This is a genomic window from Mesorhizobium sp. M1143 (genome assembly GCF_040318435.1).
In the GTDB taxonomy this organism is placed as follows: domain Bacteria; phylum Pseudomonadota; class Alphaproteobacteria; order Rhizobiales; family Rhizobiaceae; genus Mesorhizobium.
Map to the genome: position 1 here is coordinate 1 of NZ_JAMYMJ010000039.1, position 57,147 is coordinate 57,147.

53 protein-coding genes are annotated in these 57,147 nt (G+C 63.5%); 24 read left to right on the forward strand and 29 right to left on the reverse strand.

Features of this window, described 5'->3' with window-relative positions:
- From NKH35_RS22545 to NKH35_RS22580, 8 genes are all read left to right on the forward strand, one after another.
- On the forward strand, positions 1–345 hold a 345-nt coding region (locus NKH35_RS22545), incomplete at its 5' end, for a formyl transferase (RefSeq protein WP_502906992.1).
- 188 nt (positions 346–533) lie between these two features.
- Positions 534–836 carry a virulence factor gene (locus NKH35_RS22550; protein WP_023670397.1) on the forward strand — a complete coding sequence of 101 codons (303 nt, stop codon included), beginning with the start codon at positions 534–536 and terminating at the stop codon, positions 834–836.
- On the forward strand, positions 829–1,440 hold the full coding sequence (locus NKH35_RS22555; protein ID WP_352916483.1) for a methylenetetrahydrofolate reductase C-terminal domain-containing protein: 612 nt from the start codon (positions 829–831) through the stop codon (positions 1,438–1,440). Before NKH35_RS22550 ends, NKH35_RS22555 begins: the two co-directional genes overlap by 8 nt.
- On the forward strand, positions 1,437–2,528 hold the full coding sequence (locus tag NKH35_RS22560) for a methylenetetrahydrofolate reductase (protein ID WP_023744709.1): 1,092 nt from the start codon (positions 1,437–1,439) through the stop codon (positions 2,526–2,528). The genes NKH35_RS22555 and NKH35_RS22560 overlap by 4 nt, the downstream gene beginning before the upstream one ends.
- Positions 2,529–2,608: 80 nt before the next feature.
- Complete coding sequence (locus NKH35_RS22565; RefSeq protein WP_023670394.1) at positions 2,609–3,583, forward strand: methyltetrahydrofolate cobalamin methyltransferase; 975 nt, start codon at positions 2,609–2,611, stop codon at positions 3,581–3,583.
- Positions 3,534–5,663 (forward strand): ASKHA domain-containing protein, encoded by a 2,130-nt coding sequence (locus NKH35_RS22570; RefSeq protein WP_352535301.1) that lies wholly within the window; start codon positions 3,534–3,536, stop codon positions 5,661–5,663. Before NKH35_RS22565 ends, NKH35_RS22570 begins: the two co-directional genes overlap by 50 nt.
- A 186-nt stretch (positions 5,664–5,849) precedes the next feature.
- The gene (locus NKH35_RS22575) at positions 5,850–6,017 is read left to right on the forward strand and encodes a hypothetical protein (RefSeq protein ID WP_196813564.1); all 168 of its coding nucleotides are present in this window, start codon (positions 5,850–5,852) and stop codon (positions 6,015–6,017) included.
- A 250-nt stretch (positions 6,018–6,267) separates the two neighbouring features.
- Positions 6,268–7,233 (forward strand): alpha/beta hydrolase, encoded by a 966-nt coding sequence (locus tag NKH35_RS22580; RefSeq protein ID WP_352535300.1) that lies wholly within the window; start codon positions 6,268–6,270, stop codon positions 7,231–7,233.
- 124 nt (positions 7,234–7,357) lie between these two features.
- On the opposite strand, the gene NKH35_RS22585 is transcribed toward NKH35_RS22580, so the two are convergent.
- Positions 7,358–8,257, reverse strand: a complete 900-nt coding sequence (locus NKH35_RS22585) for a LysR substrate-binding domain-containing protein (RefSeq protein WP_352916485.1) — start codon at positions 8,255–8,257, stop codon at positions 7,358–7,360.
- 202 nt (positions 8,258–8,459) lie between these two features.
- Between NKH35_RS22585 and NKH35_RS22590 the strand changes: the two genes are divergently transcribed.
- The 3 genes from NKH35_RS22590 to NKH35_RS22600 all read left to right on the forward strand — a co-directional run bounded on the left by NKH35_RS22590 (position 8,460) and on the right by NKH35_RS22600 (position 10,431).
- A complete protein-coding gene (locus NKH35_RS22590; protein ID WP_023681786.1) occupies positions 8,460–8,645 on the forward strand; it encodes a hypothetical protein in 186 nt (61 codons plus the stop codon).
- 363 nt (positions 8,646–9,008) lie between these two features.
- A complete protein-coding gene (locus NKH35_RS22595; RefSeq protein ID WP_023681787.1) occupies positions 9,009–9,143 on the forward strand; it encodes a hypothetical protein in 135 nt (44 codons plus the stop codon).
- A gap of 349 nt (positions 9,144–9,492) precedes the next feature.
- Positions 9,493–10,431 carry a GlxA family transcriptional regulator gene (locus NKH35_RS22600; RefSeq protein ID WP_348524244.1) on the forward strand — a complete coding sequence of 313 codons (939 nt, stop codon included), beginning with the start codon at positions 9,493–9,495 and terminating at the stop codon, positions 10,429–10,431.
- Positions 10,432–10,444: 13 nt separating this feature from the next.
- Here the strand turns inward: NKH35_RS22600 and NKH35_RS22605 are convergent, their stop codons facing one another.
- The 15 genes from NKH35_RS22605 to NKH35_RS22675 all read right to left on the reverse strand — a co-directional run bounded on the left by NKH35_RS22605 (position 10,445) and on the right by NKH35_RS22675 (position 28,758).
- Entirely contained in the window at positions 10,445–11,242 is a 798-nt protein-coding gene (locus NKH35_RS22605) for an ABC transporter ATP-binding protein (protein ID WP_352916487.1), read from the reverse strand.
- Positions 11,239–12,012 (reverse strand): ABC transporter permease, encoded by a 774-nt coding sequence (locus NKH35_RS22610; protein WP_352916489.1) that lies wholly within the window; start codon positions 12,010–12,012, stop codon positions 11,239–11,241. The genes NKH35_RS22605 and NKH35_RS22610 overlap by 4 nt, the downstream gene beginning before the upstream one ends.
- Positions 12,013–12,102: 90 nt before the next feature.
- Entirely contained in the window at positions 12,103–13,053 is a 951-nt protein-coding gene (locus NKH35_RS22615; protein WP_023688106.1) for an ABC transporter substrate-binding protein, read from the reverse strand.
- 99 nt (positions 13,054–13,152) lie between these two features.
- On the reverse strand, positions 13,153–13,998 hold the full coding sequence (locus tag NKH35_RS22620) for a DUF1194 domain-containing protein (protein ID WP_352916491.1): 846 nt from the start codon (positions 13,996–13,998) through the stop codon (positions 13,153–13,155).
- 94 nt (positions 13,999–14,092) lie between these two features.
- The gene (locus tag NKH35_RS22625; protein WP_352916493.1) at positions 14,093–14,917 is read right to left on the reverse strand and encodes a M50 family metallopeptidase; all 825 of its coding nucleotides are present in this window, start codon (positions 14,915–14,917) and stop codon (positions 14,093–14,095) included.
- A 138-nt stretch (positions 14,918–15,055) separates the two neighbouring features.
- Positions 15,056–17,617 carry a GcvT family protein gene (locus NKH35_RS22630; RefSeq protein ID WP_352916495.1) on the reverse strand — a complete coding sequence of 854 codons (2,562 nt, stop codon included), beginning with the start codon at positions 17,615–17,617 and terminating at the stop codon, positions 15,056–15,058.
- A 154-nt stretch (positions 17,618–17,771) separates the two neighbouring features.
- Entirely contained in the window at positions 17,772–18,527 is a 756-nt protein-coding gene (locus NKH35_RS22635; protein ID WP_352916497.1) for an FkbM family methyltransferase, read from the reverse strand.
- The gene (locus NKH35_RS22640) at positions 18,524–19,759 is read right to left on the reverse strand and encodes a hypothetical protein (protein WP_352916499.1); all 1,236 of its coding nucleotides are present in this window, start codon (positions 19,757–19,759) and stop codon (positions 18,524–18,526) included. Before NKH35_RS22640 ends, NKH35_RS22635 begins: the two co-directional genes overlap by 4 nt.
- A gap of 34 nt (positions 19,760–19,793) precedes the next feature.
- Positions 19,794–21,224 carry an aspartate aminotransferase family protein gene (locus NKH35_RS22645; RefSeq protein WP_352916527.1) on the reverse strand — a complete coding sequence of 477 codons (1,431 nt, stop codon included), beginning with the start codon at positions 21,222–21,224 and terminating at the stop codon, positions 19,794–19,796.
- A gap of 67 nt (positions 21,225–21,291) precedes the next feature.
- A complete protein-coding gene (locus NKH35_RS22650; protein ID WP_352916501.1) occupies positions 21,292–22,299 on the reverse strand; it encodes an NAD-dependent epimerase/dehydratase family protein in 1,008 nt (335 codons plus the stop codon).
- Positions 22,296–22,739 (reverse strand): EamA family transporter, encoded by a 444-nt coding sequence (locus NKH35_RS22655; RefSeq protein WP_352500482.1) that lies wholly within the window; start codon positions 22,737–22,739, stop codon positions 22,296–22,298. The genes NKH35_RS22650 and NKH35_RS22655 overlap by 4 nt, the downstream gene beginning before the upstream one ends.
- A 124-nt stretch (positions 22,740–22,863) precedes the next feature.
- Positions 22,864–24,216 (reverse strand): FAD-binding oxidoreductase, encoded by a 1,353-nt coding sequence (locus NKH35_RS22660; protein WP_352916503.1) that lies wholly within the window; start codon positions 24,214–24,216, stop codon positions 22,864–22,866.
- A 3-nt stretch (positions 24,217–24,219) separates the two neighbouring features.
- Positions 24,220–25,653 carry a UbiA family prenyltransferase gene (locus NKH35_RS22665; RefSeq protein WP_352916505.1) on the reverse strand — a complete coding sequence of 478 codons (1,434 nt, stop codon included), beginning with the start codon at positions 25,651–25,653 and terminating at the stop codon, positions 24,220–24,222.
- Between the two features lie 206 nt (positions 25,654–25,859).
- Positions 25,860–26,123, reverse strand: a complete 264-nt coding sequence (locus NKH35_RS22670) for a hypothetical protein (protein WP_023670370.1) — start codon at positions 26,121–26,123, stop codon at positions 25,860–25,862.
- Between the two features lie 145 nt (positions 26,124–26,268).
- The gene (locus NKH35_RS22675) at positions 26,269–28,758 is read right to left on the reverse strand and encodes a mechanosensitive ion channel family protein (RefSeq protein ID WP_023750170.1); all 2,490 of its coding nucleotides are present in this window, start codon (positions 28,756–28,758) and stop codon (positions 26,269–26,271) included.
- A gap of 318 nt (positions 28,759–29,076) precedes the next feature.
- On the opposite strand from NKH35_RS22675, the gene NKH35_RS22680 reads away from it, so the two are divergent.
- From NKH35_RS22680 to NKH35_RS22700, 5 genes are all read left to right on the forward strand, one after another.
- Positions 29,077–30,336, forward strand: coding sequence for a sarcosine oxidase subunit beta family protein (locus NKH35_RS22680; RefSeq protein WP_352916507.1), 1,260 nt, complete (start codon positions 29,077–29,079; stop codon positions 30,334–30,336).
- An 11-nt stretch (positions 30,337–30,347) separates the two neighbouring features.
- Positions 30,348–30,644 carry a sarcosine oxidase subunit delta gene (locus NKH35_RS22685; RefSeq protein WP_352497862.1) on the forward strand — a complete coding sequence of 99 codons (297 nt, stop codon included), beginning with the start codon at positions 30,348–30,350 and terminating at the stop codon, positions 30,642–30,644.
- Complete coding sequence (locus NKH35_RS22690; RefSeq protein ID WP_352916509.1) at positions 30,641–33,634, forward strand: sarcosine oxidase subunit alpha; 2,994 nt, start codon at positions 30,641–30,643, stop codon at positions 33,632–33,634. Before NKH35_RS22685 ends, NKH35_RS22690 begins: the two co-directional genes overlap by 4 nt.
- Positions 33,627–34,244, forward strand: a complete 618-nt coding sequence (locus NKH35_RS22695) for a sarcosine oxidase subunit gamma (protein WP_352916511.1) — start codon at positions 33,627–33,629, stop codon at positions 34,242–34,244. Before NKH35_RS22690 ends, NKH35_RS22695 begins: the two co-directional genes overlap by 8 nt.
- 153 nt (positions 34,245–34,397) lie before the next feature.
- A complete protein-coding gene (locus NKH35_RS22700) occupies positions 34,398–35,840 on the forward strand; it encodes an MFS transporter (RefSeq protein WP_352916513.1) in 1,443 nt (480 codons plus the stop codon).
- An 18-nt stretch (positions 35,841–35,858) separates the two neighbouring features.
- Here the strand turns inward: NKH35_RS22700 and NKH35_RS22705 are convergent, their stop codons facing one another.
- Positions 35,859–36,563: a nitroreductase gene (locus NKH35_RS22705; RefSeq protein WP_023700347.1), complete on the reverse strand. Its 705-nt coding sequence runs from the start codon at positions 36,561–36,563 to the stop codon at positions 35,859–35,861.
- A 282-nt stretch (positions 36,564–36,845) separates the two neighbouring features.
- Here NKH35_RS22705 and NKH35_RS22710 point away from each other — a divergent pair, with 282 nt between their 5' ends.
- Genes NKH35_RS22710 through NKH35_RS22730 form a run of 5 tightly spaced genes read left to right on the forward strand, consistent with a single transcriptional unit; the run spans position 36,846 to position 44,379 of the window.
- Positions 36,846–37,388, forward strand: a complete 543-nt coding sequence (locus NKH35_RS22710; RefSeq protein ID WP_023815506.1) for a helix-turn-helix domain-containing protein — start codon at positions 36,846–36,848, stop codon at positions 37,386–37,388.
- A gap of 16 nt (positions 37,389–37,404) precedes the next feature.
- Positions 37,405–39,858 (forward strand): GcvT family protein, encoded by a 2,454-nt coding sequence (locus NKH35_RS22715; RefSeq protein WP_352765413.1) that lies wholly within the window; start codon positions 37,405–37,407, stop codon positions 39,856–39,858.
- Positions 39,855–40,754, forward strand: a complete 900-nt coding sequence (locus NKH35_RS22720) for a homocysteine S-methyltransferase family protein (RefSeq protein ID WP_352765415.1) — start codon at positions 39,855–39,857, stop codon at positions 40,752–40,754. The genes NKH35_RS22715 and NKH35_RS22720 overlap by 4 nt, the downstream gene beginning before the upstream one ends.
- Entirely contained in the window at positions 40,754–41,935 is a 1,182-nt protein-coding gene (locus NKH35_RS22725; RefSeq protein WP_352765416.1) for a pyridoxal phosphate-dependent aminotransferase, read from the forward strand. The genes NKH35_RS22720 and NKH35_RS22725 overlap by 1 nt, the downstream gene beginning before the upstream one ends.
- On the forward strand, positions 41,932–44,379 hold the full coding sequence (locus NKH35_RS22730; RefSeq protein WP_352916516.1) for a GcvT family protein: 2,448 nt from the start codon (positions 41,932–41,934) through the stop codon (positions 44,377–44,379). Before NKH35_RS22725 ends, NKH35_RS22730 begins: the two co-directional genes overlap by 4 nt.
- Before the next feature lie 166 nt (positions 44,380–44,545).
- Here NKH35_RS22730 and NKH35_RS22735 read toward each other — a convergent pair whose 3' ends face one another.
- The 7 genes from NKH35_RS22735 to NKH35_RS22765 all read right to left on the reverse strand — a co-directional run bounded on the left by NKH35_RS22735 (position 44,546) and on the right by NKH35_RS22765 (position 51,567).
- Entirely contained in the window at positions 44,546–45,127 is a 582-nt protein-coding gene (locus tag NKH35_RS22735) for an NAD(P)H-dependent oxidoreductase (RefSeq protein WP_352859307.1), read from the reverse strand.
- Positions 45,127–45,708 (reverse strand): NAD(P)H-dependent oxidoreductase, encoded by a 582-nt coding sequence (locus NKH35_RS22740; protein ID WP_352859309.1) that lies wholly within the window; start codon positions 45,706–45,708, stop codon positions 45,127–45,129. Before NKH35_RS22740 ends, NKH35_RS22735 begins: the two co-directional genes overlap by 1 nt.
- A gap of 286 nt (positions 45,709–45,994) precedes the next feature.
- Positions 45,995–47,398 carry an FAD-binding oxidoreductase gene (locus tag NKH35_RS22745; RefSeq protein WP_352916529.1) on the reverse strand — a complete coding sequence of 468 codons (1,404 nt, stop codon included), beginning with the start codon at positions 47,396–47,398 and terminating at the stop codon, positions 45,995–45,997.
- Positions 47,398–48,699 (reverse strand): cytosine deaminase, encoded by a 1,302-nt coding sequence (locus NKH35_RS22750; RefSeq protein ID WP_027050275.1) that lies wholly within the window; start codon positions 48,697–48,699, stop codon positions 47,398–47,400. Before NKH35_RS22750 ends, NKH35_RS22745 begins: the two co-directional genes overlap by 1 nt.
- A 198-nt stretch (positions 48,700–48,897) precedes the next feature.
- Complete coding sequence (locus NKH35_RS22755; protein WP_023690276.1) at positions 48,898–49,749, reverse strand: ABC transporter permease; 852 nt, start codon at positions 49,747–49,749, stop codon at positions 48,898–48,900.
- Positions 49,736–50,560: an ABC transporter ATP-binding protein gene (locus tag NKH35_RS22760; RefSeq protein ID WP_023690277.1), complete on the reverse strand. Its 825-nt coding sequence runs from the start codon at positions 50,558–50,560 to the stop codon at positions 49,736–49,738. Before NKH35_RS22760 ends, NKH35_RS22755 begins: the two co-directional genes overlap by 14 nt.
- Positions 50,561–50,562: 2 nt before the next feature.
- Positions 50,563–51,567, reverse strand: a complete 1,005-nt coding sequence (locus NKH35_RS22765; protein ID WP_023670774.1) for an ABC transporter substrate-binding protein — start codon at positions 51,565–51,567, stop codon at positions 50,563–50,565.
- Positions 51,568–51,822: 255 nt separating this feature from the next.
- Between NKH35_RS22765 and NKH35_RS22770 the strand changes: the two genes are divergently transcribed.
- Positions 51,823–52,206 (forward strand): RidA family protein, encoded by a 384-nt coding sequence (locus NKH35_RS22770; RefSeq protein WP_352916519.1) that lies wholly within the window; start codon positions 51,823–51,825, stop codon positions 52,204–52,206.
- Positions 52,207–52,259: 53 nt separating this feature from the next.
- A complete protein-coding gene (locus NKH35_RS22775; protein WP_352790928.1) occupies positions 52,260–53,063 on the forward strand; it encodes a creatininase family protein in 804 nt (267 codons plus the stop codon).
- A 9-nt stretch (positions 53,064–53,072) separates the two neighbouring features.
- Here the strand turns inward: NKH35_RS22775 and NKH35_RS22780 are convergent, their stop codons facing one another.
- Positions 53,073–53,582, reverse strand: coding sequence for a tyrosine phosphatase family protein (locus NKH35_RS22780; RefSeq protein ID WP_352916521.1), 510 nt, complete (start codon positions 53,580–53,582; stop codon positions 53,073–53,075).
- Complete coding sequence (gene cobD / locus NKH35_RS22785; protein WP_352916531.1) at positions 53,579–54,634, reverse strand: threonine-phosphate decarboxylase CobD; 1,056 nt, start codon at positions 54,632–54,634, stop codon at positions 53,579–53,581. Before cobD ends, NKH35_RS22780 begins: the two co-directional genes overlap by 4 nt.
- Here cobD and cbiB point away from each other — a divergent pair.
- Positions 54,633–55,616, forward strand: a complete 984-nt coding sequence (gene cbiB, locus NKH35_RS22790; protein ID WP_352916523.1) for an adenosylcobinamide-phosphate synthase CbiB — start codon at positions 54,633–54,635, stop codon at positions 55,614–55,616. The two genes, cobD and cbiB, sit on opposite strands and share 2 nt — an antisense overlap.
- Positions 55,617–55,630: 14 nt before the next feature.
- On the opposite strand, the gene NKH35_RS22795 is transcribed toward cbiB, so the two are convergent.
- From NKH35_RS22795 to cobU, 3 genes are read right to left on the reverse strand one after another with little or no spacing between them, the layout of a single operon-like run.
- Entirely contained in the window at positions 55,631–55,945 is a 315-nt protein-coding gene (locus NKH35_RS22795; protein WP_023710810.1) for a hypothetical protein, read from the reverse strand.
- Positions 55,946–55,969: 24 nt separating this feature from the next.
- Positions 55,970–56,584: a cob(I)yrinic acid a,c-diamide adenosyltransferase gene (cobO, locus tag NKH35_RS22800; RefSeq protein ID WP_352790934.1), complete on the reverse strand. Its 615-nt coding sequence runs from the start codon at positions 56,582–56,584 to the stop codon at positions 55,970–55,972.
- Positions 56,584–57,096, reverse strand: a complete 513-nt coding sequence (gene cobU / locus NKH35_RS22805; protein ID WP_352916525.1) for a bifunctional adenosylcobinamide kinase/adenosylcobinamide-phosphate guanylyltransferase — start codon at positions 57,094–57,096, stop codon at positions 56,584–56,586. Before cobU ends, cobO begins: the two co-directional genes overlap by 1 nt.
- Positions 57,097–57,147: the final 51 nt, after the last annotated feature.

A 57,147-nucleotide genomic window follows, 5' to 3' on the forward strand; every position in this document is an offset into this window, starting at 1 on the left:
CCCGCGGCCCGCAGCTCGCCCAATCCCCGCGGGATGCAGGGGGGGGCGGGGCCGCTGGCGGGGGGCGATCTCCATAATTCCGCCACCCCCGTGCAGGGGGGCGCCGGCGCCGTCGACACCGGCGGCGTGTTGAAACAGGCGCGCGGCAAGCCGGAGCCCGGCGACACTATTTCGAGCTATGCGTTGCGCCAGGCGGCGTTCTCGCGTGACATCTGCGTCGAGGCGGTCCGCGGTGCCTTGGACGGCAAGCTTGTCACGATCGACCCCGGCCTGCCGTCGAAACAATGGTACCATCCGACGATCTGGTTCTATCTCTGGACCGGCCTGACCAAGCGGGTTTGGTAGCCAGCCTTCCCTCGGAATCTCGCCTTTCTTTTTGCGACGTCCAATAGCGTCGCTTTTGAATGCGCGCGCGTCGTCCCATAACAAGCAGCCCCACTGCGCATCCGGCAATGCTCACACCTGCTGGACAAAGTGGTGGAGCGTCGTTTCCCTCATGGACGCACGGCGCTCTACAGGGAGTGAGAGAATTTATGGCCGATCTGATCGTCGTCTATTGGCGCGACATCCCCGCCCAGGTCATCGTCAAGAAGGGCCGGCAGAACGCCAAGCGCGAACTGCCGCTGCGCTTCACCGAGGCGATCGATATGTGCGCCATGCGCACCGGCGCCGGCGGCACCGACGATTACCTCGCCGAATGGCGCAAGGCCGATCCGATCCCGGTCGGCGACGACCTCGAAGCCGAGGTCGAGAAGGCATTCAGCGACATCGACGCGAAATACGACCGCGAGCGGCTGGTCGCTCTGGTCAAGGCGGGCGGGAAAGAAAATGTCTGACACGACTCCCGGCAAAGGGGGCCCGGCGGTGACCCAGGCCACGCAGGTCAAGAAGGCAGCGCCGAAATCCGACTACAAGCCGGCCGACGTATCGCCGCAGCGGCGCGTGCAGCGCTCGTTTGCGATCAGGCTGTGGTCGATCCGCCATTCGCGATTGCTCGAATGGTTCTACTCCAGATTCGCAGACATGTTCCTGCTGCTCCATCCGCTATGGAAAGGCCTTGGCTACGGCCGCGTCGAAGCGCCGATCAAGTTCGTTGAAAAACGCGTAAAAGGCTTCATGTTCGACTGCCGCATGTGCGGTCAGTGCATATTGTCCTCGACCGGCATGTCGTGCCCGATGAACTGCCCCAAGCAGCTGCGCAACGGCCCGTGTGGCGGCGTGCGCGCCAACGGCAATTGCGAGGTCGAGCCCGACATGCCTTGCGTCTGGGTCAAGGCCTGGGAAGGTTCGCGGAACATGGAGCATGGCGACAGGATCCTGACCGTTCAGAAGCCGGTCGACCAGTCGCTGCGCGAAACCTCGGCCTGGCGGCGGGTGACGGCGCAGTCGGCAGCGGCCCGTGAAGCCGCTGCCAAAGCCAGTACCGGAGCGGGCGCGTGATCGGCCGTCAGCGCGATGAAAACCCGGCCGGCATCCATCTGCCGCTAGATCCCCTGCCCGGCCACTCCTCGCGTGGCCGACTGGAGCGCGTGCTGCGACGCGGCGAATTCGCCGTCACCACCGAGCTCAACCCGCCCGACAGCGCCGATCCCGAAGACGTCTACAACAGGGCGAAAATCTTCGACGGCTGGGTCGACGCCATCAATGCCGTCGATGCCTCCGGCGCCAACTGCCACATGTCGTCGGTCGGCATCTGCGCGCTTTTGACCCGCATGGGCTATGCCCCGATCATGCAGATTGCCTGCCGTGACAGGAACCGGATCGCCATCCAGGGCGACGTGCTGGGCGGTGCGGCGATGGGCGTCGCCAACATGCTGTGCCTCACCGGCGACGGCGTCCAGGCCGGCGACCAGCCCGGCGCCAAGCCTGTCTTCGACCTCGATTCCATGTCATTGCTGGAAACCTGCCGCATCATGCGCGACAACGGCAAGTTCCTATCCGGCCGCAAGTTGACGACGCCGCCGCAAATTTTCCTCGGCGCCGCCGTCAACCCCTTCGCGCCACCCTTCGATTTCCGCCCGATCCATCTCGGCAAGAAGATCGCCGCCGGCGCGCAGTTCGTGCAGACGCAGTATTGCTTCGACGTGCCGATGTTCAGAACCTTCATGCAGAGGGCGCGGGACTTGGGGCATACGGAAAAAGTTTTCATCCTGTGCGGCGTCGGCCCGCTGGCTTCGGCCAAGACGGCCAAATGGATCCGCTCCAACGTGCCGGGCATTCATATTCCCGATACCATCATCAAGCGGCTGGAAGGCGCGCAGGACCAGAAGAAGGAAGGCAAGCAGCTCTGCACCGACATCATCAACGAGGTGAAGGAAATTCCTGGTGTCTCCGGCATCCATGTGATGGCCTACCGCCAGGAGGAATATGTCGCCGAGATCGTCGATGAATCGGGTGTGCTGAAAGGCCGCCAGCCATGGAAACGTGAGATCCGCCACGACGATCAGATGGTCGCCGACCGGCTCGAGAGCATACTGCACGACGACATTACCGAAACGCAGGTGGATATGGTGAAGACCGCGCACTGACAGCGCGGACGGCCAGCCATTTGCTTGAATGAAACCAGACAACGATATAAAGAAATCTTTATATCAGGCGGAGAGACTTCATGACCCGGACCATCGTCGCCTCGGCGACACGAGAGATCATCATCGGCTTCGACCAGCCTTTCTGCGTCATCGGCGAGCGCATCAACCCGACCGGCCGCAAGAAGCTGGCCGCCGAGATGATCGCCGGCAATTTCGAGACAGTCATCAAGGATGCGCTGGAACAGGCCGCCTGCGGCGCCACCATGCTCGACGTCAATGCCGGCGTCACCTCCGTTAATCCGAACGAAACCGAACCCGGCCTGCTGGTGCAGACGCTGGAGATCGTCCAGGGCCTGGTCGACCTGCCGCTGTCGATCGACTCGTCGGTCACCGCCGCCATCGAGGCAGCGCTCAAGGTCGCCAAGGGCCGCCCGCTGGTCAACTCCGTGACCGGCGAAGAGGAAAAGCTCGAAGCCATCCTGCCGCTGGTCAAGAAGTACAATGTTCCGGTCGTCGCGATCTCCAACGACGAGACCGGCATTTCGATGGATCCGGATGTGCGCTTCGCCGTCGCCAAGAAGATCGTGCAGCGCTGCGCCGATTTCGGCATTCCGGCGCATGACGTCGTCGTTGACCCGCTGGTGATGCCGATCGGCGCGCTCGGCGATGCCGGCCGCCAGGTCTTCGCGTTGCTGCGCCGTCTGCGCGAAGAGCTCAAGGTCAACACCACTTGCGGCCTGTCCAACATTTCGTTCGGCCTGCCGCACCGCCACGGCATCAACGCTGCCTTCATCCCGATGGTGATCGGCGCCGGTATGACGAGCGCTATCATGAACCCGGTGCGCCCGCAGGAAATGGAAGCCGTGCGCGGCGCCAATGTGCTCAACGGCACCGACGAGAACTGCACCAACTGGATCCGCACCTACAAGGATTACAAACCGGCCGAAGGCGGCCAGGCGGTCGCAGCGCCCACCGCCGTTAACGCTCCGGGCGAAGGCGGCGGCAATGGCGGTCGCCGTCGCGGCGGCCGTGAAGCCCGCATGGCCAGGGGATAAGCGCGCAATCGTGAACTCGCCTGCAAACATTACTGATCCGCTCGTGCTGTTCATGCCGTCAGGCAAACGTGGGCGGTTTCCCGTCGGCACACCGGTGCTCGATGCCGCGCGTCAGCTCGGCGTCTATGTCGAGAGCGTCTGCGGTGGCCGCGCCACCTGCGGTCGCTGCCAGATCGAAGTGCAGGAAGGCAATTTCGCCAAGCACAAGATCGTCTCGTCTAACGACCACATCTCGCCCAAGGGCGCCAAGGAAGAGCGCTATGAGCGCGTCCGCGGCCTGCCCGAGCGGCGCCGCCTGTCCTGCTCGGCGCAGATTCTCGGCGACCTCGTCATCGACGTGCCGCAGGACACGGTCATCAACGCCCAGACCATCCGCAAGGATGCCGACACGCGCGTCATCGCCCGCGATGCGGCAATCCGCATGTGCTATGTCGAGATCGAAGAGCCCGACATGCACAAGCCGCTGGGCGATCTCGACCGCCTCAAGATCGCCTTGATGAAGGATTGGGGCTTTAAAAACCTCGAATTCGATTTCTACCTGATGCCGCAGGTGCAAGGCATACTGCGCAAGGGTAACTGGACCGCGACCGCCGCCATCCACAAGGATGCCGAAAGCGACATCGCCCGCGTGATCGCACTGTGGCCCGGCCTCAAGAACGAGGCCTATGGCCTGGCCTGCGATATCGGCTCGACCACCATCGCCATGCATCTGGTGTCGTTGCTGTCGGGCCGCGTCGCCGCCTCGTCAGGCACCTCCAACCCGCAGATCCGCTTCGGCGAGGATCTGATGAGCCGCGTCTCCTATGTGATGATGAACCCGGATGGCCGCGAAGGCATGACGGTCGCCGTGCGCGAGGCGATCTCGGGCCTCGTCGACAAGGTCTGCGCCGAAGGCAACGTCCAGCGCAACGACATTCTGGACAGCGTCTTTGTCGGCAATCCGATCATGCACCATCTGTTCCTCGGCATCGATCCGACCGAACTCGGCGGCGCGCCCTTCGCGCTCGCCGTCTCGGGCGCGGTGCGCATCAAAGCCTCCGATATCGGCCTGAAGCTCAACCAGGGCGCCCGCCTCTATATGCTGCCCTGTATTGCCGGCCATGTCGGCGCCGATGCGGCGGCGGTGACGCTGTCGGAAGGCCCGCACCGCCAGGACGAGATGATGCTGATCGTCGACGTCGGCACCAATGCCGAGATCGTGCTTGGCAACCGCAAGCGGGTGGTCGCAGCCTCCTCGCCTACCGGCCCGGCCTTCGAGGGCGCCGAAATCTCCGGCGGCCAACGTGCCGCCCCCGGCGCAATCGAGCGCGTGCGCATCGACCCCGATACGCTGGAGCCGAAATACCGCGTCATCGGCTCTGAACTCTGGTCCGACGATCCCGGCTTCCTCGATAGCGTGCAGGCGACCGGCGTCACCGGCATTTGCGGCTCCGGCATCATCGAGATCGTGGCCGAAATGTACCTCGCCGGCATCATCACCGAGGATGGAGTGATCGACGGGTCGCTGGCCGAGCGGTCGCCGCGCGTCACGGTCAACGGCCGCACCTTTTCTTATGTCTTGAAGGAAGGTGAACCCAAGATCACCATCACCCAGACCGACGTGCGCGCCATCCAGCTTGCCAAGGCGGCGCTCTATGCCGGCACCAAGCTTCTGATGGAAAAGCAGAACACCGAACACGTCGACCGCATCCATTTCGCCGGCGCCTTCGGCTCGTTCATCGATCCGAAATACGCCATGGTGCTCGGCCTGATCCCGGATTGCGACCTCGACAAGGTCTCGGCCGTCGGCAACGCCGCCGGCGCCGGTGCGCGCATGGCCCTGCTCAATCGCGGCTATCGCCGCGAGATCGAGGACACGGTCAGCCACATCGAGAAGATCGAGACCGCACTGGAGCCGAAATTCCAGGAGCATTTCGTCTACGCCATGGCGCTTCCCAACAAGGTCGATCCGTTCCCGAAACTGTCGGCGGCGGTGAAATTGCCGCCACGCAAGACCGTCAGCGAGGATGGCGTCGCCGGCGACGCCGCCCCGCGCCGGCGTTCGCGCGAAGGCCATGCCGCCAGGCGCAGCCGGGAATAAGCCGCCTTACGAAGGCCGCCAATTCGCCCAATTTCATTTGTATGCAAATGTTTCCAGATCGCACCGATCTGGAAACCGAAACGCTGTTTTGGCGCAATCCGTCCGATACAGACGTGAAGCATTTAACGGACATCGAATGGCGGACCGGACTATTCCGCCGCCACAACGCTCCAAAGGAGAATAGAGATGTTCGAGACCCTGGGCCGTTTTCGTGCGGCCATGAAGAATGCACAGGCCGTGCGCGCCATGAACAACCTGCCACCCGAAATCCAGAAGGACATCGGCTGGCCCGTGTCGCCGCGCATCGACGCCCAGACCAACCTGTCGCGTCTGATCCTGGGCTCGGGCCGCTGATGACCTTCGCCGACAAGTGCAAATTGCTGACCAAGCGCCGGGGCCGCCGCATGGTCCCGGCTGCGACCGACATCAAGCTGCGCGCCGCGCTGCTGCCCCGGCGCTGAGCCGCGCTGCGCAGAACCGCGGACGTGGCTGATCAAACAACCGTGTTAGCTTGGGCCAGAATCTTGACATTTCGGCTGGAGGTACGATCTTCGAGATAGTGGGGAATTCTCTTAGTCGGCTGCTGCCGAGCTTGTGTATTCGAATGCCCAGTTTCAAAAGCCACCTCGTTTCCTTCATCCTCCGGCACAGCCGCAAGAAGGCATTTGCCAGCCCGGAAAACCTGCAGCGCTGGATCGCCTATGCGCGCAAGACCGAGGATCATCATCCCCCGGCATTGCTGCGGGAGCGGCTCGATATCACCGAGCGCAGCGTCGATGGCTTCCCTGTCTACGAGATCGCGCCGAAGGCCGGCGAACGCAGGCGCATCCTCTACATGCATGGCGGCGCCTATGTCTTCCAGATCACATCCTATCATTGGGGGTTGATCGCCGAGATGGCCGAGCGCTTGGGTTTCGGAATCACCGTGCCGATCTATCCCATCGCGCCGGAGCATGATTTCCACGCCATGTTCGGCATGGTCGGCGACGTCTACCGGCAGATGCTGGATGAGACCGACGCTGAAGACATCGTCTTCATGGGTGATTCCGCGGGCGGCAACATGGCCGTCGTGCTGACCATGATGGCGGCTGAGGAAGGCCTGCCCTTGCCGTCGCGCCACGTGCTGATTTCACCCGGCCTCGACATGTCGCTGTCCAACCCCGAAGTGTTCGAGGCGGAACGCAACGATCCGTGGCTCGGCATTTCCGGCGGGCTGGAAGCGATCCGCATGTACAGTGCCGGCATCGATCGCAGCGACTGGCACATCAGCCCGCTCTATGGCGACCTCTCGGTGCTGCCGAAGACCCTGCTTCTGACCGGCTCGCACGACCTGCTCAGCCCCGACAATCTGATCTTCGCCAAAAAGGCGCGCGCTGCCGGCGTCGACGTCGAGGTCGTCTACGAGGAAGGCATGTTCCACGTCTGGCCGCTGATCGAGATGCCGGAGGCGCGTCGCGCCAGGGACAGCATCGTCACCTTCCTTGAAGGTGAGCCCACCAAGCGGCGCGCAACTGCGCGGCGCACGGCGCGACCCGCTCTCGCGGCGCGCCCCGCCCAAGCAGCGGAATAGCAGAGCAATTCCAGGAAAAGTGTAAAACGGTTTTCCCGGGAAAAGCGTGTAGCGCTTTCCCTTGGGAATTGCGTCAAAACAAGGAGTTAAAGCGGCTCGCGTTTCCGTGAAACGGTGAACCGCTCTAGAACTTGCCGGTTTCGCGGAAAAGCTCGAACGTCGCGCGGATATGGTCGGCGACGGCCTTGACCGGCGCGCTGGCGTCCGGCGACACCACCATCGCCAGATTGTAGGTGCCGATATCGGGCATGCCGTCCTTCGGGCAAAGCTCGACCATGTCGTTGCCGAGGAATGACTTCGGCAGCGGCGCAACCGCGAGGTCGGACATGATGGCGGCGCGCTGGCCGGCCGTGTGGGCGCTCATATAGGCGATGCGGTAATTGCGGCCTTCACGGCTCAGCGCATCGAGCGCGCCGGCCCGCCAGGCGCAGCCCTCTTCCCACAGCGACACCGGCAAAGGCTCGCGCAGATGCGCGCTGCCGCCCTTGGCGCCGGCCCAGACGATCGGCTCGGTGAGCAGCACCTCGGCGCCGAGCGCGCTGGTCTTGTAGGAATTGGTCAGCAGCGTGATGTCGAGCGCCCGGTCGTCCATGCGACGGCGCAGATTGCTGCTCTGGTCGATGGTGACGTCGACGGCGATCGACGGATGCGACTGCGCGAAACGCTTCAGCACATGCGGCAACACGCGCTCGCCATAGTCGTCCGGCGAGCCGAGCCGCACCACGCCGACGATCTCGGGGATGATGAACTTCGACACCACCTCGCGGTTGATCGACAACCGCCGGCGGGCATAACCGAGCAGCATCTCGCCATCGGTGGTCAGCGTCACCGAGCGCGCATCGCGCGCGAAGACTGAGCGCCCGAGAATGTCCTCGAGCTTCTTGATCTGCATGGAGACCGCCGACGGCGTGCGGAACACCGCATTGGCCGCCGTGGTGAAACTGCCGGTCTCGGCAATGGCCACGAAGGTGCGCAAAACGTCGAGATCGAGCAGCGGCAGCGGATGATTGAGTGGGGCGTTCATCGGGATCGACCTTCAATTTTTCTGATGTGAAGCATCATTCCATTTCGTTTGATTGAACATCAGATTGGGAGGATAGTCAACTCCATCGAAGGCAGGACGTGCCATGGCTCCAACGCTCCTGACGCGGAATTGCACTCGATGCGGAATATCCAGGCGACGGAACGCGTTCATGCGGGACGTGCCACAACCAAAGGAGAATGAAATGTCTATCCTGTCATCCATCGGTCGGCTTGCGACCGAATTGAGCGCGGCCCGCGCCCGCTTCCAGACCGAACGTGCGATCCGCTCGCTGCCGATCGAACTGCAGAAGGATATCGGCTGGCCTGAAGCTGCCGACACCAAGACCGGTGCACGCCACGGCGTCGGATCCTGGGCTGGAGCAAAGTAAACCATTGTGTACCTTGTGCTGAAGGCCTGCCGCGCAGACCAGCCCGGCAGGCCTTCTCTATTCGCCCTGCAGGCTTTCTCCAACTTATTTGCACTCAAATGATTTTCAGAGCCGTGTCGCCGCTGCATGGCGCATATGCGTCACTTGCATGGCGCCTCAATGTCGCCGGTAACACACTGTAAGTAATCGTAAATTTTGGGCACCCTGCCCAATAATGTCGCAATCGATGTCGCATTTCCATTCAAGCGCTTCGCATTTGCGATTTAGTTTCTGCTCACACAGGCCTATATCACCGTCAGCAAACGAGCTGCCCCACTCCATCAAGCGAAGGCGACCCGTCTGAGCAACCGATAGGAGATGATGATGAAGCTTTTTGCCCGCCTCTTTGCCCGCCGCGAAATGAACCTGACGACCGCTCTCGAGCGCCAGCGCCTTGCCAATACCATGCCCGGCCAGACCGGTGCCATGAATGCGGTGCGCCTCGGTTTCGTTGCCTGAGATAACGGCTAGCGCTCAGCGCTTCCCTGCCGCTGCCGATAGTCGATAACAGCGCCGCTTCGGCTTGACCGAAGCGGCGTTTCTCGTTTTTGGCACCTATGCCGCCGCCACCATGCCCAATCCGTCGGCAGCCCGTGCCTGTCATCCCGGACGATTGCTCATTTGCGACCCATGTCGCAAATATAGTTTCCGCTTAGCCCCCTAGCCAATTGACAGGAATGGTTTTTCCTGATGTCGCTGTGCTGTTCGCGACATCCTGTTCGCGCCATGGCTGCGTGAGGTTCCCTTGAACGCCGTAAAGCATCCGATCAAGCGATCGTTTGTATTCTTCCTTGTCCCGGACTTCACCATGATCGCCTTTGCGACGGCGCTCGACCCGCTGCGCTCGGCCAACCGCATGCTTGGCTATGAGGCCTATCGCTGGCGCCTCGCCAGCATCGACGGCAAGCCGGTGCGCGCCTCCAATGGCGTCGAATGCGCCGTCAACACCTCGCTCGAGGAAGAGCGCAAGAAGATGGCCGGGCCGGATCGGCCGAACATGGCCATCGTCTGCAGCGGCATGAATGTCGAGCGCTACCAGAACAGGTCGGCCTTCGCCTGGCTGCGCGAGGAATACAACAGAGGCGTCGCCGTCGGCGGTCTGTGCACCGGCGCGCATATCCTTGCCGCCGCGGGCCTGCTCTCCAACAAGCGCTGCGCCATCCATTGGGAAAACCTGCCGGGCTTTTCCGAGGCTTTTCCGAAGGCCAATGTCTTTGCCGACCTCTTCGAGATCGACCAGAACATCTACACCTGCGCCGGCGGCACCGCCGCCCTCGACATGATGCTGAAGCTGATCGGCGACGATTTCGACGACAATCTGGTCAACCGCGTGTGCGAGCAGGTGTTGACCGACCGCGTGCGCAGCCCGACCGACCGCCAGCGCCTGCCGCTGCGCGCCCGCCTTGGCGTGCAGAATTCCAAGGTGCTGACCATCATCGAGCTGATGGAGGGCAACCTCTCCGAACCGCTGTCGCTGATCGAGATCGCCGACCATGTCGACCTGTCGCGCCGCCAGATCGAGCGCCTGTTCCGCACCGAGATGGGCCGCTCCCCTGCCCGCTACTATCTCGAGATTCGCCTCGACCGTGCCCGGCATCTGCTGATCCAGTCATCGATGCCGGTGGTCGAGGTAGCGGTCGCCTGCGGCTTCGTCTCGGCGTCGCATTTCTCCAAATGCTACCGCGAACTCTATGCCCGCTCGCCGCAGCAGGAGCGCGTCGACCGCAAGCAATTGCTGGCGGCCTGATCCGAAAACGCACTCAGGCTTCGGCGGGCTGCGCCTGTACTGTGCGCATCGCCTCGACGCGGATATCCTCGGTCAGCCGCGCCTTCAGGCCTGAGAACTCCGGGCTGGTCTTCAGCGTGTAGTGGCGTGGATGGGGCAGGTCGATGGCGACATCCGACTTGATGCGGCCTGGCCGCGCGCTCATCACGATTACCCGCGAAGCCATGAAGATCGCCTCCTCGATGTCGTGGGTGACGAACAGCACCGTCTTCTTGCGCCGCTCCCAGATGCCGAGCAGCAGTTCCTGCATCAGTCCGCGCGTCTGGTTGTCGAGCGCACCGAACGGCTCGTCCAGCAACAGGATTTCGGGGTCGTTGGCCAGCGCCCGGGCGATCGCCGTGCGCTGCTGCATGCCGCCGGACAGCTGCTTTGGCCAATGGTTCTCGAAGCCCTTGAGCCCGACGAGGTCGACATAGGAAGCGACGATCCCGTCTCGCTCCTTTTCGGCCATGCCGCGTTCGCGCAGGCCGAAGGCGATATTCTGCGCCACCGTCAGCCACGGAAACAGCGTGTAGGACTGGAACACCATGCCGCGATCCGGTCCCGGCTGCGTCACCGCGTTGCCCTCAAGCAGCACACGGCCTTCGCTCGGCGCTTCCAGTCCGGCAACGATCCTGAGCAGCGTCGACTTCCCGCAGCCGGACGGCCCCAGAATGGTGATGAAGTCGTTGGCCGCGACCGCAAGGTCGACCGGCATCAGCGCCTTGACCGGCTGCCCGCCGCGCACGCCGGCGAAGGTTCGCGAGACGCCTTCGATAAGCAACTTGCTCATGCCAAGCTCCAGGGGAAGAGCCAGCGATTGAACGCCTTGAAGGCGAAGTCGGACAACAGTCCGATCAGCCCGATGACGATGATGCCGAAGATGATCTGCCCTGTCGCCAGCCGCGACTGGCTGTTGATGATCATGTAGCCGACGCCTGAGGACGAACCGATCAGCTCGGCGACGATGACATAGGTCCAGGCCCAGCCGAGCACCAGCCGCAGCGTTTCGGCAATCTCGGGCGCATTGGCCGGCATGATGACCCGTTTGACGATACCGTTGTTGGTCGAGCCCAGCGTATAGGCCGCCTCGACCAGGTCGCGCCGCGTCGAGCCCACCTTGACCGCGACGATCAGGATGATCTGGAACACCGAGCCGACGAAGATGACCAGCAGCTTTTCCAGCTCGCCAATGCCGGCCCACAGGATGAGCAGCGGAATGAAGGCCGAAGCCGGGAGGTAGCGGGCGAAGGAGACGAACGGCTCCAGAAACGCCTCTATTGGTTTCCAGGCGCCCATGGCGATGCCGATCGGCACGGCGACGATCGACGCCAGCAGGAACCCGCCGAAGACCCGCCAGATGGTGATCAATATGTCGAGCCAGAAGCGGTCCTCGACCAGCAGCCGCCAGCCATCCCGCAGCATTGACAGCGGATCGGCGAGGAAGATGCGGTTGACGTGGCCGCCAAGCGTGATCCACGCCCAGAAGGCGACGAACAGCACGAAGAAGGAAATGCCAAGCACGGTTCGAATGCCCGGCGACACCGGATGCAAGGGGCGCATCTTCAGATCGTCCGCATCGTCAAATCATCACTTGTCCAGGAGAGAGCGACGGCCTAGGCGCCGCCGCACAATGGTCAAAGGCGAGGCCTGTCAGTTCGCCACCGCGCTGGTGTCGGCCAGCGTGGCAACATCTGGCGCTTCCTTGATCAACCCCATCTGCAGCAGAAGCTCGCCGGCGGTCTTGGAAAAGTCCTGGAATTCCTTGGTGAAGAACTGCTTGTTCTCCGCCTTGTCGGCCCATTTCAGGTATTTCGCCGAATCCTCGAATTCTTTCGCAGACTGCTTCACGTCGGCGCCCATGATCTCGTAGGATCTCTGCGGATCGCTCTTGATCAGGTCGAGCGCTTCGAAATAGCTGTCGGCCAGCGCCTTGGCGGCGTCGGGATTGGCGGTGAGGAATTCAGGCGTGCAGCCGACCGTGTCGAGCACCATCGGGTAATCGAGCGTGGTCGCCAATATGTGGCCCTGATCGGACTTGTCGCGCACCGCCGAGATGAACGGCTCATAGGTGACCGCCGCATCGTTCTGGCCGGCGAGGAAGGCTTGCGCCGCCGCATCCGGTTCCAGGTTGACGACGGTCACATCCTTGGTCGACAGGCCGTTCTTGTTCAGCACCCAGGCCAGCATGAAATAGGGCGACGTGCCCGGCGCCGAGGACGCGACATTCTTGCCCTTGAGGTCGGCGACGGTCTTGATGTCGTTGCGCACGACAATGCCGTCGGCGCCATAGGATTTGTCGAGCTGGAAGATCTGCTTGGTGGTCACCCCTGAGGCGTTCCACACCAGCCAGGTCTCGACCGTGGTGGCGGCGCATTGCAGATCGCCGCTGGCGATGGCGAGCGGCCGGCTGGCCTGCGGCACCTTCTTCAGGGTCACGTCGAGGCCATGCTTCTCGAAGATGCCGGCCTGCTTGGCGAGCGTCAGCGGCGCAAAGCCGGTCCATCCGCTGATGCCGATGGTGACCGATGTGGCAGCCTCGGCCGGCACGGATATTGCAGCCGCAAGCGCCAATACCGCGGCAGCGACGATGGTCTTGTTCATGTCGGTTCCCCTTGTTTTTTCGGATGCCGAATTGTGTCACAGACGCCCATGGGCTTGTCAATGAAACCGGCCCTTCACGGCAGCGTGATGATGCGAACGCTAACGCGCATCGAACATCCAGCTGCGGTCGCGCCACATCTTTTCGCCGACCTGGCAGTCGGTCGGCCGGTCCTGCGCCAGCACCACCGGCGGACGCCCGGCCTCCTCGCGCGCCCGTTGCGGCGAAGCGGCGCCGGCCAGCTCCAGCACCAGCTTGCGGCGGATGGCTTCGGGAAACTGCGTCCAGTCATTGACCGGGATCATGAAGGATCCGGGACCGCCGATGACGCAGTCGCTGTAGTAGCGGTCGAGATTGTTGACGTCATAGGCGCCGCCGAACCCGCCGCGCGTCATCAGCGGCAGGCCGTTGATGATGATGCCTTGCTTGACCACCGCGTCGCGGGTGATGTCGACGGGCGCGCCCTGGTTGTTGGGCCCGTCGCCGGAAATATCGATGACGCGCTTTGTCCCATGAAAACCGCTTTCGGCGAACAGATCGCTGCCGAATTCCAGCGCGCCGGAAATCGAGGTGCGCCGGGCGCTGGCCGGCGGATGGGCGGAAAGCTGCGCGGCCACCCGCTCGGCATCGGCCCGGCTGGCGATCACCGTCCACGGCACGACGACCTGCTGCGTGGTCGCACCCGCCCATTCGACATAGGTGACGGCGACCTTGCCGTAGGCGCCATCGGCGATCGCCTGCAGAACATTGTCGTGCGTCAGCGCCGCCGCATAGCCGTGACGCTGGATTTCGAGTTCGCCCGGCGACATCGACAGCGACACGTCGACGGCCAGCACCAGCTCGACGTCGACCGGCTCGGCGGCTTGAACCGGCGGCACCAGCCAGAGCCCCAGCGCCAGCGCGGCGCTGCCTGAAAGGAAATGTCGTGCGCAAGAAAAAGCAGACATACCCGAAGGTAAGCGAAAACCGGCTGCTGACAAAGCAAAAAGCCGGGACTGAGGGCTTCTACATCTAACCCCGAAACGGCGGCGCGGTTCGGCCTCATTTGTTGATGGGTCGCCCACCTTTGCCGCGCCATTCCACGTCGTCGGCTCCGGCCTTCGCCGCTTCCGGGTTTGGACGGGACTTCTTTCTGCCGATACCACGAAGCGCCCTCCAGTTCGACTTGAATGATGGCGGCAGCCACAACAGGATGCCTGCTATCGCGGCGGGCAGGATCACGGCGAAACGCAATACCGACAGCACGACACCGCAGAACCCGACGATACGCGCCGCCCGCCCCTCGCCGAAGCGCCGCGCAAGCAGATGCCGCGCGATCACCCCACCATCCAGAGGGTATGCCGGTAGAATGTTGAGGACGGCGAGTACCCCATTCAACATGGCGCCGATCCATAGCGTCCACGCAAGATAAGTCATCGGCATTGGAGGCGGCGCACTGAACAAGCTGTCCGATTCGACAGGCGCCAAAGGTTTGGCGATCAGATAATAGGAAGCAGCGAAAAACGCCGCCAACAGGATGTTGGTCAGGGGTCCGGCAAACGCAATCCACGCCCAACCATAGGACGACGTGGCGCCGCGCTTGAAGTAGGCAACGCCGCCAAACAGATAAAGCTCAATCCTGTTGGTGCCGATCCCTTGCCGGTGGGCAACCCATGTGTGCGCCAGTTCGTGCAGGAACACCGATACGAAAAACAGTGCGGCAAAGATCGATGTGTGGATCAGCGCGGTTTTGGGACGCGTCGACCACTCGTGCAGAAAGGGCAGGACAACCGGGATGGCAAAGGTCCAGCTGACGAGAACGGGGATGTTCCCATTCACGCTGAACACCAGCGCATCGCTCTTCCTGTCCCAGCCAAATCGCCGCAAGTGCTTCACTCCGCCCGAAGCGACGGTAGGCGAGAATTGTCAGCTTACAAAGAGAAAAGCCCGGCAAGGAGCCGGGCTTTCATCTGTTCGTTTTGCGTCACACCAATATGAGCGGTGCTGCCGAGAAATCGACGGCGCTCAACTCCTCGGCTTCAAATTCTCTGGATCGTAGAGCGGCTTGTAGCCGACGGCAGCCACCTCGACCGGGTAGGTCTCGCCGAAATATTCGATGGCGAACTTGCGGCCTTCCTGGGCATGGGCCCAGGGCAGATAGGCGAGGCCGATGTTCTTGCAGATGGTCGGGCCATAGGCCATCGACGTGGTGAAAGACCGGCGGCCGAGTTCGTCGACCAGCGTCTCGCCGGTCTTCGGATCCATCACCGGCATGGTGCCGACGGGATAGCGGGCAACACCCTTCGAATCGACGTTTTCCGTCATCACCAGCGTGCACAGGATCGCCGGCTGGCGTTCGCGGGCGCGGTATTCGACATGTTTGGCCTTGCCGCAGAAGTCGTTCTCCTTGACCTTCGGTCGGGCAAGGTCGGCCTCGAGCAGATTATACTCGGTCAGAAGGTCGGCGTTCTGCAGGCGCAGGCTCTTTTCCATGCGCCGAGTGTTGGCATAGGTCTCGACGCCGAACGGCATCACGCCGGTCGAGCGCAGCGCGTCCCAAACGGCCAGGCCGTCCTCGTAGCGCATGTGCAGTTCCCAGCCCTGCTCGCCGACATAAGAGATGCGGAAGGCGGTGACGTCCTTGCCGCCGATCCTGACCGGCTTGATCGCCGCGAAGGGGAAGTTCTCGAGCGAGAGACCATCCGGATTTTCGACCACTTTCTGCAGCGTCGCCCGCGCGTTCGGTCCCCAGATGCCGATGGTGACGTATTTTTCCGTCACGTCGGTGATGGTGACGTCAAAGCCTTTGTCCTGCGCGGTGCGCTGCATGTAGCGGAAGTCGCGCGGACCGGCGTCGGCGCCGTCGATCAGACGGCAGCGGTCGGCCATGCGGATGACGGTGAAGTCGGCGCGCACCATGCCTTCTTCGTCGAGGAAGTGGGTGTAGATACCCTTTCCGATATTGTTGTCGCCACCAATCTTGGCCGCGCACAGCCACTCCAGCAGCGCGACATGGTCCGGCCCTTCGATGTCGTACATCGAGAAATGCGAGAGGTTGACGATGCCGCAATCCTCGCTCATCGCCAGGTGCTCGGCATTGGACACCCGCCAGAAATGGCGGTTGTCCCATTCGTTCTCACGTATGGGAACCCGGTTGCCATACTTCTCCAGCAGATGCTCGTTGGCGGCATAGCCATGCGCGCGCTCCCAACCGCCCAGCTCCATGAAGTAACCGCCAAGCTCCTTCTCGCGCTCCCAGAACGGCGAGCGGCGGATGTTGCGACCTTTGGAGAACGGCTCGCGCGGATGCACCGCTGGATTGTAGACCTTCATCGCCGTCTCGGTGCAGCGATCCCAGATGAACTGCTCTTTCGTCTGGTGCGGATAGAAGCGCGCATAGTCGATGGCGTGATGGTCGATTTCCGTGCGGCCGTCCGTCATCCAGTCGGCGATCAGCTTGCCCATGCCGGGGCCGTCCTTGACCCAGATGGCGACGGCGTACCAGAGGCCCCTCACCTTCTGGCTCTCGCCCATGGACGGGCCGCCATCGGCGGTCACCTGCAACAGGCCGTTGAAGGAATGGCTTTCGTTGTAGCCGAGTTCGCCCAGGATCGGCGTCAGTTCCATGGCGCGCTCCAGCGGCGCCAGGATCTGCTCCATGTCGAGATCGCGCTGCGACGGCGACAGCCGCGCCTGATCCTTTTCCAGCAAATCGCGCGGATGGCAAAGACGCGGATTGGTCTCTTCGTAGTAACCCCATTCGATCTGGCCGCCTTCGGCGGTCTTGGGATCGCCGGTGTCGCGCATATAGGCCGAATTGCCTTGGTCGCGCAGCAGCGGCCAGCCGATCTCCTTGCCGGTGCCGGCGAATTGATTGTAAGGCCCGAAGAAGGTCAGCGGATGGTCGATCGGCATGACCGGCAGGTCTTCGCCGACCATCTCGGCGATCAGCCGGCCCCAGATGCCGGCGCAGACGATGACATAATCGGCCATGATCGTGCCGCGGTCGGTGACGACGCCCTTGATGCGGCCTTCCTCGACGATGAGAGATTTGGCGGGCGTGTTGGCGAAGGATTTGAGTTTCCCCGTAGCTTCCGCCTGGTCGACCAGCTTGCCGGCGACGGTCTGCGAGCGCGGGATGACCAGGCCGGCATCCGGATCCCACAGACCGCCCTGCACCATGGACTCTTCGATCAGCGGGAATTTTTCCTTGATCTCGGCCGGCTCGATCAGCCGGGCGCGGGTGCCGAAGGATTTGGCCGAGGCGATCTTGCGCTTGATCTCGTCCATGCGGCTGTCGTCGCCGACGCGCGCCACTTCGAGGCCGCCAATGCGGGCGTAGTGGCCCATCTTCTCGTAGAAATCGATGGAGTAGAGCGTCGTCCAGCAGGACAGGAAATCATGGCTGGTGGTGTAGCAGAAGTCCGAGGCGTGCGCGGTCGAGCCGATGTCGGTCGGAATGCCCGATTTGTCGATGCCGACAATGTCGGTCCAGCCGCGTTCGATCAGATGATGGGCGATCGATGCGCCGACAATGCCACCCAAGCCGACGATGACGACCTTCGCCTGTTTCGGAAACTCTGCCATTGCCGCGACTCCAAGGGGATAAAGCAGGCGCGTCCGCGCCCGTTCGAATGGCGCACAATATGCAGAGGACGTGGATGGAGCTACCGCCTGTTTGCGACACGTCGCGGATGCGACGCGACCCGGCGCGCCGGCGTGCCGCCAGTGGCGATCTATCTCAGGCGAAGGCCCAGATGTCCTCGGCCTGGAAGCCGACCTGATAGCCTGATGTCTTGAGCTTGACCACGACCTCGCCGATTTCAGCCGCCGGCAGCGCGCCGACCTCGACCTTGATCATGCCCGGACGATATCGCTTGAGGTCGAGCTGTTCGAAGACGATCCAGTCGGCGCCCTCGCAATCGACCAGGAAGGCGTCGATATGCGTGATGCCGTTGCGGTCGAGCAGCGTCTGCAGCGTTTCCGACGGCACCTCGATATCCCTCACGTGCGGCGCGAACTTGTTGAAATTGGCGTCGTCCTCGCCCCAGGCATTCTTGCCCGACATCAGATTGGTGTCGGTGACCGACGAGCAGCCGATGAACTCGATCGGCAGCGTGCCGGCCTCGAGTGCCGCGGCATCGAAAGTGTGGACGGTGATCGTGCCTTTAGTTTTTGTCACCGCGACCGGCTCGATGACGAAGCGTTCCGTATCGGGATAGTTGGCGCGCAACCGCTTCTGGTTGTACGGGATCGGCTCGACCAGCACGGCCCGCGCCCGCGGAATGCGGTGCAGCCACGGCGTGACGTCGTCGAACAGCGCGCCGTCGCAAGCGCCGACATTGACCATCTGGAAGGCTTGCCCACCGCCAAACCGCGCGTTCAGCGCCGCCTTGGCCAGGAATTTCGTGCCACGCAACGCCGGCCCGCGATCGAGCAGGCCGGCGGGCAGGCCGAGCGAAAGGGCGATGCGCGCCAGGCCGGAAATGGAACTCATGGCTTATCTCCAGGTATGGCCTGCAAGGCGATGGGCCGCCTTCCATTCAGGCTTGCCGACGCCCACAGCGCCATGATCGGGCCGACGAGCAAAAGGTAGGGCGGCAGAAGGTTCGGGAAGTAGATGCGGGTGTCGTGGATCGGAAAGACGGTGAATTTCGCCAGCACGCCGAGCACCAGCGCTGCAAGCAGGATGCCGGCGCGACGATCGAGCCGGAAGCCGGCGCGGCCGAGCGCAAGCCACCCGGCCAGCGCCAGAACCGAGACGCCGACCCAGCTGTTGATGCTGATAGCGCGAATGAAGGATGCGGCAAACGCCTTGAGATAGGCGCCAACCGAGAACGGCGGCTCGAAGCCATCCATATTGTAGTGCTGCTCGATGCTGGAGAACCACAGATGCGGCCACCAGCCGGGATGCTGCGCCCAATGCGAAATCGCGAAATAGGCGACGAAGGACGCGGCAAAGCCGGCCAGCGCGCCCCACGCCCGCTGCCGGAAGACCAGCAGCAGCACGGCGAAAATGGCCAGGAACACGATGTTGTCCGGCCGCGCCATGAAGGCCAGGAAAAGCAGGACAGCGGTCGCTGCCTCGCGGCCGCGCACATAGGCAAACAGCCCGCCGAGGAACAGGGCCGAGCACATCAGATCCGGAGTCGAGGCGCGCGCCGCGTCGCCGAAATCGGCCATGATCAGTACCGCGCCGGCCACCGGCGCCAGCGCCAGCGCGCCTTCGGTTCGCAGCCACAGCAGCGTGATCATCCCGAACAGGAGCACCGAGACCACCTGCAGCACCCGCATCGCCTCGACAGGCGACATCACCGAACTCATCGTCGAAAGAATCTCGGCGTAGAGGAACTTGATCCGGTACATGCCAAGCAGCGAGTGAAAGTCGGCGGCATTTTGCGCCATATGGCTGCGGAAACCGCCACCATCGTCGGTCAGCGTCTTGTAGTCGCCGGCCGACACGCCGGCCTGGACCGTGCTGTAGGCATAGTCATGCAATGCCTGCGCATCGGGATAAGCGCCCTCCTCGGCGATGGCGAGATAGGGCAGCATGTCCCAATTGGCGTCGGGCATCGTCAAGGCCATGAACGCCGTCAGCAGGATATAGAGCGAAAACGCGATCGCGCCGACCGGAGCCGCCCATCGCGCATAAGTCCCCTCGCCCCACGCGAGAGCGGCCGCAGTCAGCCGGTCGAGTGTGTTTTGCGGGGCGGGAGACTTGCTCAGCATTGTCGGACTCAGGACTTCGCTCAACGGACTTCTTTTAACGGACTTGGCTTTTGACGAAATCCTTGACGATTCCCACGATGCCGCGCGACAGCAGGCTGTCGAAGGCATCGACGAAACGGTCGACATGCTCGCGCTGGCAGATCAGCGGCGGCTCGAGACGGATAACGTTGCGATTGTATTCGGTGAAGGCGACGAGCACGTCATAGTCGCGCAGCAACAGCGCGCCGACGAAGCCCGACAGCGAGCCCTTCAGCTTGTCGTCGAGGACGCTGACGATCGGACGTAGCACCATCGGCAAGGTCTGCGAGAAGTCGTGGAACTCGAGCCCGACCATAAAGCCTTTGCCGCGCACATCCTTGATGATCTTCGGGTACTTCTCCTTCAGCGCCTGCAGGCGCTGCAGCAGATAGTCGCCGGTAGTGGCGGCGTTGTCGATCAGCCCCTCATCATAGAGCACGTTGATGCCCTCGATCGCGGTGACGCAGGCCTCGCCCATGCCGCCAAAGGTGGCCATGGCATGGATCATCGCCGTCTTCGGCGTGCCATAGGCCTTCATATAGACCTCGCGCCGGGCGACCATCGCGCCGACCGCCGCCTTGCCTGCGCCGAGCGACTTGGCCAGCGCCGTCACATCGGGCACGACGCCATAATGTTCGAAGGCGTAGAAGCGGCCGGACCGGCCATAGCCGCACTGCACTTCATCAGCCACCCACAGCACCCCATAGTGGTCGCAGAGCGCGCGCAATTTCTGCCAGTATTCGGCCTCGGCCTGGATGATGCCGCCGCCGCCCTGGATGGTCTCGAGTACGATGACGCCGACCTCCGGGTCGGAGCGGAACAGCCGCTCGACCGCTTCGATATCGGCGAACGGAATGCGCACGGTGTTCTCAGCCATCTTGAAGTCCGCGCGGTAGAGCTGGCCGTCGGTGATGCCGAGCACGCCCTTGGTCTTGCCGTGGAAGGAATTCTCGGCATAGACGATTTTTGGCCTCTTCGGCCCGGCGGCGCGCTCGGCGAGCTTCACCGCCGCTTCCATCGCTTCCGAACCCGACGAGCCCAGAAACACCATGTCGAGATCGCCGGGCGAGCATTTGGCGATGTTGTGCGCAAGGGCCGATGCATATTGCGACATGAAGGCGATGGCGATTTCCTGGCGCTTCTCCTCCTGGAATTTGCGCCGGGCCTCCAGGATGCGCGGATGGTTGTGGACGAAGGCCAGCGAACCGAAGCCGCCGAAGAAGTCGAGAATCTTGCGGCCGTTCTGGTCGATGTAGAACATGCCTTCGGCACGCTCGATCTTGATCTTGTGGAAGCCGAGCAGCTTCATGAAATGCAGCTGGCCCGGATTGAGATGCGCCTTGAACAGGTCGGTCATGCGCGCGACATCCATCGCCTTCGCCTGCTCGACGCTGATCAGGTCGGGCTTGGCGATGGCGGTAGGCGACAACGCCGGCGCGCCGACCATGGTGCGCGCGTTCGTCTGCTCAGGCTTAGCCATGACGGTCATTTCGGAGTTCTCCTGGTCGTCCCACTTATTCGGCGGGGGCATGATTGGCGGTGACGGCAAGCCCGTCTTTCTTGGCGCGGTATTCGCTGTAGGCGGCGATCAGCATGTCTTCGTCGCGATATTGCGGCACCCAGCCGAGCTGGCGCTCGGCCTTGGATACGTCGAGCACGCACTCCTCATCGGCGATCAGATATTGTTCGGGATCCATGATCGGCATGTTCATGAGATCGAGCAGGTCGAGGGTGCGCTTGACCGCCCAGCCCGGCGTCGGGATCAGCAGCGATTTCGAGCCGGCATGCTTGATCAGGTCGCCCAGCAATTTCTTCACCGGCGGCGGATTGAGGGAGCCCAGATTATAGGCCTGATTGGGCACGCCTGCCTTCCAGGCCGCGCGGGCAGCTTCCGCGCAATCGAACACCGAGATGAACTGATAGGGGTTCTTGCCCGAGCCGATCATCGGCACAGGAAAATTCCAGTCGACCAGTTTGAACAGCTTTTCCAGGATCCCGAGCCGGCCGGGACCGATGATCAGACGCGGGCGAAACAGCGAGATCGACATGCCGCGCTTGCGCCATTGAGCGGCGAGCTCCTCGGTCTTCTGCTTCGACCAGCCATATTCGCCGAGCGGCGCGACCGGGTGCTCCTCGGTCATCGGCTGGGTGACCGTGTGGCCGTAGATCATGTCGGTGGTGTAGTGGACGAGCTTGGACGCGCCGGCCTTGTCCATCGCCTGCATGATGTGTTCGGTGCCGTGGAAATTCACCGGAAAGAAGAAGTCGTGACGCTTGGCCCGCACCTGGATCGGCGACAGCATTTTGGCCGACAGGTTGTAGACCATGTCGTCGGCCTTCAATCCGATGTTGGCCACCGAGGCCGTATCCGTGACATCGCAGGTGACGAAGCGAACGTTGCGATAGTGCGTCAGGTCGCTCTTGACGATGTCGGCAACGACAACCTCTTCACCATCGGCCACAAGCTTCGGGGCAAGATGACGGCCGACGAAGCCGTCGCCGCCGAAAATAACATGTCTCATCGAACGATCTCGCTGGTCTTGTCGGGGATGATGGAAGCGGTTTGGTCGTCATGCCCGCTCCCGCCCAAGTCTCGACCGCTTTGCGCGATCAGCACGGTGCCGATGCAGATGAAGGCGATGCCGGCAATGCGCCAGGCATTGAGGTCCTCGCGGAAGATGAAATAGGCGAAGATCGCAACCGCGACATAGGCAAGGCTGAGGAACGGATACGCAAAGCTGAGCTCGACCTTGGACAGCACATAGAGATGCGAAGCCATCGAGATGACGAAGGTGCACAGACCGAGAAACACCCATGGGCTGAAAACGACCTGCAACAGCCTCAACAGCGGATTGGTGCCTTCGAACGAAATCGGCCCGAGTGACATCATGCCTTGCTTCAGCATCAGCTGCGCGGCGGCATTGGTCATGACCGTGAACAGAATGAAGACGATGTATTTCATACTTTGCACCCGCCACTCGCAACGGTCCTATTACGAACCTGCAAACATTTCATGAAGTCACGACAATGCTTTGAGTAAACCACGGAACTTACGATCTATTCACCATGACTTATTCGGATTGTACCTATTCAGCTGCCTCGACACGCCCTGGCCGGACGTTGAGCTTTTTCGCCGTCCGCAGCCAGAAACTGGACACGAACGCCGGGTCGCGCAGCGCTTCAAGCCGCTGCCAATTCGGGAAGGAGGCCGCGAAAGTATCAGCGCCCATGCGCGCATCCTTGTACGGGTTGACCGCGCCGCCGGCCGCGACCGTGATGCGGTCGAGTTCGCTGAGCAGGGCCAGCGTCCTGTCGCCGCGATTGGGGAAATCCAGCGTCAACGTGAAGCCTGGCCGCGGAAAGGACAGCAGCCCCGGCGAGCGGATCGAGCCGAAGCGCTTCAACACCGTGAGGAAAGAGCCCTGCCCGGCCCGACGCGCCTCGTCGAGCAGCGCCGGCACGGTCTCACGCGCGACATTTTCCGGCACCACGCTCTGGTGCTGGTAGAGACCTTTCGGACCATACAGCCGATTCCAGTCGCCGACACCATCAAGCGGAAAGAAAAAGCCCTGGTAGCCGGTTTGGCTCGGCCCCGGCGAGCTCCCCTTCTTCCACCGATAGGCGGCGTTGAAGGCGGTGAGGAACGGCCGGTTGAGCACATTGAACGGCGGCTGGAACGGCACTGAAAAACGGGAGCCGGCGCGAGACGCCGCATGCGAGCCATACTCGGCATGATTGCCTGTCAACAACAGGCCGCGCCCGCGGCCATGGCCCCCGGCAAGCTGGTCGATCCAGGCGACGGCATATTCATTGGCCTGGTCGGCGGCCTCGGCCAGTTCGAAGAATTCGCTAAGATCGGCAAACCGCGTTACCTTCTCGGCGATATCGAGCGAATGCACCCGCATCAGCCGGATCGAGGCCGACAGGATCAGGCCGGTCAGCCCCATGCCGCCGATCGTCGCCGCAAACAGCCTTGCATTGTCGGTTGCCGAGCAGGTGTAGGTCCGCCCGTCCGAGCGCAGCAGGGTGAGAGACTCGACATGGCAGCCGAAAGTGCCGCGCCGGTGATGGTTCTTGCCATGAACGTCATTGGCGATCGCGCCGCCAAGGGTGACGAACTGGGTGCCTGGGACCACAGTCGGAAAGAAACCGTAAGGTGCAGTGTGCGCAATGATATCGGAGAGGAACACGCCGGCCTCCGCCTCGAGCAGGCCGGTCTCGGCATTGAAGGCGCCGATGCGGTTCAGCGGCCGCATGTCCACGACCGCACCTGGCTCGTTCTGGCAGGAATCACCGTAGGAGCGGCCATTGCCATAGGCGAGCAGAGCGTTCTTTGTCGCCTTGCCGCTTCGCATCAGCGCGATGGCATCGTCGGCCGCGATGGCTCGCTTTGCGGCCGGCGTGGCGAAGCCAAAACTCCGGTACCGTTCGCCGGCCATGCCCTACCAGTCTCCCGCGACCAGAAGGGCGGCGCCGATCACCACGACGATCTGGCTTCGCCAGTCGCGAATGATGAAGATGACCGGATCATCATTCATCTCGTTGCGGCGCGCCAGGATCCAGACCCGCATGGTCAAATACAGCACGATCGGCGCCAGCGGCCAGACCAGCCAGGGATGCGGATAGAGTTCGCGCACGGAGACGCTGTCCATGTAGAGCGCCAGCACCAGCGCCGAGGAGAAGGCCGACGCCATGCCCGCCTGGGCGACGATCTCCTGATCTTCGATGCGGTAGCCGCGACCGGCAATGCGCTCGCCCACCGGAATGGCTGTGGTGCGCAGTTCGACATAGCGCTTCACCAGCGCCAGCGACAGGAAGAAGAAAATCGAGAAGGCAAGCAGCCAGAACGAGACTTCGACCCCGGTCGCCGCAGCACCTGCCAGCACACGCACTGTGTAGAGCCCCGCCAGCGTCAGTACGTCGGCCAGGAGCATGCGCTTGAACGACAGCGAATAGGCTGTGGTCACCACCAGATAGCCGGCGAGCACGCCCAGGAACTCGGTCGGCAACAGAAGCCCGGCGGCAATGCCGATCGCCAGCAGCACCGCCATCGCGCCGAGACCGAACGGGATCGACAAAGCGCCGCTGGCGAAAGGCCGGTTGCGTTTGGTCGGGTGCTTGCGGTCAAGCGCAAGGTCGAAGAAATCGTTGAGGATGTAGATGGCGGAAGCCACGGCGCTGAAGGCGACGAACGCCAGCAGGCATTGCCAGATCATGTTGATGTTGAAGTATTCATGCGACAGCACCATCGGCACCGCTATCAGCGAATTCTTCAGCCACTGGTGCACCCGCAGCATCTTGACGAATGTCTTCAATGTCCTTTTCGGCGCCGGCATCCTTTCGGCGCTATGCGCGGCCTGCCAGCGCCTCGCATGGCGGTCGGGCGCCACGACGATGGCGTTGCGTGCGGCTCCGAAAACCTTGAGGTCGTGCCGGCTGTTGCCGGCATAGTCGAAACCGCCGTCGCCATAGGCGGCGATGAGCGCGTCGCGCTTGCGGCCCGAGGTCATGTTGTGGGGACCGTCGGTCGCCAGCACATAGTCGAAGACGCCCAGATGCGCGGCGATTGTCTCGGCGAACTTGCGTGGCGTACCGGTCGCCAGCACGATCTTGCGTCCGTCGCGATGGTCGGCGCGCAGCCGCTGCAGCAGCGCTTCGCGATAGGGCAGCGAGGCCGGATCGATGTCGATGCGGTCAGCAATCGCTTGTTTCAGCCGCGCCGGGCCGGCGGCCAGCCAGAATGGAACCAGGAAAACATAGAGCGGATTCTTCTTAAGCAGGATGAACAGGCCTTCCCAAAGAAGATCGGTCGCAATCAGCGTGCCGTCGAGGTCGACCGCAAGCGGGATTGCGTTCTTGTCCGACCGCGCATCCATATCTTTCCTGCCCAGCTCAAAAACCCGTCGCGCCACGTTTCGGCGTCTTGGTATCCGGCATAGCGAGCAACGGCGCAACGAACGTTAAAACGTCTGGTTGCAACGGATATGCGCCGGGGTATTTCCCTCGTCATCGTTAAGCAACCGTTGCCGTAGACGAGAAAAGGCCGGGCATTGCCCGGCCTCTACTACATTTGCCTGCCGACTTACTTGATGCGGGCAACGCCACCCGAGATTTCGACCGTTTCCGAGCCGGTCAGGGCCTCGAGGTCACCATTGGGCAAGGTGACAAAACAGCCGTTCGGGCAGAATTCCACGGTTTCGCCAGCGGCCAGCGCCAACTCCGTCTTGCCGCCGCCTTCCGTCACGATCAGCGTACGGGTCTCAGCATCCTTGTTGACCGCGCTGGCGGCAAAGGCCGAGCCACTCGCTGCGGTAAGAGCGATGGCGACGACGAGCGACTTCCACATTTTGCAATATCGGTGTTTCCACACCGCCTCTGTTGCATTTCGCAAGGCATTCTCGCCCTTGCATGTGAGCTTATATGAGATGCAAGCTGAACCGCAACTGAATGCCGCATTCATGCCGCAATTGGTTTGGGAAGAGCTTGGGGCCTTAGCTGGGATCGGGTTTGCGGGCCTTGCGACCAGTTTTGGCCAGCCGCTTCGCCTCGGCGGCGGCTCTGGCCTCCGCCTGCTCCTTCTCGGCGAACTCGACCTCGATCTTGTCGTCGTCGATCGGCCATGCGTCGGTCTTCTTGACCTTGACCTCGGCGCGCGGCGTCGAGGGGATTTCTATGTGCTCGGCGTCAAAAGCATCGAGAACGGCAAAGCGGATATCGTTCTGAACGATGGCGCCGTTCAGCACATCGGCCAGGAACACGCGGATCTCGAACTCGAGTGCTGCCGGCCCGAAATTGGTGAACAGCACGAAGGGTTCCGGGTTCTTCAGCACCAGCGCATGGCCGCGCGCAATCTCAAGCAGAACCGCGTGTACCCGCTTGACGTCGCTGCCATAGGCGACCCCGACCTTGATCTCCACACGTCCGAGCTTGTTGCGGTGCGTCCAGTTGCCGACGGCGTTGTTGATGAGGTTCGAATTGGGCAGGATCACCGATTGCCGCTGGAAGGTCTCGATTTCGGTGGCGCGCACGCTGATCTTCTTGACCGTGCCTGATGTGTCGCCGGCGACGATCCAGTCGCCGACCTTGAACGGCCGCTCGGCGAGCAGGATCAGGCCGGACACGAAGTTGGACACGACATTCTGCAGGCCAAAGCCGATACCCAGCGAAAGTGCGCCGGCAACAAGCGCCAGGTTGGAGAGATCGATGCCCGCCGCCGAGATGCCGACGAGCCCAGCGAGCGCGACGCCGGCATAGCCGACCGCCAGCCGGATCGAGTTGCGCACGCCGGTATCGACCTTGCCGCGCGCCATTACCGAGCCGTCGAGCCAGCCCTGGAACCAGCGGGTCAGGAAATAGCCGATGATGAAGACGACGATGCCGGTGAGGATGCCGGTGACCGAAATCGTCACCGAACCGACGGTGACGCCTGTCGCCAATTTATAGCCCCAGGCCTGGATATCGCCGGGCTGGAAGCCCCACATCAACAGGATCAGCGGCAGGAACACCAGCACGATCATCAGGTTGATGGCGACGCTGACGACGAGGCCGAGTTGGTCGAGCGCGGTGTCCTCATAGCTGGAATTGGTCTTCAGCCAGCGCCCGATGGACGTGCCGGCGAAACCACCCTCCTCGCCGATCTCGCGCGCCGACAGGAAGCCGATATAGGCGGTGAGCAGGATGGTGCCGGTGACCACGACCTGCAACGAGACGAAGATGGCAAGACCGATATAGCCGAACAGCGCCGCCGCAATCGTGAACAGGCCGAGCGCGACACAGGTGTAGCGCAGCCAGGCCGGCCAGGGGCGCCAGCGCCCGTCGGCGTCCTTGTAAGGCTTCAGCAGCGCCATCAGGATCAGGATGACGCCCACGATGACGGTGGCGACAAAACTCCTGGCCACCGTCAGCGACAGGGGCGAGCCCATCTTGTCGTTGACGATCGACAGGAAATTGTTGATGCCGATGACGACTGCCATGGCCGTCGTCAGTCGCACCAGCCAACGCGCCGGGCCGGTCTCGACCTGGATCAGGCGCCAGTTCGGCATGCTGGGCGACAGCGCCGCATTGGTCAGGCGGTTGACACAGAACACTATGGCGATGACGGCTGCCAGAGCGTTGAGGAACACGCCTATGTCGCCGCGCAGCACATTGTAGTAATTGTACAGGAACACCGTCGAGGCGAGGAAGGCGCTGACCGCCAGCGTCGGCAGCAAGGTCGACCAGAACGCCACCGACAGGCGACTGAGATATGTCGGATCTTCAACCGACGCGTCGGGCTCGAAGATGCGCCCAAACAGGCGGCGCCCACCGACCAGAAGCACCACGGCCAACGCAAGCGCCATGAGGGTCGCCGCGAGCATCGCCTGGAACTTGAACTTGAAGGCAAAGCTCAGCCACGACGACACCGCCCTGTAAAAATTGGCGTATTCGTCCCTTGCGTCGGAAAACACCTGCGGGCTCAGTGCATCGGACAGCACGTAGCGCTTGGTCAGCCCGCTGCGAAACAGCTCGCTGCGCATGTTGCCGATCTTCTCGATCAGCGCATTGATGCGGATCGACAGGTTCTGCGCGCCGGCGATGACGGCGTTGATCTCCGCCTTTTCCGACGCCAGCGCCTGGCGCTCGCCGGTCACGATGTCCGGTTCAGGCGGCTGTCCGGCAGCCGGCGGTGCGCCAAGCTGCTCGAGCCTCGAATTGATCTCTCCCAGCCGCGAACGAAACGCCAGCGCGCTGTTCAGCGCAGCGCGCGACAGCTCTTCCAGCTGCAGGCGGATCTCGACAAGGGTGGTGTCGTCGACGCCGTCCTCCTGGACTTTCTTCTCCAGAGCGTCGGTCTTCGTCGCCAAACCCTGCAGGATTTTCTGCTGGTCGGCGACCAGCCCGGCAGGCGCCTGGCCCAGCCCCTGCGCCATGGCGCCGAACGAATGCGGCGCCAAGGCAACGAGCGCTAGGACCAGGATCAGGCGAAAGAAGCGAAAAAACATAATGGTGGCGACTCAAAGGGCGGCAAAGGCCGCCTCTAAAGCGGTCCTTGATAGAGACGCTCATCCCGTGGGGCAAGTCGTGGCGAAGTCATCGCAGTTGGGCGCCTTGCGGGAGTCGGCCAGTCGAAAAGCCATGGCGCAATCTTGGCTTTGCGCCCGCCGCCTGCTCTATAGTCTGCCGCATCGCGCCGAGCCGGAAGGTTTCAGGTCTGTCCGACCTGAAACCTTCCGGCTCTAGAAATCAAAGATATAGAGCATGATGTCGTCCGAAAACCGCTTCACACTTTTCGGCATCATGCTCTAGGGATGACATGAAGAATGGCGGAATATTCAGCCCTTTCGCTTCTCACGAACGCGCTCAAGGGAAACAAGGACTGGAAGCCGGCCTGGCGCAAGCCCGACCCCAAGGCTTCCTATGACGTCATCATCATCGGTGGCGGCGGCCACGGCCTGTCGACGGCGTACTATCTGGCCAAGGAGCACGGCATCACCAATGTCGCGGTGCTGGAAAAGGGCTGGCTGGGTTCCGGCAATGTCGGCCGTAACACCACTGCGGTGCGCTCCAACTACCTTTTGCCGTCCAACACCCGCTTCTACGAACATTCGATGAAGATGTGGGAGAACCTTTCGCACGACCTCAACTACAACGTCATGTTCTCGCAGCGCGGCTGCCTGAATCTGGCTCACACGCCGGGCCAGTTCGACGACTTGGCAAGGCGCGGCAACGCCATGCGCCACCTCGGCGTCGATGCCGAGCTGATGAGCACCGCCGAGATCGCGCGCCTGATCCCGGCGCTGGACATGTCGGCCTCCGCGCGCTTTCCCATCGTCGGCGGCCTGATGCAGCCGCGCGCCGGCACCGCCCGTCACGATGCGGTTGCCTGGGGCTATGCCCGCGGCGCCGACCGACGCGGCGTCGACATCGTCGAGAATTGCGAGGTCACCGGCTTCCTGCGCGACGGCGACCGCATCACCGGCGTGCAGACGACGCGCGGAGAGATCCGCGGCAAGAAAGTCGCCGTGGCCGTTGCCGGCAGCACCGGACGGGTGATGCAGCTTGCCGGCATCGACAGGATGCCGATCGAGAGCCATGTGCTGCAGGCCTTCGTCACCGAATCGCTGAAACCTTTCGTCGACACGGTGCTGACCTTCGGCATGGGTCATTTCTACATGTCGCAGTCCGACAAGGGCGGCCTCGTCTACGGCGGTGACATCGACGGCTACAACAGCTACGCTCAGCGCGGCAACCTGCCCATCGTCGATGAGGTGATGAGCGAGATGCTGGCGCTGTTTCCCGGCCTTGCGCGTGTACGCATGCTGCGCTCCTGGGGCGGCGTCTGCGACATGTCGATGGACGGTTCGCCGATCATCACCACCGGCCCGCTGCCCGGCATGTATCTCAACTGCGGCTGGTGCTATGGGGGCTTCAAGGCCACGCCGGCCTCGGGCTGGTGCTTCGCATACACCATCGCCAAGGACGAACCGCACGCGTTCAACGCGCCGTTCACGCTCGACCGTTTTTATCGCGGCCTGGTGATTGACGACAAGGGCCAGGGCGCAACGCCCCGGCTGCATTAGGGTTCAAACAAATGCTTATCACTTGTCCCTATTGCGGCCCGCGCGACGTCATCGAGTTCACCTATCAGGGCGACGGCAACCGCGAGCGCCCGCAGCCCGCCTCGCAGGACCTCGACGCCTGGAACGCCTATGTCTACGATCGGCTGAACCCGGCCGGCGACCACAATGAGATCTGGCAGCATTCGGGCGGCTGCCGCACCCATCTGAGGATGGTGCGCAACACGGTCACGCATGAGATTTCCAGCACCGGTTTCGCCCGCGGCGACCACAATGCCGCCGCCCGGCACAAGGCCGGAGACAAGTCGTGAGCCCGCGCCGCACCGAGACCGGCGGCCGCGTCGACCGCATGCGCACCATCCGCTTCACCTTCGACGGCACGCCCTACACCGGCCATGGCGGCGACACGCTGGCCTCGGCGCTGCTTGCCAACGGCGTCACGCTTTTCGGCCGCTCGTTCAAATACCACCGCCCGCGCGGCCTGCTCTCGGCCGGCGTCGAGGAACCGAACGCGCTGGTGACGGTGCTGCGCGGCGAAGTGCGCGAGCCCAACATCGCCGCAACCATGGTCGAGATCTATGACGGGCTGGTGGCCGTCAGCCAGAACCGCTTTCCCTCGCTCGCCTGGGACGTCAACGCCATCAACCAGCTCGGCGGCAAGCTCCTGGCCGCCGGCTTCTACTACAAGACCTTCATGGGTCCGGTCTTCGGCCCGCTGAAGGGCACCAGATTCTGGATGTTCTGCGAGCATTTCATCCGCCGCGCCGCCGGCCTGGGCCGCGCCGGTATTGCCGCCGACACCTCGCGCTACGAGCGCATGAACGCGTTTTGCGACGTGCTGGTGGTCGGCTCCGGCCCGGCCGGCCTGTCAGCCGCCAAGGCCGCTGCCGACCAGGGCGCTCGCGTCATCCTGGCCGAGCTCGAACCGCGTTTCGGCGGCTCGGCCAACTGGTCCGGCGAGGCCATCGACGGCGCGCCGGCCGCCGACTGGGCGGCGCGCGCCGTCAGCCAGCTCGAAGGCCATGACACGGTCCGCCTGCTGCCGCGCACCACGGTGTGGGGCTATTACGACGGCAACACGCTAGCCGCGCTCGAGCGCGTCACCGACCACAAGGAAACGCCCGGCAAGGGCGAGCCGCGCCATCGCTACTGGGCGATCCGCGCCAAGACGGTGGTGCTGGCCACCGGCTCTTTCGAGCGGCCGCTTGTGTTCCCCGGCAATGACCGGCCGGGCGTCATGCTGGCGCATGCCGCCGAGCGCTATGCTAACGATTATGGCGTGCTGCCCGGCGACAGGATCGCGCTGTTCACCAACAATGACAGCGCCTATCGCTCGGCGCTGGCGCTGAGGAAGGCCGGGGCGGCTATTGTCGCCATCGTCGATGTGCGCCCCGAGCTTTCGGCTGAAATGCGCAGCCTCGCCACCGAGGCCGAAGCCGAAATCCTCTCCGGCCATGCCGTGGTCGCCACCGAAGGCGGCAAGGCGCTCTCCGGCCTCAAGGTGCAGCGCTTCGACATGACCTCGGGCGCGCTCAGCGGTGACGCCCGCAGCATCCACGCCGATAGCCTGCTGATGTCGGGCGGCTGGTCGCCGACCATCCACCTCGCCAGCCAGGCTGGCGCGAGAGCCGAGTGGAATCCCGCCCGCCAGGCCTTCCTGCCGCCGAAACCGACTCGGCAATGGATTGGCGCCGGCGCTTTCAACGGCAGCTTTTCGACCGTCGAAGCCATCACTGAGGGCCGTGCAGCCGGCCTGTCCGCCGCGGGCGGAGCGGCTGCGCCGGCAGCCTTGCCGGATGTCGAAGCAGCCCCGGGAAACCCAGATCCGGCGCCGGTGTTCGAGATCAAAGCCAAGGGAAAAAGCTTCGTCGACTTCCAGCATGACGTGACTGCCGAAGACGTGCGGCTGGCGCATCGCGAAGGTTTTGTCTCCGTCGAGCATCTGAAGCGCTACACCACGCTCGGCATGGCGACCGACCAGGGCAAGAACTCCAACGTCCCGGGGCTCGCCATCATGGCCGAGGCGCTGGGCAAACCGATCCCCGAAGTCGGCACGACGCGCTTCCGCCCACCCTATTCCGCGGTGTCGATCGGCTCGCTCGCCGCCGAGCGTTTCGGCGATTTGAAGCCCGAGCGGCTGACGCCGATGCATGATTGGCACCTCGCCAATGGTGCGACCCTATATTCGGCCGGCCTTTGGTTCCGACCGATGATCTACGGCCTTGCCGGCGAGACGGTCGAGCAGGCTTATGTCCGTGAAGCCAGGGCGACGCGCGAAAGCGCCGGCATCGTCGACGTCTCGACGCTGGGCAAGATCGCCGTTCAGGGGCCGGATGCGGGCGAATTCCTCGACCGCGTCTACACCAACATGTTTTCCACCCTCCCCGTCGGCAAGGCCCGCTACGGCCTGATGCTGCGCGAGGACGGGCTGGCCTTCGACGACGGCACCACATGGCGGCTTGGCGAACAGGATTTCCTGATGACGACCACCACGGCCAACGCCGGCAAGGTGATGCAGCATCTGGAATATTTCCTCGACGTCATCTGGCCGGAACTCAAAGTGCATGTCACCTCGGTAACCGACGAATGGGCGGGCGCGGCCATCGGCGGGCCGAAGGCGCGGGCCATCCTCGCCGCCTGTGTCACCGGCACCGCCGTCGACAACACAGCCCTGCCCTTCATGGGCATCGTGCGCGGCGAGATATCAGGCGTGCCGGTGATGATTTGCCGGCTGTCCTTCTCCGGAGAAATGGCCTTCGAGGTCTATTGCGGCGCCGGCTACGGCACCCATGTCTGGGAAGCCCTTATCGAAGCCGGCAAGCCGTTCGCCCTGGTCACCTACGGGCTGGAGGCGTTGGGCACGATGCGCATCGAAAAGGGCCATGTCACCGGCGCGGAGATCGACGGGCGCACCACGGCGCGCGACCTGCATCTCGACTGGATGCTGTCGAAGAAGAAGCCGTTCATCGGCTCGGCGATGATGGACCGCGAAGGCCTGATCGCGCCCGAGCGGCTGCAACTGGTCGGCCTGGTCTCGCTCGACAACCGGCCGTTCAATGGCGGCGCCCACCTCGTCGAGCAACTGGACGAAGCCAATCCGCACGATTCCATCGGCCACATCACCGCCTGCTGCTATTCGCCGGCGCTGGGCAAGCACATCGCGCTGGCCCTGGTCGAAGGCGGCAAGGCGCGCCATGGTACCCGGGCATTCGTCTCCGATCCGCTGCGCAAGCGGTTCGGGCCCGTCGAGATCGTCTCCAACCATTTCTACGACCCGGACGGGAGCCGCATGCATGGCTGAGCGCCAATCACCCGAACGCCAATCACCCGAGCGCCTCTCGCCGCTCAAGCCGGTGTTCCATCCGGGTTCGCACGGCAATTTCGAGCATGGCGTCGATGTCATCCTGACCGAGACCAGGCCGGGCTCGATCCTGCAGCTGGCCGCATGGCCGGGCGCGGAAAAGCAGCTGATCGAAGCGATCCGGAAGGTCACCGGCCTCGATTTGCCCGATGGCGCGGGCGGCGGTCTCGCCAAGGACGGCAAGGCCGTGTTCGGTTTCGCGCCTGGAAAATTCACCGTCGTCGACGATGCCGAGGGCCTGGCGGCGAGTTTTGCCGGGGACGTAACCCCGGTAATCGGCACGATCACCGACCTGTCGCATGGCCGCACCGCTATCCGCATCGCCGGCCCTAAGGCCGAATGGGTGCTGGCGAAATTCTTCGCCATCGACTTTGCGCTGCCCGCCTTCCCCATAGGCTCCGGCCGTTCGACCACCCATCACGACGTCTTTGCGCAGATCCAGCGCACCGGCGCCGACCAGTTCGACATCTATGTCTTCCGCTCCTTCGCCCGCTCGTTCTGGAAGGCGCTCTGCCATGCCAGCGAGGAGGTCGGCTACGAGGTTCAGTAGGGCCGACAGCCGTTCTGGCCTCAAGGCCAGTCGGTTCTGCCGCTAGAGAATGCTCCAATGGAAGCCCATGGTGGGGAACGTGGCCCAACCGGCCCAGGGGATTGCAAAGATCCCGTCTCAGAGTCGGCATCGTCGTTTGGTTCGAACATCCCCATGACCGCAGAACTATCCGCCGGCGCCACGGATTGCGCCGATGTGTCGGCTAGAGCCTTGCTCCTGCTGCCGCTGACGGTCGCCTGCGGCGTGTTCATGACCAGCCTCGACCAGAATGTCGTGGTCACCGCCCTGCCCGGCATCAGCGACAGCCTCGGCCGGCCGCCGAGCCAGCTCGGCCTGTTGATCACCGTCTATGTCGCCAGCCTGATCATCTCGATGCCGCTCGGCGGCTGGGCGGCCGACCGCTTCGGCTTGCGCAACGTTTACTGCTTCGCCTTGCTGGTGTTCGCCGCGTCATCGGCGCTGTGCGGATTGTCCAACGACATCTGGACGCTGGTCGGCGCCCGCGCGCTGCAAGGCTTCGGCGGCGCCTTGATGGGGACGCTCGGCCAGGTCGTCATCCTGTCGACCTTCCCGCGCAGCCGCACGCTGAAGATCAACATGTATATTTCGCTGGCCGGCCAGTCCGGACCGCTGGTCGGCCCGCTCGTCGGCGGCGCGCTGACGACTTATATCTCCTGGCGCTGGATCTTCTTCATCAACGTGCCGTTCGCGCTGGCGGCGGCCGTTCTTGCCGCCTCGCTGTTTCCGACTGTTACCAAACCGGTGCGCACGCCGTTCGATTTTCCGGGCTTCCTGCTGGTCGGCGGCGGCATGGTCCTGCTGGTCTTCGGCATGGATTCGCTTGCGGCCAAAGACGCCGCCGGCAGCATGATCGCGGCCGAGCTGGCGCTGGCGATCGTCATCCTGACGCTTGCCTCCTTCTACTGCCTGCGCGCCCGCAACCCCTTGCTTGACCTGAAACTCCTGCGCATCCGCACCTTTCGCATCTCCTTCCTCACCGGTGGTGGGCTGGACACGATCGGCCTGAGCTCGGTCGTTTTTCTTTTGCCGCTGATGTTCCAGCTCGGCTTAGGCATGAGCGCGGTGCAGGCGGGATCGCTGACTTTCGTTGCCGCAATCGGCTCGCTGATCATGCGTGTCTTCATGCCGCGCCTGCTCAACCGCTTCGGCTTTCGCCGCGTGCTGGTCGTCAACACGCCGATCGTTGCTGCCATGGTAGCGGGCTTCGCCTTGATAGAGGCAACCACGCCGGTCTGGATCGTGCTTGCCTATATCTTTGCCTTCGGTGTCCTGCGCTCGGCGCAGTGGGCGTCGACCGGCAATCTCGCCTATTCCGACATCGCGCCCGACCAGCTCGCCCGCTTCAGCGCGCTCTACTACATACTGTGGCAGCTAGGGGTGGCGATCAGCGTCGGCCTGGCGGCGGCGCTGCTGTCGTTCCTGGCCGGCGGCGGGCCGGCGGTGACCAACGATTTCCGCATCCTGTTCGTGGTCGAGGGCGTCATCACGCTCTGCGCGCTGATCGCCTATCTCAGACTGACACCGCAGGACGGCGCCCATGTCAGCGGCCATGGCGCGCAGATGAACGTGGAATAAGGCGCCGTTAGCCGAGCCCTATTCGCTGAACGTCACCCACTCTTCCAGCGGCACGCGGTCGGTGCGGAAGTCGTTTTCGGGCTTGGAGGTGTCCTCGAGGCCTAGCGCCATGCCGCAGACGACGATCTCCTCGTCGGGAATGTTGAGCACCGGCCGGATCTGCCGGTGATAGGGCGCGAAGGCGGCCTGCGGGCAGGTGTGCAGGCCCCTGCCTCGCGCCGCCACCATGATGTTCTGCAGGAACATTCCGTAGTCGATCCACGAGCCTTGGTTCAGCCGCCGGTCTATGGTGAAGATCATGCCGACCGGCGCGTCGAAGAAGACGAAGTTGCGGTCGTGCTGGGCGCGCATCTTGTCGACCTCGCGGCGACCGATGCCGAGTGCCCCGTAGAGCCCGAAACCGTTGGCGCGGCGGCGGGTGAGATACGGCTCGAAGAACTGGGTGGGGTAATAGCGATACTCGTCCCAATCGGCCTTTTCGGCGCGGATACCGGAATTCAGGATGGCATCGGTGATCTGCTGCTTGACCTCGCCCTTGACGACATAGACCCGCCAGGGCTGCATATTGGTGCCCGAAGGCGCGCGCGCGGCGACGCCAAGAATGGCTCGGATCGTCTCGTCATCGACCATGTCGGGCAGGAAGGCGCGCACTGAACGGCGCGAGATGATCGCCTCGTCGACAACAGCCGCGTTATGCGCTGCCAGGCCGTTTTTTTCCAGCATGGGCCGTCCCTTTGCGCACACTTCGAAAGCCGAACCGGCTATCGGAGAAGACCTTGCGCAGATTTCAATCCTTGGTCGCCGACCCGCATTCCCACACCCGCCGCTCGTGCCAGAGCCTTTGCATGAACCGCCAAAATGGCGCAAGCAAATCTTGTGTGCCCATGAAAATCCGCTTGATTTTTTCACGGACATGAGCTCTCATGAAATTCATTTCCAGATTTTCATCAAGTGAGCGTTTTGGCCCCAGCTATTTCCAAAACATTGCAGGGACCTGACGAGCGCCTGCTGGCGAGCGACATCCGTGCGCTGCGCAAGGCGCGCGGGCTGACGCTGGCTGAGATCGCGCTGAAGCTTGGCCGCTCTGTCGGCTGGGTCAGCCAGGTCGAGCGCGGCCTGTCTATCCCTTCACTTGGCGACCTCAGGGCCTTCGCAGACCTGTTCGGCGTGCCGCTCAGCCTGTTCTTCAGCCACGACGTGCCGATCGAAAAGGAGCGCGGCGTTGTCGTGCGCGCCGGCAGCCGGCGCACGCTTGGCACAAGCGAATCTGGCCTGGTGGAGGAGCTTCTGTCGCCCGATCTCGGCGGTAGTTTCGAGATGGTGCGTTCGATCTTCGCGCCGGGCGCCGAGATGAAGAGCGAGCAGCTGCGGCCGACCGAGGAAGCCGGCTACATCGCCTCTGGCATTTTCGAGATCGAGATCGCCGGCGTCTGGCACCGTCTTGTCGAAGGCGATTCCTTCCGCTTCGAGCGCAAGCCATACCGCTGGCGCAATCCCGGCAGCGAGCCGGCCGTGGTCATCTGGGTGGTTTCGCCGCCTGTCTACTGAACGAGGGGTTTCTAATATGGCCGGTTTGCCGACCACGGCACGCGTGGTGATCATCGGAGGCGGTGTCGTCGGCACCTCCTCGCTCTACCACCTTTGCAAGGCGGGCTGGACCGATTGCGTGCTTTTGGAAAAGAACGAGCTGACATCGGGCTCGACCTGGCATGCCGCCGGCAATGTGCCGACCTTCTCGTCGTCCTGGTCGCTGATGAACATGCAGCGCTATTCGACCGAGCTCTATCGCGGCTTGGCTGATGCCGTCGACTATCCCATGAACTACCACATTACCGGCTCGCTGCGGCTCGCCCACACCAAGGAGCGCATGCAGGAGTTCCAGCGCGCCAAGGGCATGGGCCGCTACCAGGGCATGGACATCGACATTGTCGGCCCTGATGAGATCAAGCGCCGCTATCCCTTCATCGAGACGCATGAATTGAAAGGCGCGCTCTATGATCCAAACGACGGCGACATCGACCCCGCGCAGCTGACGCAGGCACTTGCCAAGGGTGCGCGCGACATGGGGGCAAAGATCATCCGCTTCTGCCCGACCACGGGCGTGCGCCGTGAGAACGACGGATGGGTGGTTGTCACCCCGCAAGGCGAAATCCGCTGCGAGATCGTCGTCAACGCCGCCGGCTACCGAGCCGCGGAAGTCGGCAAAATGTTCGGCCGCGACGTCCCGATGATGGTGATGAGCCATCAGTACATCTTGTTCGAGGAAATCCCCGAACTGGTGGCCTGGTCGAAGGAGCAGGGCAAGAAACTGCCGCTGCTGCGCGACGTCGACACCTCCTACTATCTGCGCCAGGAAAAGAACGGCATGAATCTCGGCCCCTATGAGCGCAATTGCCGCGCGCATTGGGCGACCCACAACGACCCGATGCCGGAGGATTTTTCCTTCCAGCTATTCCCCGACGATCTCGACCGTCTCGAGCACTACCTTGCCGATGCCGTCGCCCGCGTGCCGATCCTGGGCACTGCCGGCCTGTCCAAGGTGATCAACGGGCCGATCCCTTACGCGCCGGACGGCAATCCGCTGATCGGTCCGATGCCCGGCGTTCCCAACGCGTTCGAGGCCTGTGTCTTCACCTTCGGCATCGCCCAGGGCGGCGGCGCCGGCAAGGTGCTGGCCGAATGGGTTACGCAGGGCCAGACCGAATGGGACATGTGGTCTTGCGATCCGCGCCGTTTCACCAGCTTTGCGGCCGCCCCCGACTATAGCGTCGCCAAGGGCATGGAGATCTACGGCAACGAATACGCCATCCAGTTCCCGCGCCATGCCTGGCCGGCCGGGCGCGACCGCAAGCTGTCGCCGATCCACGATCGCATCAAGGCGCTCGGCGCCCAGTTCGACGCCTATAATGGCTGGGAGCGTGCCACCTGGTATGCGCAACCCGGTGACGACACGTCGGAAGAAGCAACACTCACCTTCCGCCGCGACGGGCCGTGGCAGCACCGCGTGCGCGAAGAATGCTTGGCGGTGCGCGACGCCGCCTGCATTCTCGACCTGCCCGGCTTCTCGCGCTTCAACCTCGAAGGTCCTGGCGCAGCCGAATGGCTGGCGCTGCAGGTCACCGGCCTGGTGCCCAAGCCGGGCCGCATCGGCCTCGCCTATTTCGCCGACGACAAGGGCCGCATCGTCACCGAGATGTCGGTGGTGCGCCATGCCGAAGAGCAGATGACGCTGATCACCGCGGCGGTAGCGCAGTGGCACGATTTCGAATGGCTGAAGTCGCGCCTGCCGAAAGACGCAGCTTTCACCCTCACCGACAGGACCGAAGACTATTCGACGCAAATTCTCGCCGGTCCCAATTCGCGCAAGATCCTGGCCGAAGTCTGTGGCGCGGATCTCTCGCTGCCCTGGCTGACGCATCAGGAAACCACCATCGCCGGCCGCTGGGCGAAGCTGGTGCGGGTATCCTTCGCCGGCGAACTCGGCTGGGAAATCCACACCAAGGTGGGAGACACCGCCGCCATCTTCGACGCCATCTGGGCGGCGGGACAAAAACACGGTCTGAAACCGTTCGGCATGTATGCGCTGGATTCGCTGCGCCTCGAAAAGGGCTACCGGACCTGGAAGGGCGACCTGTCGACCGACTATACGGTCCTGCAGGGCGGGCTCGAGCGCTTCGTAAAATGGGACAAGCCCGACTTCCGCGGCAAGGCAGCCCTGCAGAACGAAAAGCAGCAAGGCGTAAAGAAGCGCTTCGTCACGCTGGTGGTCGAAAACCCCGGCGATTGCGACGCGCCGTCCGTGTCGACGCTCTGGCATGACGGCAAGATCGTTGGCGAGACGACGTCCGGCGGATGGGGGCATCGCATCGACAAATCGATCGCGCTCGGCATGCTGCGCGCCGACCTGGCTGAACCCGATACCGCGATCGAGATTGAAATTTTTGGCGATCGTTTCAGGGCGGTCGTGCAGAAAGACGAGCCGCTGTGGGATCCGAAAAACGAAAGACTGAGAGCATGAAGAAAGTCATTCTCACCGATGGCGGCATGGGCCAGGAACTGGTCCGCCGCAGCAGCTCCGAGCCGACGCCGCTCTGGTCGGCCAGGGTGCTGATCGACGAGCCGGATCTGGTGCGTGACCTGCATGCCGAATTCATCCGGGCCGGCGCTCGCGTCATCACTATCAACACCTATTCGGCAACGCCGGAGCGGCTCGCGCGGGAAGGAGCAGAAGACCTCTTCAAGCCCTTGCAGAAGCGCGGCATCGAATTGGCAAGACAGGCACGCGACGAGGCAGGCGATGCAGCGATCGCCGGCTGCCTGTCACCGCTGTTCGGCAGCTATGCGCCGGCGCTGACCATATCGTTCGAGGAGACGCTGGACATCTATCGCCGCATCGTCGCCGAGCAGGCCGATGGCGTCGACCTGTTCCTGTGCGAGACCATGGCCTCAGCCGAGGAAGGCCGTGCGGCCGTTACCGCTGCGTCGGAAAGCGGCAAACCTGTCTGGGTGTCTTGGACGCTCGCCGATCACGGCGCGCCGCGGCTGCGCAGCGGCGAAACAATAGCGGCAGCGGCGGACGCCCTCGACGGCCTGACGGTTGCAGCGCGCCTGGTGAATTGCTGCCGGCCAGAAGCGATCGCCGCGGCACTGCCCGAATTGATTGCTCTCGGCGGCCCGGTCGGCGCCTATGCCAACGGCTTCACCTCTGTCGAAGCGCTCAAGCATGGCGGAACGGTCGAAGTGCTGCACGCCCGCCACGACCTTGATCCGGATGCCTATGCCGACCAGGCGCTCGGCTGGGTCGCCGCCGGCGCCACCATCGTCGGCGGATGCTGCGAAGTCGGCCCGGCCCACATCGCTGCCTTGCGCGACCAGCTCGAACAGGCCGGCCGCGAAATCTCGGGAGTATCCTGATGCCCAGACCGTCATCGCGCATTTCCGGCATCGTGCCTTCGGGCAAAGATGGCTGGGAGGTCCACACCGAGGCCTGGGCCCGCAAGGAGGCCGGCCAGGACATCATCATGCTGTCGGTCGGCGACCATGATTTCGATACGCCGAGCCAGACGATCGAAGCCTGCGTGACGGCGGTTCGCGGCAGCAACCATCACTACACCCCGCTTCCCGGCGTTCCGCGCCTGCGCAGGGCGATGGCGGCGGCCTCGACCGCTTGCACCGGGGTCGAGACGGCGCCTGACCAAGTCATCGCCACGCCGGGCGGCCAGGCCGCCCTTTACGCTGCCGTGCAGGCCGTTCTCGACCAGGGCGACCACGCCATCGTGGTGGCGCCCTACTACGCGACTTATCCCAACACGTTCAGCGCCGCCGGCGCCAGCTTCACCGTCGTCGAGACGCCGGCCGAAGACGGTTTCCAGCCGCACGCCGAGATGATCCGCGCTGCGCTCAAGCCCAACACGCGCGCCATTTTGATCAACACGCCGAACAACCCGACCGGCGCCGTCTATTCGCGTGAGCGTCTGGAAGAGCTGGCCGAGATCTGCCGCGAGCACGATCTTTGGCTGCTGTCGGACGAGGTCTACTGGACGCTAGGTGGCGGCGAGCACATCTCGCCGCGCGGCCTGCCCGGCATGGCGGAGCGCACGCTGGTCATCAATTCGATGTCCAAGAGCCATGGCATGACCGGCTGGCGCATGGGCTGGCTGACTGGCCCGGCGCAGATGATCACGCTGTTGACCAATCTCAATCTGGTGACGACCTACGGCCTGCCGGCCTTCATCTCGATCGCCTGCGCCGAGGCGCTGGAGAACCGCTATGGCGTGAAAGAGATCGCCGAACGCTATGCGGCGCGCCGCACCGTCCTGCTCGACGCCGTGCGCGGCATGAACAATGTCAGCGTGCACGGCTCGGAGGGCGGCATGTATGTCATGCTCGACATCTCCGCCGTCGAGCCCGACGACGAGAAATTCGCCTGGGCCTTTCTCGACCAGGAGAGTGTCGGCGTCATGCCGGGTTCCAGCTTCGGCAAGGCCGCTGCCGGCCACATCCGCATCAGCCTCTGCCAACCGGAACCGGTGCTTCAGGAAGCCGCAAAACGCCTGCGCCGCTTCGCATCCGGCTATCGCCGCGAGGCCGCATGACCAGAAGCATTCCCACCAAGGCCCGCGCGGTTATTATCGGCGGCGGTGTCTCCGGCTGTTCGGTCGCCTACCACCTGGCCAAGCTCGGCTGGACCGACATCGTGCTGCTGGAACGCAAGCAGCTGACCTCGGGCACGACCTGGCACGCCGCCGGCCTGATCGGCCAGCTGCGCGGCTCGCAGAACATGACGCGGCTGGCGAAATATTCGGCCGACCTCTACGTCAAGCTGGAGGCCGAAACCGAAGTCGGCACCGGCATGCGCCAGGTCGGCTCGATCACCGTGGCGCTGACTGAGGAGCGCAAGCACGAGATTTACCGGCAGGCCTCGCTCGCCCGCGCCTTCGATGTCGATGTGCGCGAGATTTCGCCTGGTGAAGTCAAGGAGATGTACCCGCATCTCAACGTGTCCGATGTGGTCGGCGCCGTGCATCTGCCGCTCGACGGCCAGTGCGATCCCGCCAACATCGCCATGGCGCTGGCCAAGGGCGCCCGCCAGCGTGGCGCCGCCATCGTCGAGAATGTGAAGGTCACCAAGGTCCACACCAAGGCCGGTCGCGTCACCGGTGTGTCGTGGGCGCAAGGCGAGGATCAGGGAACGATCGAGGCCGACATCGTCGTCAACTGCGCCGGCATGTGGGCGCGCGAGCTCGGGGCCCAGAACGGCGTCACCATCCCGCTGCATGCCTGCGAACATTTTTATCTCGTCACCGAGCCGATCCCCGGGCTCGGTCGTCTACCGGTGCTGCGCGTTCCCGATGAATGCGCCTACTACAAGGAAGACGCCGGCAAGATGATGCTCGGCGCCTTCGAGCCGGTGGCCAAGCCCTGGGGGATGGACGGCATAAGCGAGGATTTCTGCTTCGACCAGTTGCCGGAGGACATGGAGCATTTCGAGCCGATCCTCGAAATGGGCGTCAACCGCATGCCGATGCTGGCAACCGCCGGCATTCACACCTTCTTCAACGGCCCCGAAAGCTTTACCCCCGACGACCGCTACTATCTCGGCGAGGCCCCGGAACTCCGTGGCTACTGGATGGCGACCGGCTACAATTCCATCGGCATCGTCTCGTCCGGCGGCGCCGGCATGGCGCTGGCGCAGTGGATCAATGACGGCGAAGCGCCCTTCGACCTCTGGGAAGTCGACATCCGCCGCGCCCAGCCATTCCAGAAGAACCGTAGGTATCTCAAGGAGCGTGTCTCCGAAACACTCGGCCTGCTCTATGCGGATCACTTCCCCTACCGGCAGATGGCAACGTCCAGGAATGTCAGGCGCTCGCCTTTGCACGAGCATCTGAAGGCGCGCGGCGCCGTGTTCGGCGAAGTCGCCGGCTGGGAGCGCGCAAACTGGTTCGCCCGCGAGGGACAGGAGCGCGAATACCGCTATTCCTGGAAGCGGCAGAACTGGTTCGACAACCAGCGCGAGGAGCACCTGGCGGTCCGCAACAAGGTCGGCCTGTTCGACATGACCTCGTTCGGCAAGATCCGTGTCGAAGGCCGCGACGCCTGTGCCCTCCTGCAAAGGCTGTGCGCCAACGATATGGACGTGGCGCCGGGCAAGATCGTCTACACCCAGATGCTCAACCAGCGCGGCGGTATCGAAAGCGACCTAACGGTGTCGCGGCTATCTGAGACCGCCTACTTCCTCGTCGTGCCGGGCGCGACGCTGCAGCGCGATCTCGCCTGGCTGCGCCGGCATGTCGGCGACGAATTCGTCGTCATCACGGATGTCACAGCAGCTGAGGCGGTGCTCTGCCTGATGGGTCCGGATGCGCGAAAGCTGATCCAGAAGGTCAGCCCTAATGATTTCTCCAACGAGAACAATCCGTTCGGCACCTTCCAGGAGATTGAGATTGGCATGGGCCTCGCGCGCGCCCACCGCGTCACCTATGTCGGCGAACTCGGCTGGGAGCTTTATGTCTCGACCGACCAGGCGGCACACGTCTTCGAGGCAATCGACGAGGCGGGGGCGGATGTCGGCCTGAAACTTTGCGGACTGCATACGCTCGATTCCTGCCGCATCGAAAAGGCGTTTCGGCATTTCGGCCATGACATCACCAACGAGGACAATGTGCTGGAGGCCGGCCTCGGCTTTGCGGTCAAAACCGCCAAGGGCGAGTTCATCGGCCGCGATGCGGTGCTGAAGAGAAAAGAAGCCGGCCTGTCGCGCCGGCTGGTGCAGTTCCGTTTGAAAGACTCTGAACCCCTGCTCTTCCACAACGAGGCGATCCTGCGCGACGGCAAGATCGTCGGCCCGATCACATCGGGGAATTACGGCCACCATCTCGGCGGCGCGATCGGACTGGGCTATGTGCCCTGCCAGGGCGAGAGCGAGGCGGATGTGCTGGCCTCGTCCTACGAGATCGAGATCGCCGGCGAGCGTTTTGCGGCGGAAGCATCGCTGAAGCCGATGTACGATCCCAAGGCGGAACGGACGAGGATGTAGCACTTTTACCCTCCCCTTGTGGGGAGGGTCGGCTCGCAGTCGGAGCGAAGCGGCGATTGCGAGACGGGGTGGGGGTGCGCCCTACGAGGCCCCCACCCCGCTTCGCAAAAGCCGCCTTGCGGCATTTGCTGCGCGACCCTCCCCACAAGGGGGAGGGTGAAGAAGCTCAAAACCGCTCCAGCTTCGCCCGCACCTTCCCCAGAAACGCCGCCCTCGTCCTTGGCGTCGAGGCGTCCATCAGGTAGTGCGCCAGGAAAAACGTCCGGCAGCGGCGGGCGCACAGCGCGCGCATACCGCGCAGCAAGGTCTTGCGGCCGGGCTGGCCGACGACGACGCTCCACCAGGTCGGCGCGCCGCAGGTGGTGATGACGCCGACCCTGGTGACATGTGTCATCAGCGACGTGATGCGCCCCTTGCCCAGCTTGAAGGCGACATCGGTCGCCCAGACCCGGTCGAGCCAGCCCTTCAGCATGGCCGGCAGCCCGTACCACCAGGTCGGATAGATGAACAGGATCGCCTCAGCCCAGGCGAGATGCTCGAAATGCGGTTTTAGGGCCGGATCCTCCGGCGCCCGCTCATTGTAGGCGCGTCGCTCTTCGCAGCCCATCACCGGATCGAATTTCTCCGCATAGAGGTCGAGCAGCCGCACCTCCCAGCCGCGTGCCTTCAGCACATCGACGGCGGCATCTCTGATGGCGGCGCAAAAGCTTTCGGGCACCGGATGGCAATAGACCACCAGCACGCGCATCAAAAAGTATCCATCCCGGCCGCGACCTTGGCCATGAAGGCCGCGCGGGTCTTCTCGGTCGACAGGTTCATCGAATAATGCGCGAGGTAGGACACCGAGGCGCCGGGCCTGATCGTCGCGCGCAGCATCCGCTTGACCAATCTGCGTGGCGGATCGCCCATCAGCATGGCGCGGAAGCGGCTGCCGCCATAGGTGGTGACGGCGGTCAGCTTGCGGATGTTGTGGAGCGACGGCTGCGCCTTGCCGTCGGCCAATTTGAACGACACGCCGGGCAGAAACACGCGGTCGAAAAAGCCTTTCAGGATGGCCGGGAAGCCGTAGTTCCAGACGGGATATGACAGCACCAGCGCCTCGGCCTTGAGCAGCCGCTCGACATAGGGCGCGGCCGGGTCCGCAGGGCTGCGTTGGTTATGATAATCCAGCCTCTCCCCGCGCGTCAGCCTGGGGTCGAAATCCTCGGCATAGAGATCGCAATCGTCGACCTCATGGCCGGCGGCCGTCAGCCGCTCGACGATCGTGCGGTGCAGACCTGCATTGAAGCTGGTCTCCACCGGGTGTGCGTAGAGGACGAGGACTTTCATGGGGAAATACTTGCGAGGTGGGCGCGAGGCACCCCCCTCTGCCCTGCCGGGCATCTCCCCCGCAAGGGGGGAGATTGGCAGCTTCTGCGCCGCGCCTTTCCTTTCGACGTTGTAGATAGGCTAAAGCGGCGGAGCGAATAATCTCCCCCCTTGAGGGGGGTGAGAAGTGGTCGGCGAAGCCGATGGGAAGCCAATTGCTTGGCTTTCCAAACGACGAACGCCCGAAGCGGCAGCGTAGGGCCTGCGCCGGCAGGACAGAGGGGGGTGCTCAAGCTCAAACCTCTGCTCATTCTGCTTTCTGCAAACCCCTGAACAAAAAAGTCCGGCCCGAGCGATAGTCGTAATCCGGATTTTCCCAGGCGATCATCTTGCCGGGATTGAGCAGGCCTTGCGGATCGGTCTCGCGCTTGAAGGCGAGCTGGATTTCATCCGTCTGCTTCATGCCGCCCTCTTCCAGCGTGTAGCGGTGCGGGTTGAAGATCGGGCAGCCGTTCTCCTCATGCAGCCGGATGATTTCGTTGAGCCGCGCCTCGGTGGTGAATTTCACCAGCGGCAGGCCGAAGCAGGTGATGTTGCCGTCGAGGCGCACGAATTCGAGATGCGAAAAGACCTCGTTCGGAAACATCGCGTCCATCTTCTCCACCAGCGCCAGCTGGTTGGGAAACGGATAGAGCGATTGCAGATAGGTGATCGCGGGATCGACCCGCAGTGCCCTGAGCGTGGTGTGGTTCCACGCCAGTTCGAAGCCCGGCGGCAGGCCCTTTTTCTCTTCGTCCGTTGCCGCCGCCGCATTGAAGATGACTTCGCCGCCGGCGCGGCGGGTGAAGGCGAGGAACGCGTCTAGCCCATGCCGGGCAACCATGACGACGCAGATGCTTTGCCCGTCCCGGAAGAACTTCTGGTGGCGCTTGAAATAGAGCTGCGGCACGGGCGCGGCGATCGGCGTGATCAGCTTGGTCAGGATGCCGTCCTGGCGTGCCAGCGCGTTGCCGTAGCGGGCTGCCGGCATGAAAGCGTCGAAGCCGACGATCACGTCGATCCATTCATAGGCTGCAGTCAGCGGCATCTCGACCTCGGTGATGATGCCGTTGGTGCCATAGGCGTGGGTGACCTTGTGCAGGTCCTCGCCGGCGAGTTCGAGCGCCTTCGGCTCCGCCTCCATAGTGACGACGCGCAGGCGCAGCACATTGCCGAAATCACGCAGACCGCCGAAATTGATCGAGCCAACGCCGCCCGAGCCGCCGGCGATGAAGCCGCCGATCGAGGCGGTGTTGTAGGTCGACGGCGACAGCCGCAGTTCCTGCCCGGAATGCGCGCGCGTCGCTCTGTCGATGTCGGCGAGGATCGCGCCCGGCCCGGTGACGACGCGGCCCGGCGCTATGGCCTTGATCTCGTTCATCTCGGCGAGGTTCAAAACCACGCCGCCCGACAGCGGCATCGCCTGGCCGTAATTGCCGGTGCCGCTGCCGCGCGGCGTCACCGGAACGCCATGACGGTGGCAAGCGGCAAGCACGCGGATCAGTTCGGCCTCGTTCCTGGGCGTCACGATCAGGTCGCCGGTGACGTGGTCGAGCTGCTGCTTCAGCACCGGGCTGTACCAGTAGAAGTCGCGGCTCTTCTGCTGGACGATGGCCGGATTGTCGTCGAGCTTTATCCCGTCGAGATCGCGTTTGAGCGCCGAAACATCCATCATTCCACCATCAGTTCGTCGAGCTCGGCATAGTCGGGCAATTGCCTGTCGATCGCTCGGCCGTTGCGCACGACGATGCGATCCGATTCGGGCCGCGACAGCAATTCCGTCCAGCTCCGCCCTTTGAAGACGATAAAATCGGCGCTGCCACCGGCTGCCAGTGTCCCGACACCGTCGAGCCGCATCACCTTGGCCGGCGTCGCCGCCACCGTCTGCGGCCAGTCGCCGACCGGATGGTCGAAATGCAGGATGCGCGTCGCCATGCGGTAGACCTCCAGCATGTCGAGATCGCCATAGGCATAGAAAGGATCGCGGGTGTTGTCGGAGGCGACCGCGACCGCAATGCCCCTCGCCTTCATCTCATGCAGCAGCGTCACGCCGCGCCAGCGTGGCGTGGTCTGGTCGGCACGCCGGTCCTGCAGATAGAGATTGCACATTGGCAGCGACACCACCGCCAGCCGCGCCTTGGCCACCTTGTCGAGTGTATCGAGCACGTCGAGATCCGGCTGGCGCGCCAGCGAGCAGCAATGTCCCACCAGCATGTTGCCCTCAAAACCGTTCCACAGTGCCGCCTCGGCGATCTTCTTCAGCGATATCGCCGCGATGTCGTCGGTCTCGTCGGCGTGGAAATCGAGATCGAGCCCGTGCCTGTTCGCCTCGGCGAACACCTTGTCGAGAAGCTCTTCGAGATCCGGCACCATATAGGTGACGACGCCGAGCACGCCCTTGGCCGCAGCCACGCGCTTGGCCAGCCTCTCGAACCACTTTCTGTCGCGCACGCCTTCGATGCCGAGCAGGCAGGCTGCCTGCAATTCGATGCGGCCGCGCCATTTCTCCCGCATCGCCTCGAACACCGGCCAGGAGATTTCCTCCTGTGGCGGCACGCTGTCGAGATGCGTGCGCAGCGCCTTGGTGCCGTGCGCGTAGGCCGAGCGCAGCGAGAAATCCATGCGCCGCGCCACGTCCTCGGCGCTCCAGCGCGCTGCACGGTCGGCGCCGGTGGCATTGAGCGCGCCCATGAAACTGCCGTCGGGATTGGGTTTGCGCGGCCAGATATGGCCCTTGTCGATGTGGGTGTGGCAGTCGACGAAGCACGGCAGCACGATGCGGCCGGCAAGGTCGATGGCGGTGGCTGGCGCTTTTGATTTCTTGTGCGCGGCGATGGCTGAGATCTTGCCATCGGCGACCGTTATGTCGGCCAGGGCGAAGCCGTCGCTGTCGTAAGTGGCGGCAAGGCCTGATGTCAGCGACCGGTGAAGGCGGACGTTTGTGAGATGGTACGAGCCAGAGGTCGGTATCAAGGACCGCCCCCCTCTGCCCTGCCGGGCATCTCCCCCTCAAGGGGGGAGATTGGCAGCTTTTCCGACAGCACCCGTCTTCCAACATCGATAATTGGCGAAATCCCGGATGACGTCCAATCTCCCCCCTTGAGGGGGAGATGGCCGGCAGGCCAGAGGGGGGTGTTTCGCGCCAGCATCTCAATCACGTCACCCAACCCCCTACCGCTCATGCTTCAGCGCGCTCTCGTGCCAGCGGCGCAGGATGAGATGCGACACCAGCGACAGCACCAGGAAGATCAATATGCCGGTGAGCGAGATCAGGATCAGCGCCGCGAACAGCCTGGGCGCGTTGAGCCGGTAGCCGGCCTCGATGATCCGCGAGGCGAGCCCTGAGGATTGTCCCTGCGCGCCGGCGACGAACTCGGCCACCACGGCGCCGATCAGCGACAGGCCGCCGGCGATCTTCAGGCCTCCTAGAAAATACGGCATGGCCGCCGGCAGTCTGAGATAGCGCAATTGCTGCCAGCGCGTCGCGCCGTTGAGCTTGAACATGTCGCGCAGATTGCGGTCGACCGAATTGAGGCCGAGCGTGGTGTTGGACAGGATCGGGAAGAACGCGACGATCCAGGCGCAAAGCAAAAGCTTCACCGTCTGGTTGTCCACATAGATGTTGATGAGCGGGAAGACCGCCACGATCGGCGTTACCTGCAGCACGATGGCGAAGGGAAAGAACGACATCTCCACCCATTTCGATTGCGCAAACAGCACCGCCAGTCCGACGCCGCCGACCACTGCAAGCAACAGACTGAGGAAGGTTATGCGCAACGTGACCAGCAGCGCGGAGAACAGGAGCCCGGCATCGCTATAGAGCGTCCACAGCACCACGCCGGGGCGCGGCAGAATATATTGCGGGATCGCGTTCCACACGCAGATGCGGTCCCACAGCCAGATCGCCAGGATCATGATCGCCAAAGGCAGGACCCACCGGCCGATCCGCTCCAGCCGCTCCTGGCGTACGCGGCCGGCCTCTTCCGCGTCGAGCGTTGCGGCATTCTGATCAATGGCCGTCATGGTGCGGTCCGGCTGATGTGTTGATGGCGTTGACCAGGATGTCCGAGGCCTGGCGGCAGAGCGCGGCATAGTCGGGCGAGGTGCGAAACACCTCGTCGCGTGGATAGGCGGCATCGATTGCCAACTCGGCATGGACGCGGCCCGGCCGCGCCGCCATGACGACGACGCGGTTTGACAGGAACACGCTTTCGAAGACGCTGTGGGTGACGAAGACGACGGTGAAGCGCTCGTCCTGCCACAGCTCCAGAAGGTCGTTGTTGAGCTTGAAGCGGGTGATCTCGTCGAGTGCCGCGAACGGCTCGTCCATCAACAGAATGCGCGGCTTCGTCACCATCGCGCGTGCGATCGAGACGCGCATCTTCATGCCGCCGGAAAGTTCGCGCGGCACGGCGTTTTCGAAACCGGTCAGGTGCACCCGCTCCAGCATCTCCATCACCACCGGCGCCGCCTTGGCACGCGACACGCCTTTCAGCCTGAGCGGCAACCAGACATTGTCGAAGACATCGGCCCAGGGCAGCAGCGTCGGTTCCTGGAAGACGAAGCCGATATTGGCGCGGTCGATCGAACCGCCCCAGTCGAGTTGACCGGATGTCGGCGTCGACAGGCCCGCGATCAGCCTCAACGCCGTCGACTTGCCGCAGCCGGACGGCCCGAGCAGGCTGACAAAATCGCCCTCGCGGATGGCGAGATCGACGTCGCTCAATGCAGTCACGCCATTGGAAAACACCTTGCCGACATGGCGCAGCGTCAGCAGCATCGGGCCTTCACCCGATGCCGTCATGGGCGCCTGCGCCATCTTTTCCAGCTTCACGATTACTTCTTCAGCTCGATTCCGACACCTTTGTTGATGAAGGCCAGCGTATAGGCCTTCTTGATATCGATGCCCTCGGGCGTGACCTTGGCCTTGACCATCTTGTCATAAAAGCTCTTGATCCGGTCTTCGTTCATGGCGCCGATGCCGAGCTTTTCGGTGTCGCCGGAATCGGCCAGGCCGAACTTCTTCATCTGCTCGATCGAGAAGGCAATCTGCTCGTCGCTCATGTCGGGATTGTCTTTCTTGATCATCTCGTTGGCGGCCTTGTTGTCGCCGTAGAGGTAGTTGTACCAGCCCTTGGCCGAGCCATCGACGAAGCACTGGACCACCTCCGGCCGCTTGTCGATCGTGTCCTGCATCACCTCGATCGTCGTCGAATAGGTGTCCCAGCCATAGTCGGCCAGCAGGAACTGGTTGGGCACGAAGCCGCCTTCCTTCTTGACCGCAAAAGGCTCCGAGGTGACGTAACCCTGCTGGATCGACTTCTTGTTGGCTAGGAATGGAGCGGTGTTGTAGGTGTAGGGCACGCGCTTGGCGGCATCGAAACCGAGTTCGATGACCATCCACTGGAAGAAGGTCTGGACGCCCTCGTCGCCGAGAATGTACTGGTCGGCGTTCTTCAAATCCTCCCACTTGTCCAGCCCCTGCCCCGGGTGGGACATGATGACTTGAGGGTCCTTCTGGAAATCGGCGGCGACGACGCGCATCGGGATGCCCTGCTGGACGGCGTCGAAGGCCGACAGCAGATTGCCGCCCATGTAGAAATCGAGCTTGCCGGCCAGCAGCAGCGGCCGCCCGCTGACCTGCGGACCTCCCTGCGAAATCGTCACGTCGAGGCCACATGCAGCGTAGGTGCCGTCGGCGACGGCCTGGTAGTAGCCGCCATGCTCGGGCTCGGCCAGCCAGTTGGTGCCGAAGGTGACCTTCTCGTTTGCTGCCGCGCCGAACGTGCCGGCTCCAAGCAGCGCGACCGCAAGCGCTGAAATCTTCTGTTTTCCGTACATCGACACCACCCTTTGTTGGCTCCGGAGCGTCACGCGCCGGGCTCGACACCATTGATCCAAGAAGCAAGACACATGCCACCGCCCAGGCCGCCTGCTTGCGCGGCAGTCACTGCCAACACCGGACGGGTCATGCTGTGCGGGAGGCATCGTGCCTATTTTTTGGACGCCTGTCCACAATCGCCCTTGTGCCATGCACCACATCTTGAACGTACTATCGGTCACGTCTTAGGCTGGTCTCGCAGACAGGAGATTGCCATGTTCAGATACCTCGCGCCGAAGTCGATCAAGCCGCCTTTCGCCCGCTACAGCCACGGCGTCGAGGTGCCGCCAGGCAAGCGGCTGGTTCTGTGCTCCGGCCAGGTCGCCATCACGGCGGACGACCAGATCCCCGAGGATGCCGGCGCGCAGGCCGAGCTCTGCTTTCAAAACATAGCGACGATTCTAGCTGAAGCCGGGCTGGGGCTAGGCGACATCGTGCGCATAAACGCCTACGTCACCGACCGCGCCTTTCTGCGGCCCTATATGGACGTCCGCGACCGGTTGTTTGCCAGCCCCGCGCCCGCCTCGACGCTGATGATCGTGTCAGGCTTTGCGCGGCCGGAGTTCAAGGTCGAGGTCGAGGCGATTGCGGCTGGGTGATCGACAGGCGACGTTTGGCACGCTAGGTCTCCCTCACAGTCAAGAGGCATGACATGACCGTTGCAAACAGACGCATGTGGTGGGGCGACTACCGGACCACCGAATACGCCGCGATCGATCCGGAGGCGACGATTGCCGTGCTGCCGGTGGCGGCGATCGAGCAGCACGGCCCGCATCTGCCTGTATCAACCGACACCTCGATCATGAATGGCATGCTGGAGACGGTCATCGCCCGCCTGCCCGGCGATCTCGACATCCGCATCCTGCCGGTCCAAACGGTCGGCAAGTCGAACGAGCATCTGCAGGCGCCGGGCACGCTCACCCTGCCGGCGGCCACCCTGGTCGATGCCTGGACCGAGCTTGGCCTGTCCGTTGCCCGCGCAGGCGTAAGGAAACTGATCGTCGTCAACTCGCATGGCGGCAATGAAGAGATCATGGGCATCGTCACGCGCGAGCTGCGCGTGCGTGAGAGGATGCTGGCGGTGAAGACCAGCTGGCAGCGCTTCGGCCGCCCCGCCGGCATGTACACCGAGCTGGAAGACCGCCATGGCATCCATGGCGGCGACGTCGAGACCTCGTTGATGCTGCATTTTCGCCCGGAGTTAGTCGACATGGCCAAGGCCGACAATTTCGCCTCCAAGGTCGCCCGCGCCGAAACTGAATTTGCGCTGCTGCGCCACACCGGAACGCACGCTTTCGCCTGGATCGCTGGGGATCTCAACCCCAACGGCGTGGTCGGCGATGCCAGCATTGCCACGGCCGAGAAAGGCCGACTGACGGCGGAGCATCAGGCCGACGGCTTCATCACCCTGTTGAAGGATGTGCGCAAGGCGAAGCTTGCCGACTGGCTGGCATAGCGGGCCGCCTTAGCCGTCGATCTTCAACACGAAAGGCGTACCCTCAAAAGCATCGGCGCCGCGTCCGATCGCCTCGATCGCTTCGATCATGCGGCCTTGTCGTGAGAGAAGAGCATCCGCGACGGCGATCAACCGTGGATTGGGTGTCGCCGAGGGCGAAAGCTTCCGCAATGTCCGCGCAAGTTCGACTTCGTCGCGCTTCGGGGCGAGCGCCGCCGCAATGATATAGGCCGAGGCGGTCGAGCGGCTGATGCCGGCATAGCAATGGACGACCATGGGTTTGGCGCGGTCCCATTTCCGGGCGAAATCGAGCAGATTGCGCACATGGCCTTCGCCGGGCATGGTCATGCCGTCCTGCGCCACCGCGATGTCGTGCATGACCAGATGCAGGTGGTTTTCCCTCGCGATTGAGGCCGGCCGCGTCACCTCGGTGCCGGCAGCGAGCAGCGACAGCACGCGCTCGGCGCCGCTTTTGGCCACCGTCTCCTCAAGCTTTGCCAGCGAACAGATATGGATCATGGCGCGATCTCCTTCGACCCATCGTCGCGCCGTGCGCCCCAGTCGGCAAGCGCCGATTCAAGCCGCTGCCATTCCTCCTGACTTCCAGGCAGCCCCGCGCGGAGCACCTGAGGACGCTCGGAAAAATGCCTGAGCAATATGCCGCGCTCACCGAGCGTCGAAAACAGCCCGGCCGCGTCCGGCATCTGAAGATAGCGGAACAGCGTCGTGCCGCCGGCGACAGCAACGCCAAAGCGCGAAAGCAGCGCATCGAGCCGCGCCGCATCCTGCGCCAGCCGCCGCCGCATGTCGGCCTGCCAGCCGCTGTCGGCAAGCGCGCGGATGCCGTATTCGAGCGCTGGGCCGGCGACCGCCCAAGGGCCGAATTGCGTTTCAAGCCTTTCGACCGTCACCGCATCGGAAAGTGCGAAGCCGAGCCGCAGGCCGGCGAGACCGAAGAACTTGCCAAACGAGCGCAGCACGACGATGCCGCCCCGCCCGACATCGCCGGCCAGGCTTTCCGCGTGCGGGCCGACATCCATGAAGGCTTCGTCGACGACCAGCAGACCGCCTATGGCGCGCAATGTCTCGGCAAGCCGAAGCAGCCTTTCCCGCGACACGACTCGCCCGTCGGGATTGTTGGGATTGACGACGATGGCAATTTCGGCTCCGGCAAGCGCCTCGAAATCGTCGACCTCCGCCACCGCATGGCCGGCAATCGCGGCGGCCCTGGCATGCTCGGCATAGGTCGGCCCGAGCACCAGCGCCTTGCCGGGGCTGACCAGCGAGGCGACGCGCGGCAGCAGGATCTGCGTGCCCGGGGCGACCGTCACATTCTCGGCCGAAGGCGCGCCATAGGCGCCGGCCGCGACCCTGGCCAGTTCACGCAGGCGCGCGGCCTCCGGCAATCGTGACAGGGCGGTGGCGGGCAGCTCGAAAAGCGGGTAGGAGTGCGGATTGATACCTGTCGAAAGATCGACGAAAGGCTGTGGCGCGTGAGGGAAGAGCGCGCTCGCCCGGCCAAGGGATCCACCGTGATCCACCGCAGCAATCGCTCCATCAGAAAGCTTCATGTCGGTCCTGATCGCTTTCCTGTCGCTGGCCATCGAACGCATCCTGGGGTACCCGGACTGGCTGTTCCGTGCCGCCGGCCATCCCGTCACCTGGTTCGGCAGGCTGATAGCCTTTCTCGACCTCAGGCTCAACCGCGCCACTGATTCCGACGCATTGCGTCGCCGCCGGGGCGTGCACGCCCTGCTGGTCATTGTGCTGGCGCCGGCGGCGATTGCCTTCATTGTGCAAATCCTGCTCTGGCAGCTCTTTCCCGCCGGCATGATCATCACCGCCATCCTGGCGTCGTCGCTGCTGTCGCAAAAGAGCCTCACCGAGCATGTCGAAGCGGTGGCCGACGCGCTCGATACCGGCGGGCTGGCGCTCGGCCGCATTGCGGTTGCGCGCATTGTCGGCCGCGATCCCGAAAAGCTCGACCATGCCGGCGTCAGCCGCGCCGCGATCGAAAGCCTGGCCGAGAATTTCTCCGACGGCATTGTCGCGCCCGCCTTCTGGACCGGCGTCTGCGGGCTGGCCGGCGGCGTCGCCTACAAGGCCGCCAACACCGCCGATTCGATGATCGGCCACCGCACCCCGCGCCACGAGGCTTTTGGCCGCGCGGCAGCACTTTTCGACGACTGGATCAACCTGCCGGCCTCGCGGCTGACGGCACTGCTGATCATTGCCGCTGCCTTTCTTGTTGACGGCGCCGATCCCCGCAATGCTTGGGAAGCGGTACGGCGCGACGCGAAAAAACACCGTTCGCCCAATGCCGGCTGGCCGGAAGCGGCGATGGCGGGTGCGCTTGGCCTGGCGCTCGCCGGCCCGCGTACCTACGGCGGCGTTGTCGTCGAGGATGCGTTCATGGGCGAAGGCGGCCGCCGCGAGGCGGAGAGCCTGGACATCAGGCGGGCGCTGAAGCTTTACCACGTCGCGGATTATCTGCTGATTGGGCTGTTCGGATTGCTGTCGGCGGTCGTCATGGAAATCTTGGTCTCGCAGTAAAGAAGCCGCCTGACTCACCAAGAGACACGGACTTCCTTCGCGTTTGGATCCACAGCTTCGCCAAATCTTTTGATCGCGTAGCCGCCAGCGGCCACAGCCGAGGATTTCAGCACAGGCTCAATCACAAGGAAAAGCTTCTCGGCGTCTGGCCCGTACAGATAGAGGGTGCATTTGCCCCCACCAAACTCGTCACCATCAAATTCGCCGACATGCGCATTTGAAACAGCTTTTTCCAACCGATCCTCCAGAACTTGGACCGATTGCCGCTCTTCCGGCGCCCCGAACTGACCGCCGCTCAGAAGAAGGTAGACAATCACGGCTTGTTCCAACGGTGATCTCCCGAAGTTAGACCTTCAAAACTCGATCCCTTGCTGCGCTTTCACGCCCGCCGAAAAGTGATGTTTCGTCACGCCCATCTCCGTCACCAGATCCGCCGCCTCGACCAGCGCCGGCTTGGCGTTGCGGCCGGTGACGACGACATGCAAGCCTTCGCGCCGCGCCTTCAGCCCCGCCACCACTTTGTCGAGATCGAGATAGTCGTAGCGCAGCGCGATGTTCAGTTCGTCGAGCACAACCAGGTTGATCGAGGGATCGGCGATTAGCTCCAGCGCCTTGGCCCAGGCCGCTTCGGCCGCGGCGATGTCGCGCTTCAGATCCTGCGTTTCCCAGGTAAACCCCTCGCCCATCGCGTGCCAGACGACACGGTCGCCGAATGCCGCGAAAGCATCCTTTTCACCGGTGTGCCATTTGCCCTTGATGAACTGGACGATGCCGACGCGCTTGCCGTAGCCGAGCATGCGCAGCGCCAGCCCGAAGGCGGCGGTGGTCTTGCCCTTGCCGGGGCCGGTGTTGACGATCAGCAGCCCCTTCTCGACCGTCTTTTCCGCGACCTCGGCGTCCTGCACCGCCTTGCGCTTGGCCATCTTGGCGCGATGGCGTTCCTCGTCTTTTGCGTCAATATCGGTCATTATTTCACCTTGAGCGGCAGCCCCGCCACCATCAGAAGCACCATATCAGCTACCGCCGCGACCTGCTGGTTGAGCCGGCCGGCGGCGTCGCGGAACCGGCGTGCCAGCGCATTGTCGGGCACGATGCCTTGTCCGACTTCGTTGGAGACCACGAACCACGGTCCGCGCGGCCGCGACAGCACGTCGGCCAGCCGCAGGCACTCCCCCTCCAGATCATGATCGGCCAGCATATGATTGGTCAGCCACAGCGTCAGGCAATCGACGAGCACCGGCTGGTTGTCCGGCAAGGCTTCGAGCGCGCCGGCAAGATCGAGCGGCGCATCGATGGCCGCCCATCCCTCGCCGCGGCGCGAGCGGTGCTGCGCGATGCGCTCGCGCATTTCGCCGTCATAGGCTTGCGCGGTGGCGATATAGGCCCATGGCGGCGGCAACGCCGTCGCCAAAGTTTCGGCATGCGCGCTCTTTCCGGAGCGCGCACCGCCGCTGGTGAAGGTCAAACTGGGCTCAGGCAAAGCTGTCGCGCCGGCGGGTCGCGGTGCCGGGGAAGCGCGCGTGGCCTATGC

Coding starts and splice junctions, on each gene's coding strand:
- NKH35_RS22580 (WP_352535300.1), top strand. CDS start 6,268: ATGCCCAGTTTCAAAAGCCACCTCGTTTCCTTCATCCTCCGGCACAGC.
- NKH35_RS22670 (WP_023670370.1), bottom strand. CDS start 26,123: ATGTGGAAGTCGCTCGTCGTCGCCATCGCTCTTACCGCAGCGAGTGGC.
- NKH35_RS22700 (WP_352916513.1), top strand. CDS start 34,398: ATGACCGCAGAACTATCCGCCGGCGCCACGGATTGCGCCGATGTGTCG.
- NKH35_RS22735 (WP_352859307.1), bottom strand. CDS start 45,127: ATGCGCGTGCTGGTGGTCTATTGCCATCCGGTGCCCGAAAGCTTTTGC.
- NKH35_RS22715 (WP_352765413.1), top strand. CDS start 37,405: ATGGCCGGTTTGCCGACCACGGCACGCGTGGTGATCATCGGAGGCGGT.
- NKH35_RS22630 (WP_352916495.1), bottom strand. CDS start 17,617: ATGGCAGAGTTTCCGAAACAGGCGAAGGTCGTCATCGTCGGCTTGGGT.
- NKH35_RS22645 (WP_352916527.1), bottom strand. CDS start 21,224: ATGGTCGGCGCGCCGGCGTTGTCGCCTACCGCCATCGCCAAGCCCGAC.
- NKH35_RS22585 (WP_352916485.1), bottom strand. CDS start 8,257: ATGAACGCCCCACTCAATCATCCGCTGCCGCTGCTCGATCTCGACGTT.
- NKH35_RS22775 (WP_352790928.1), top strand. CDS start 52,260: ATGACCGTTGCAAACAGACGCATGTGGTGGGGCGACTACCGGACCACC.
- NKH35_RS22590 (WP_023681786.1), top strand. CDS start 8,460: ATGTCTATCCTGTCATCCATCGGTCGGCTTGCGACCGAATTGAGCGCG.
- NKH35_RS22615 (WP_023688106.1), bottom strand. CDS start 13,053: ATGAACAAGACCATCGTCGCTGCCGCGGTATTGGCGCTTGCGGCTGCA.
- NKH35_RS22655 (WP_352500482.1), bottom strand. CDS start 22,739: ATGAAATACATCGTCTTCATTCTGTTCACGGTCATGACCAATGCCGCC.
- NKH35_RS22555 (WP_352916483.1), top strand. CDS start 829: ATGTCTGACACGACTCCCGGCAAAGGGGGCCCGGCGGTGACCCAGGCC.
- NKH35_RS22640 (WP_352916499.1), bottom strand. CDS start 19,759: ATGCTGAGCAAGTCTCCCGCCCCGCAAAACACACTCGACCGGCTGACT.
- NKH35_RS22650 (WP_352916501.1), bottom strand. CDS start 22,299: ATGAGACATGTTATTTTCGGCGGCGACGGCTTCGTCGGCCGTCATCTT.
- NKH35_RS22745 (WP_352916529.1), bottom strand. CDS start 47,398: ATGGATGTTTCGGCGCTCAAACGCGATCTCGACGGGATAAAGCTCGAC.
- NKH35_RS22755 (WP_023690276.1), bottom strand. CDS start 49,749: ATGACGGCCATTGATCAGAATGCCGCAACGCTCGACGCGGAAGAGGCC.
- NKH35_RS22620 (WP_352916491.1), bottom strand. CDS start 13,998: ATGTCTGCTTTTTCTTGCGCACGACATTTCCTTTCAGGCAGCGCCGCG.
- NKH35_RS22780 (WP_352916521.1), bottom strand. CDS start 53,582: ATGATCCATATCTGTTCGCTGGCAAAGCTTGAGGAGACGGTGGCCAAA.
- NKH35_RS22675 (WP_023750170.1), bottom strand. CDS start 28,758: ATGTTTTTTCGCTTCTTTCGCCTGATCCTGGTCCTAGCGCTCGTTGCC.
- NKH35_RS22550 (WP_023670397.1), top strand. CDS start 534: ATGGCCGATCTGATCGTCGTCTATTGGCGCGACATCCCCGCCCAGGTC.
- cobD (WP_352916531.1), bottom strand. CDS start 54,634: ATGAAGCTTTCTGATGGAGCGATTGCTGCGGTGGATCACGGTGGATCC.
- NKH35_RS22595 (WP_023681787.1), top strand. CDS start 9,009: ATGAAGCTTTTTGCCCGCCTCTTTGCCCGCCGCGAAATGAACCTGACG.
- NKH35_RS22575 (WP_196813564.1), top strand. CDS start 5,850: ATGTTCGAGACCCTGGGCCGTTTTCGTGCGGCCATGAAGAATGCACAG.
- NKH35_RS22770 (WP_352916519.1), top strand. CDS start 51,823: ATGTTCAGATACCTCGCGCCGAAGTCGATCAAGCCGCCTTTCGCCCGC.
- NKH35_RS22570 (WP_352535301.1), top strand. CDS start 3,534: ATGGCGGTCGCCGTCGCGGCGGCCGTGAAGCCCGCATGGCCAGGGGAT.
- NKH35_RS22605 (WP_352916487.1), bottom strand. CDS start 11,242: ATGAGCAAGTTGCTTATCGAAGGCGTCTCGCGAACCTTCGCCGGCGTG.
- NKH35_RS22725 (WP_352765416.1), top strand. CDS start 40,754: ATGCCCAGACCGTCATCGCGCATTTCCGGCATCGTGCCTTCGGGCAAA.
- NKH35_RS22730 (WP_352916516.1), top strand. CDS start 41,932: ATGACCAGAAGCATTCCCACCAAGGCCCGCGCGGTTATTATCGGCGGC.
- NKH35_RS22680 (WP_352916507.1), top strand. CDS start 29,077: ATGGCGGAATATTCAGCCCTTTCGCTTCTCACGAACGCGCTCAAGGGA.
- NKH35_RS22720 (WP_352765415.1), top strand. CDS start 39,855: ATGAAGAAAGTCATTCTCACCGATGGCGGCATGGGCCAGGAACTGGTC.
- NKH35_RS22765 (WP_023670774.1), bottom strand. CDS start 51,567: ATGTACGGAAAACAGAAGATTTCAGCGCTTGCGGTCGCGCTGCTTGGA.
- NKH35_RS22705 (WP_023700347.1), bottom strand. CDS start 36,563: ATGCTGGAAAAAAACGGCCTGGCAGCGCATAACGCGGCTGTTGTCGAC.
- NKH35_RS22665 (WP_352916505.1), bottom strand. CDS start 25,653: ATGGATGCGCGGTCGGACAAGAACGCAATCCCGCTTGCGGTCGACCTC.
- NKH35_RS22695 (WP_352916511.1), top strand. CDS start 33,627: ATGGCTGAGCGCCAATCACCCGAACGCCAATCACCCGAGCGCCTCTCG.
- NKH35_RS22565 (WP_023670394.1), top strand. CDS start 2,609: ATGACCCGGACCATCGTCGCCTCGGCGACACGAGAGATCATCATCGGC.
- NKH35_RS22740 (WP_352859309.1), bottom strand. CDS start 45,708: ATGAAAGTCCTCGTCCTCTACGCACACCCGGTGGAGACCAGCTTCAAT.
- NKH35_RS22635 (WP_352916497.1), bottom strand. CDS start 18,527: ATGAGTTCCATTTCCGGCCTGGCGCGCATCGCCCTTTCGCTCGGCCTG.
- NKH35_RS22610 (WP_352916489.1), bottom strand. CDS start 12,012: ATGCGCCCCTTGCATCCGGTGTCGCCGGGCATTCGAACCGTGCTTGGC.
- cobO (WP_352790934.1), bottom strand. CDS start 56,584: ATGACCGATATTGACGCAAAAGACGAGGAACGCCATCGCGCCAAGATG.
- NKH35_RS22660 (WP_352916503.1), bottom strand. CDS start 24,216: ATGGCCGGCGAACGGTACCGGAGTTTTGGCTTCGCCACGCCGGCCGCA.
- NKH35_RS22685 (WP_352497862.1), top strand. CDS start 30,348: ATGCTTATCACTTGTCCCTATTGCGGCCCGCGCGACGTCATCGAGTTC.
- NKH35_RS22600 (WP_348524244.1), top strand. CDS start 9,493: ATGATCGCCTTTGCGACGGCGCTCGACCCGCTGCGCTCGGCCAACCGC.
- cbiB (WP_352916523.1), top strand. CDS start 54,633: ATGTCGGTCCTGATCGCTTTCCTGTCGCTGGCCATCGAACGCATCCTG.